A 57,671-nucleotide genomic window follows, 5' to 3' on the forward strand; every position below is an offset into this window, starting at 1 on the left:
GCCGACGAAACGCAGGCACAATTACTGGCTGCTGCGGTGAACCATTGGGATATTGCTGGCATCCCTCGTGGGAACATGCTGACAACAGCATTCTCAAACGGTTCACTTCAAGCTATGATTAGCCGCTGATTTTAACAACACCCTTTTTATGTCACTGTCGAGGTGTACTATTTTTACCCGAGTAGCGAATTTTTGCCGCAAAGTCCTCAAACGTGATGAGGAGGCACCCGCAGAGGTGATTGAACCGGAGCGTCAACATATGGCGATCGTCCCTCGTGAGAGCCACAACATTTCGCGCAAAGATATCAGCGAAAATGCCCTGAAAGTGCTCTATCGCCTGAACAAAGCCGGTTTTGAAGCCTACCTGGTGGGCGGTGGCGTACGTGATTTACTGCTGGGCAAACAGCCGAAAGACTTCGATGTCTCCACCAACGCCACGCCAGAACAGATGCGCAAGCTGTTCCGCAACTGCCGTCTGGTCGGTCGTCGCTTCCGTCTGGCGCACGTCATGTTTGGCCCGGAAGTGATTGAAGTCGCCACTTTCCGTGGTCATCATCAGGAAGAAGAGCAGGATCGCAACAACTCACAGCGCGGCCAGAACGGTATGCTGCTGCGTGATAACATCTTTGGCTCAATTGAAGATGATGCCCAACGCCGCGATCTCACCATCAACAGCCTCTATTACAGCGTGGCCGATTTCACCGTGCGTGATTACGTTGGCGGGTTGCAGGATCTGGAGCTGGGGATTATCCGCATGATTGGCGATCCGGAAACCCGCTACCGCGAAGATCCGGTGCGTATGCTGCGCGTGGTGCGATTTGCCGCCAAACTGGATATGCGCGTTGCGGCAGAAACCGCAGAGCCGATTCCGCGCCTCGCCACGTTGCTGAATGATATTCCTCCTGCACGTCTGTTCGAGGAGTCACTGAAGCTGCTGCAAGCAGGTCACGGTTACAGCACCTACCTGAAGCTGCGTGAATTCCAGCTGTTCCAGCCGCTGTTCCCGACGATCACGCGGAACTTCACCGAAGCCGGTGACAGCGCGATGGAACGCATGATTATTCAGGTGCTGAAAAACACCGATAACCGCATTCAAAACGACATGCGTGTGAATCCCGCCTTCCTGTTTGCCGCGATTTTCTGGTATCCGCAAATGGAAGCGGCGCAGCAAATGGCACAAGAGAGCGGTCTGCCTTGGTATGAAGCCTTTGCCCTGGCGATGAACGATACGCTGGATGAAGCCTGCCGTGCGCTGGCAATCCCGAAACGCATTACCACCCTGGTACGTGATATCTGGACGCTGCAACTGCGCATTTCGCGCCGTCACGGTAAACGCGCCTGGAAGCTGATGGAGCATCCGAAGTTCCGCGCGGCTTATGATCTGCTGGCACTGCGTGCCGAAGTGGAAAACAACCAGGAGCTACAGCGTCTGACGCATTGGTGGGGTGAATTCCAGGCGGCAGCACCGGTACAGCAAAAAACCATGCTGAACACCCTCGGGGATGATCCGGTTCCGCGCCGTAAAACCACCCGTCGCCCGCGCCGCCGTCCGAATGGCCCTGCGCGTAGCAACAACAGCAATAACAACGCCTCATGACCCGCGTTTACCTGGCGCTGGGCAGTAATCTCGCCGATCCACTGCATCAGGTGGATGCGGCGTTACAGGCGCTGGATGCACTGCCGCTGAGCCGCCGTGTGGCGACCTCAGCGCTGTATCGCACACCGCCCTATGGCCCACCCGATCAGCCCGACTATCTCAATGCCGCCGTCGCACTGGAAACCGAACTCAGTGCTGAAGCCTTGCTGGACCACACGCAGCGCATTGAGCTTGAGCATGGCCGGGTGCGCAAAGCGGAACGTTGGGGACCACGCACGCTGGATATCGACATTATGCTGTTCGGAGATGCGGTGATTAACACCGAGCGTCTCACCGTACCGCACTACGATATGCACCAACGGGCGTTTATGCTGCTTCCCCTGCTGGAAATCGCCCCTACCCTCTGCTTCCCTGACGGAAAACCGTTAAAATCTCTGCTGGATGCGCTAGATAGCAGCACGATTCAGCCCTGGTTCAACTGAATAGCACCGCAGACATATCCCTGCGGTGTTCATTGCAGTAAACTGCGCGCATCATAAATTGCTGTAATGAGCGCGTCATGAAACCCACCACTATTACTCAGTTACGCCAGTGGAAAGCCAGTGGTCACAAATTTGCCACTCTGACTGCCTATGACTTCAGTTTTGCTCGTCTGTTTGCCGATGAAGGCATTCAGGTGCTGCTGGTAGGCGACTCTCTCGGTATGACGGTACAGGGCCATGAGTCTACCCTGCCCGTCACCCTTGACGATATTGCCTACCATACCGCTGCGGTACGCCGTGGGGCACCGCAATCACTGCTGTTAGCCGATCTCCCCTTTATGAGCTATGCCACGCCGGAACAGGCGTGTATCAGTTCCGCACAGCTGATGCGTGCCGGGGCCAATATGGTCAAGCTGGAAGGCGGAGCATGGCTGGCAGAAACCGTACGCACGCTGACCGAGCGCGCGGTGCCGGTATGTGGTCACATCGGCTTAACGCCACAGTCGGTGAACATTTTTGGCGGCTATAAAATTCAGGGACGTGGCGACGAAGCCGCCGATCGTCTGCTGGCAGATGCGCTGGCAATTGAAGCCGCAGGCGCACAGCTCATGGTACTGGAGTGCGTGCCTGTGGCCGTGGCACAGCGTATCACCCAGGCATTAACCATTCCGGTGATCGGCATCGGTGCTGGTAACGTCACAGACGGCCAGATTCTGGTAATGCACGATGCTTTTGGTATTACTGGCGGCCACATTCCGAAATTTGCGAAAAACTTCCTCGCGGAAACCGGCGATGCGCGCGCGGCTATTCGCCAGTATATCGCTGAAGTGGAAGGCGGCCTCTATCCCGGTGCTGAACACAGCTTCCAGTAAGCAGGAGAAGAACGTGTTAATTGTTGAAACTATTGCGCTGCTGCGCCAGGAAATCCGCCGTCATCGCCTGCAAGGGAAACGCATTGCGTTGGTTCCCACCATGGGCAGCTTGCATGATGGCCACTTAACACTGGTGGATGAAGCTCGCGCGCGTGGTGATATTGTTGTCGCCTCAATCTTCGTGAACCCGATGCAGTTTGAACACGCGGATGATTTGGCGCGTTATCCCCGCACCTTGCAGGAAGATTGCGAGAAGCTGAACCGCCGCAAAGTCGATATTGTTTTCGCTCCAGCCCCGGCTGAAGTCTATCCCGAAGGTCTGGATACCCACACCTATGTTGAAGTGCCGGTGCTGTCCGAAGTGCTGGAAGGTGCCAGCCGTCCCGGCCACTTCCGTGGTGTTGCTACCGTGGTGAGTAAGCTGTTCCATCTGGTGCAGCCTGACGTTGCCTGCTTCGGTGAGAAAGACTTCCAGCAGTTAGCCATCATTCGCAAAATGGTGCGTGATATGGGCTTTGACATCGAAATCATCGGTGTGCCAACGGTGCGTGCCAAAGATGGCCTGGCGCTGAGTTCACGCAATGCCTACCTCACTTCTGAAGAGCGTAAGCTGGCACCGGGTCTGTCACAGGTGATGAACGCGATTGCCGAACGCCTGGCAAACGGCGAACGCCACGTCGAAGAGATTCTGGCCGAAGCCGAAACCGCGTTGCAGGAGAAAGGACTGCGCCCGGACGGACTGGCGATCTGTGATGCCGACTCGTTGCAGCCGCTGACCACCGAAAGCCAGCGCGCCGTAATCCTGATGGCTGGCTGGTTAGGTAAAGCGCGATTGATTGATAACCAACAGGTTGATTTGACGCAGTAAGCGTCACTCTGACACAGGAATTACCGCTATGATTCGCACGGTTTTGCAAGGCAAACTGCACCGCGTTACGGTGACACAGGCCGATCTTAATTACGAAGGCTCCTGCGCTATCGATCAGGATTTCCTGGATGCTTCCGGCATCCTGCAATATGAAGCCATCGATATCTATAACGTGACCAACGGTCAGCGTTTTTCCACCTACGCAATTTCTGCGGAAGCGGGCTCAAAAATTATCTCGGTCAATGGCGCGGCAGCACGCTGTGCCTGCGAAGGGGATATTTTGATTATCTGCTCTTACGTACAGGTAGAAGATGCCGTGGCACGCGAATGGCAGCCAAAGGTCGCTTACTTCGAAGGCCAGAATGAAATGAAGCGCCTGGCAAAGGCGCTTCCGGTACAGGTGGCTTAATCGTCGCTATTCCCCCCGGTTCTCCGGGGGTGAAGAGTCAGTCTTTTACACACACAAAATTATTCGATGCTGAGTTGATGGTCGTTGTGTAGTGATAGCCGGGTTGTCTGGTACTCCCATCGCTGCTTATGTATGTCCTGAAAAGCCCCATCGTAACGGTGTTCCCAGAACGAGTACCGAACATTTGGTAATACTCTTTGGAGAACTCTCTGGTCCAATAGCCAGAGCCAGCCTCCATCTCATTGAAATTCGCTTTTTGCGCGGCAAAATAAGCCAAATCGTTCAAATTAGCCGCCCGACCGCCACCGTAAGTACGGCATTCGTTATTCGCCTGCACCTCTTCAACTGTTTTGAATTCCGTATACATCGTCCAGTAGTAGCGGTTACCCACAGCATAAACTGGACGAACCGTTACCGCCCGACTCTCGGAAGTTAAATTGGTATCCACAATCACAGAGACCTGTGTTTTGACTTTGGAGGTGTTTTTGGCATAAAGGATTGCCGTTGCTTCCCCTCTATCATTGGTTACAGAAGTTCGCTCAATCCTGCCGCCTGAAGTGGCACTCCAGTTAACGACCTGCCCTTCAACAAATCGCCCTTCGGCATCTTTCACTACCGCAATGAGGGTATTCAAGTCACCGTCTGAACCGGTCATCACAGCCTTTGATTCTGACAATGAAGCAACACGCGCTGTTTTGGTATCGCCGGTAAACAGCACTGCATCTGCATTAACTTTGGTTTTCACCTGCGCTGAGACCACTGCGCGTCCGGTATTGCTGTTACGTAACGTCGCCGTTACTCGCCCCTGTTCGTTGCTATCGCTAAAGCTCTGACTTAAGACGCCCGCGGTGGTTGACCAGTTAACACGTTGGTTTTTCAACAGATTACCTTTAGCATCCTGCACAATCGCGGTATAGATAATGCCATCAATGCCGTCTGCGACCGCGCGGGTTTTATCAGGCGAAATACTCCCTTTGACAATGTCTGCACTGCTGGCATCCGCGATAAACTGCACGTCTTTACTGGTGTTTTTCCCCTCTCCCGTACTGGCTCGTACCGTAACGGTTTCCGCCTTAACGTTGACCAGTTTGACAGAGACATAGCCATCAGCGTCGCTATTTCGCTTTAGTGAACTACCCGCGGCAACCTGCGCAGAACCTGAAAGGCTAAAGGTGACTTCATGGCCCACGACCGGATTACCGTTTTTATCCGTAACGCGAGCGCGGACTTCGGCAGTGGCTGTGCCATCAGCGACCACATTATTGTTAATCACTACCAGATCGGTATCGAGAATTCCTGGTAACCCGCTATCGGCGATTTGGTTAATTTTTAGCGAATTCAAGGCGGTGTTCAGCACCGAGGTGATAACCGTCAGTTCACCAGGCAGTGTTCCGGCAATAATGGCAAACTCGTAGCGTCCAGCGCTGACTTCACGTATATCCCCCCGAGTGGCGTTTTGCTGGCGCAGCGTCGCTTTTGACTGACTCAAATCAACCTGCAGTTGCTGCGACATCCCGCTTAGCGGCTGACCATCTTTAGCAACCAGCGTGACGGTCACTGTGGTTGAGGATATTCCATCGGCGACCAGAGAATAATCACTGGCATCAACTCTGCTGGCCCTGCTATCAACGCCTGGCTCCTGAATGATGATCTGTGTGGTTGCAACTGCCGAAGCGACATTACGGCGATCGTAGGCGACACCGCTCAGCGTGTACTGATTTTTAGCGCCAAAGTTATAGCGTGGCAGTGTCAGCTGATAGCTCTCCGCGCTCAGCGCTTCGACTTTACCGCCCGCAGCCACTAGCTCAGCATCATTCCAGACAATACGGCTTAGGCCGTGACGACTTTTCAGCGTGTAATCCAGGGATTGTGTCCCTCCACTTACCCCACTGATAGTGGATGGCAGGATCAGCACAAAGCTCTCCTGCTGACGATATTCCAGCACGATATTATTGTTACGTTCCACCAGATCCATGGCGCTACCCGCTAAGGTACGACGTTCGTCTATCGCCATATGATCCAGCTGTTTTTCCACTGGCACACCAAGCTGATAGTTCACCTGCATGCCAAAACGTGTGTCGCTGATACCACTGCCCACTTTATGGTCGGCAGTAAACGTCAAAAGTGGAAACGGTGTGTAGCTAGCACCTCCTGTAAAAGCGCTGGGATCTTTTTGCCTTGTATCCCTACCGCCCAATGCCACTTCATTGCCGTAATACTGCTCATACATCAGCCTACCGCCGATAGCGGGCCAGTCCGGCAGCCAGCCTTCAGCGCGCAGGTCAAAACCATTCGCCGGCCGAGCTTCATATCCAGTAACGTCACGCGAGGTTTTCCAGTCAGACAGACGGTAGTAACTGTTAACCGACAGTTTCAGGTAATCGCGCCACAGTTCCCCACCCAGGCCGAGGCGCTTGTGACCCAGGCTAATGTTATGATCGTAAAAGGCGTTGTAACCCAGCATCCAGTCATCAATAAAGTGACGATGCCCAAAGCCGAGATTGCCCGTTACCTGTGAATCGAGCGTGCGCAGGCCTGGCTGGGAAAAAATAATATGGTCATCATCCTGATACAGCGGTAACAGGAGATCTACCGAACCTGAGTGGGTTTTGAATTTGCTGTCTGCGCCCAGCTCAACGCGAGCGGTGCCAAATTGCTCCAGCCACTGCTGCATCTGGCTGGATGCCAGGCTGGTAGCCTGCTGGGTGAAGTAGCTTCCAGCATCGCGCGATTGAGCCAACTCGCTGGCATGCTGCGCAGCACCATCAAGCAAAAAGTTTTTTGCCGAAGCATCAAAAGAAGCCCGCACCATAGCTGCATAAAATGGGGTAAGAGCGACACCAAGCAGCACGGCAACCTGCGCCAGTGCAAAGCGACGCATTAAGCGTCTTCCTGGTGATTGTGGCTCCCCACGGGTGGAAGGGTGTTTGCGCATATATTCTCTCTTCTCAATAACAGGATGTTGAATGTCATGATTCAATCGAGCCCGCGAAAATACGCGAATCGATAGGCGGGAGAATTGTGAGAAATAAGTTGGAAGGCTAATACAAGCAGTAGCTGGGAATTATTGAAGAATTTTAAATATAAAAAAACGAGACCGGGCTAAGGTCTCGTTTTAAAAACTAAATAACTAAATAACTAAATATCAGGTGCGCAGTCCGCGCCCTTTTTGAATCAGGCTGTAAACAATCGCATAAAAAGCAATGATAAACGCCAGTAATACCGACAAACTCAGTACCAGTGAGACATCATGAATCCCTAAGAAACCGTAGCGGAATCCACTGATCATATACACAACCGGATTAAGCTTAGACACCGCCTGCCAGAAAGGAGGCAGTAACGTCAGGGAGTAAAATACGCCGCCCAGATAGGTTAACGGGGTCAATACAAAGGTCGGAATCAGGCTGATGTCATCAAATGTGCGGGCAAATACCGCATTTAACAGGCCCGCCAGCGAGAACAGAATCGCGGTCAGCAACAGCGTCAACGCCACCATGCCCCAGTCATAAACGTGGAAAGGCACGAAGAACAGCGAAATCGCCGTCACCAGAATGCCGACACACAGCCCACGAGCAACGCCACCGCCAACATAACCGGCGATAATAATGTGCGTCGGGACCGGAGCCACCAGCAGCTCTTCAATATTGTGCTGAAACTTCGCACTGAAAAATGAAGAGGCGACATTGGCGTAAGCGTTGGTGATCACCGCCATCATGATCAGTCCTGGCACAATAAACTGCATATAGCTAAAGCCATGCATATCGCCAATGCGAGAGCCAATTAAATTACCGAAAATAATAAAGTACAGCGTCATGGTAATAACCGGCGGCACCAGGGTCTGCACCCAAATACGTGCAAAGCGATTAATCTCTTTCGCCCAGATACTTTTCAGTGCTACCCAGTAAAGATGCGTCATACTTTTCCTCCTGCCTTGCCCTGCACCAGGCTAACAAACAGCTCTTCCAGACGGTTCGCTTTGTTGCGCATACTCAACACCTGCACCCCTTGCCCGCTGAGCTGGCTAAATACGCTGTTCAGGCCCTGTTCACGCAGGACTTCCACTTCCAGCGTTGAGGTATCGACCAGGCGATACTGGAACCCTTCCAGGGTGGGGACCGGGCTGTGTGGTGCCAGATCGAGAATAAAGGTTTCGGATTTCAGCTTCGCCAACAGCCCTTTCATGGAGGTGTTTTCTACCAGTTCACCGCTCTGAATGATCCCGATGTTGCGGCACAGCATTTCCGCCTCTTCCAGGTAGTGCGTGGTCAGAATAATGGTGGTGCCCTGTGCATTGAGTTCCTTGAGGAAGCCCCACATGGAACGACGCAGTTCGATATCCACCCCGGCTGTTGGCTCATCAAGAATCAGCAGCTTTGGCTCATGCATCAACGCACGGGCAATCATCAGGCGACGTTTCATCCCGCCGGAAAGCATACGTGCGCGTTCGTTGCGTTTGCCCCACAGATCAAGCTGCGTCAGATATTTCTCTGCGCGCACCAGCGCATCACGGCGCTCTACGCCATAGTAACCCGCCTGGTTAACCACAATCTGTAGCACCGTTTCAAACGGGTTAAAGTTAAATTCTTGCGGTACCAGCCCAAGCTGGCGTTTCGCATTGACCTTATCTTTTTCCAGGTCATAGCCGAATACGCGCACATTGCCGCCAGACTTGTTGACCAGAGAACTGATAATGCCAATGGTGGTTGATTTCCCGGCACCGTTTGGCCCGAGCAGCGCATAAAAATCGCCGGCTTCAACGTTAAGATCGATGCCTTTCAGCGCCTGTACGCCGCCAGAATAGGTTTTAGTTAGCCGGGAAAGTTCCAGTGCATAAGTCATGACGAATCCATACCCTGTATTAAGTTTTCCGCCAGCGTGATGCTGGCGGGAGCGCATTGTAGCGGAGTTGGTACAGGCGAACCTGAAAGATCGTGCGATTATTCGTCCAGCAGAACAACGTGACCGATATAAGGCAGGTGGCGATAGCGCTGCGCGTAGTCAATACCGAATCCAACAACAAACTTATCCGGGATGCTGAAACCGACATATTCTACCGGCACTTCAACTTCACGGCGTTCTGGCTTATCAAGCAGCGTACAAATCGCCAGTGATTTTGGTTCACGCAGCGCCAGAATTTCACGCACTTTGCTCAGTGTATTACCTGAATCGATAATATCTTCGACGATCAGCACATCTTTGCCGCGAATATCTTCGTCGAGATCTTTAAGGATTTTCACGTCACGCGTGGATGACATTCCACTGCCGTAGCTTGAGGCGGTCATGAAGTCCACTTCATGCGGCACATCGATCGCACGGCACAGATCGGCCATAAACATAAAGGAACCGCGCAGCAGCCCAACTAATACCATTTCACTGCCGCTCTCACGGTAGTGTTCAGTAATGGCTTTACCCAGCTCAGCGATACGGGTGGCGATCTCTTCAGTGGAGATCATCACATCAACAGTGTGTTTCATAACCTTTGTCTCACAGACGTTAACCAGAAAAATCATGTCGCGAATGCACGGAGGCGAGCAAACAGCGAACCAATGAGGACCGGAGTATAACAGCAACCGTAGAAGAGGGAAAAAGCGCCTGTGCGTTATCCGTTACCGGAACCGCCAGGATAACGCCATCACGCGGCCTCGCTCCCCCCGTTGAGGAGTAGCGAAAACGATCAGGATCGGCGTGAAGATATCCGTCAGGAGAGCCCGCCGGGACTGGCCCGGCGGTGTGCGTTAAGCGACGGTGAAGCCCAGCATCATACCGGTGTCTTCATGCTCCAGCAGATGGCAGTGCGCCATATAGGCGTGTTCACTGGTCGCCGCATGATTGAAGCGCACCAGCACTTCGCTGCGCCAGCCGTTGACGCTGACCATATCCTTCCAGCCCTGGCGATGCGGCGCAGGGGCTTTACCGTTTTCCGACAAAATGCGGAACTGTGTGCCATGAATATGGAACGGGTGCAGCATCATGTCGCCTTCGCCAGAAATGGTCCATTTCTCCATGCTGCCCTGCGCCACATTAAACGCCGGGTGCTGCATGTCGAAGGCTTTACCGTTGATTTTATTGCCGTTGTGGAAATCATATTCAGCCGCTTTTGGCGGGTTTGCCATACCATGCTGGCTATGATCCATTGCCATACCTGGCATATCAGACATGCCCTTCATCTCTGAGTCTGAGGCACCGGCGTCCATTTTCATTCCCGCCATATCGTGATGGCTGTTTGCCATACCGTGCCCTTTGCCCATCGCCTGTGCGCCATAGCGCTGCATCAACGCCTGCATGCCCTGTTGGTCGAGCTGGGCATCCATAGAGAGTTGCAGCCAGCGGCTATTAAGCTTATCGGTTGCGTGAACCGCAGGCAGGTCAACGAGCTTGTCCGGCAAGGTAGCGCTGGCCATCACGCGCAGCGGCAGAATCTGCACCAGCGGCAGCGGTTGGTCAAACGGCGCCAACGTCATCCCCATCTGCTCGACCGGCAGGGTCACCAGATCAAACGCTTTGCCATCGGAGGTATCCACCATCACCTCGAAACGCTCTCCCGGCAACAGCGGCAGGCTGCTCACGCTGACCGGTTCGGCCAGTAATCCCCCGTCGCTGCCGATCACATACAGTGGACGTTTATCACTGGCGGCGATGTGCAGCGAGCGTGCATTACAGCCGTTAAGTAACCGCAGACGCAGCCAGCCGCGTGGCACGGCATGCTGCGGATACTGCACGCCGTTGGTCAGCATCATATTGCCAAACCAGCCTACCGCCGCACGCATAATATCGAGCTGGTAGTCAATCGCATCGCCTGCGGTGTTGAGCTGCTTATCCTGGAAAATAAGCGGAACGTCATCCACGCCCCACTGCACCGGTAGGCGCAACTTGCCGCTTTCGCTGTCTTCCAGTAACACCAGGCCCGCCAGTCCTTGTGCCACCTGGAAGCCAGTACGGCCATGCAGGTGTGGGTGGAACCAACACGTGGCGGCGGGTTGATCGGGCGTAAAAGTGACCTGACGAGAGGCACCAGGCGCAATGCGTGCCTGTGGACCGCCATCAACCTCACCGGGGATCTCCAGCCCATGCCAGTGTACCGTCGTCGCTTCAGGCAGCTGATTAAACAGGCTCACCGTCACCGGCTGGTTACGTTGCAAACGCAGGGCTGGCCCGAGCAGATTGCCGTTGTAGCCCCAGGTTGGCACCTTTTTGCCAGCAAATTCGCTGGTGCCGGTCATCGCCGTCAGAGTGATGTGCCCGCGTCCATCGGGCTCCAGCAGCGTAGGCAACGGGAGCAGCGGCCGGGTTTCAGCCATGAGAGAGCGGCTCCACAACGGTAAAGCGCCTGCGGCACCCAGTGCAGCGGTCAGTTTGAGGAATTGCCGACGTTGCATGACATCACTTCCTTATAATAAATATGGGTATGCAAATGCTAAACTGTCCCCTTGCGGTAGGGTCAAGTGGCGATTACAGAATGCACTGAAAAAAAAGCCTTCCGTGACGCAAAACGCATATTTATCGAAATACCTATATCAACTATGCTAACGTCAAACGACTATTCCTGATTGAGACAAACTATGAAGAAGAGCATCAGGCTGCTGATGGTTCTGGTGGGGCTGCTGAGCTTCTCCTCCTCCAGCTTCGCCCTGAGTGAATCAGAGGCGGAGGATATGGCTGATTTAACCGCCGTATTTGTCTACCTGAAAAACGATTGTGGTTATCAGGAACTTCCGGACGCACAAATCCGCAAGGCACTGGTGTTTTTTGCTCAGCAAAATCGCTGGGATTTAAGTAATTACAGCAGCTACAACATGAAGTCTCTGGGTGAAGACAGCTATAAAGATCTCAGCGGTATCGCCATCAGCAACAGCCAGAAGTGCAAAGCACTGGCGCGTGACTCCCTGAGTTTGCTGGCTTACGTCCGTTAAGTTTTCGCCAGCGGGTATAAATTTCGTTATGATGGGTCGCTCTTATTTTCTGGCGTCCCCATCAGAGGAGAGCACCCGCAATGAGCGAAAAACCCACCTGGAATGAAACCCTGCACAACGGGTTTGGTCAGTACTTCTCCGTCGATCAGCCACTCTATCGTGATAAAACCGACCATCAGGATCTGGTGATCTTCGAAAATGCCGCCTTTGGTCGGATCATGGCGCTGGATGGCGTGGTACAAACCACCGAACGCGATGAGTTTATCTACCACGAGATGATGGCCCACGTGCCCATTCTGGCGCACGGTGCGGCAAAAAGCGTGCTGATTATTGGCGGCGGTGATGGCGGCATGCTGCGTGAAGTTACGCGCCACCCTGGCGTAGAGTCGATCACCATGGTGGAAATTGACGCTGGTGTGGTGAGCTTCTGCCAGCAGTACCTGCCGAATCACAGCGCTGGCGCCTATGCCGATCCCCGCTTCACCCTGGTGATTGATGATGGCGTCAACTTCGTGACTCAGACGCAGCAGAAATTTGATGTGATTATCTCTGACTGCACCGATCCCATCGGCCCCGGTGAAAGCCTGTTTACCTCAGAATTCTATGCTGGCTGTAAAAACGCCCTGCATCCCGGGGGCATTTTCGTGGCTCAGAACGGGGTGTGCTTCCTGCAACAGGATGAAGCCGTCACCAGCCATCGTAAATTAAGCCACTACTTTAGCGATGTCAGCTTTTACCAGGCGGCGGTGCCCACCTATTACGGTGGTATCATGACGTTTGCCTGGGCCAGCGATAATCCCGCCCTGCGCGAACTGGATCTCCCCACGTTAACATCACGCTTTGCCGCCGCCGGATTGCGCTGCCGTTATTACAATCCAGCGATTCACCTGGGTAGCTTTGCCTTGCCGCAGTATCTACTGGATGCACTGGCCCCCGCCGCTGAGTAAAAGGGATAAATCAAATTGCAAAAGCTAAAACTGCATGGCTTCAATAACCTGACAAAAAGCCTGAGTTTTTGTATCTACGATATCTGTTACGCGAACAGCGATGCCGAACGCGATGGCTATATTGCCTATATCGATGAGCAATATAACGCCAACCGCCTGACAGAGATCCTGTCTGAAACCTGTTCGATCATTGGCGCTAACGTCCTGAATATTGCGCGTCAGGATTACGAGCCACAGGGTGCCAGCGTCACGATACTGGTCAGCGAAGAGCCGATCGATCCAAAAGATATTGATACCTCTGAGCATCCCGGCCCGCTGCCCAATTCTGTGGTCGCCCACCTCGATAAAAGCCATATCTGTGTACACACCTACCCGGAGAGCCACCCGGAAGGCGGGCTGTGCACCTTCCGTGCTGATATCGAAGTCTCCACCTGCGGAGTTATCTCACCGCTAAAAGCCCTCAACTATCTGATTCACCAACTGGAATCAGATATTGTCACCATTGATTACCGCGTGCGTGGCTTCACCCGCGATGTGAACGGCATCAAGCACTTTATCGACCATGAAATTAACTCGATTCAGAACTTCATGTCCGAAGATATGAAAGCGATGTATGACATGGTGGATGTGAATGTCTATCAGGAAAATATCTTCCACACCAAGATGCTGCTTAAAAAGTTCGAGTTGAAACACTACCTGTTCAACACCCGGCCAGAAGATCTCAGTGCTGATGAACATCAGCGCATCACCGGGCTGCTCTGGAAAGAGATGCGTGAAATTTACTACGGACGGAATATTCCAGCGCTGGGCGTGAGATAATCCATAATTATGGCGGTGTGTAATCCATGCCATTAAAACTGCGGGCAAGAATTTTCTCTTCCCGCAGCATATATTCCAGTTCAATCACCTTCACTGATTGCCGGGCAAGTCGCTGTTCCCCAATGTTTACTACACGAAAAATCTGGCCGGGTGGGATCACACCTTCAATCTTCACCCCTTGTGCAGCGTCGGCAGCATGATTCAGGTTTGCAGCCCGATAATGATTTTTTATTCGGGTATAGTGCAGAGGCAAAACATCGAGTTTTCCTACACTGCCAGCACTGGCAACCGGTAGGCGATAAATAACCTTCACCTCCTTTTCAGCAAACTGCTTAAAATAACTCGCAACGTAAATTTCCGGGCTGAAAAAGGTCAATTGATGAGACTGGAGCAAATCTCCCGCTTTCAAGGCGATGCTGTCAGCAACCGTAATTGCATCACCATGAAAGAGTGTTGCGGCCTCCTGTAACGTTATATCCGGCATGCCTTTTACCAGCGTTAATATCTCCGTCAGCGTCTGGCGTTGCCAGGCATTCAGCGAATGACTACCGCGCAAAAAATAACTTTTCGTCAGATGATTGGGGTACATGCCAGCCGCGAGATCGCTCATTAGCGCAGATTTTCTGCTATCACTCAGCGTTATCGCTTTTAGTTTCCTGGTGGGAGCGGTATGTAACTCCTGTTCATGCAGGAGCTCCGACATTAACACCGGCTTCCTGATGTCCTGCATTGACTGAGCATACAACTTGACTGGCTGACCTTCGCTATTCAACGGCCCGGCCATTCCCCATCTCAAATCGGTATGTAAATCGATCTGAGTCGCAACCGAAGAAAAGTAAAAATCCAGATGCGTCGTCAGCCACTGATTACTGACTCCCACCGCACGCCCCTCCTTTAAATAGATCATCGCGTGATTCATCGCTTGCTGATGAGGTCCATTTTCAGCAATAAACGCCAGGCGGGCACCGAGTGGGATCGCTTTAAGTTGTGCCGTCGAAGTAATCAGTAACGCATCTTTTCCGATGAAATCCTGAAAACTATTTGAACGGGTTTTGAGTAACTGCAACGCCTGTTGTGGCGTGATCATGCCCGCTTTGCGTTGAATATCAATCACGAAATCCCAGCAGCTTTTTAGCATGACATCCTGACGCATTGAGGTGGTATAGCGTTCGGCAAATTTGGTGGCTTTTGCCGATGCCTCTGTACATAACGTCGGCCATAGCGAGCGGCGCGTTCGACAGACCGGCAAATCATCACTGGTATCACTGCGAGCCTGCACCTGTGCTTTTGCCTGACGATAGCGCGTTTCTTCAGATGCGGCAGGCAGAAAATGGGGGGCTGCCAGCAACAGGTTGATCTCCAGCGTCTCTGTCAGTTGAATAAACTCACGCTGGGCCTGTAGCGAGTGATTGACCGCACTGCTGTAGCGTTGCCACTGTGCGACAACCGGCAAAGCGAGTGAGGCCGCGTTAATCACTTTTCCTGTGACCTGCAAGCCCTCTTCGACAATCGTTTTGGTTACCCCTTCAATGACCAGCGCTTCCAGAGCCAGCGGCTCGGCCAGCGGGATAACCAGCGTCACATCAGTGGCAATCTCGGCCAGACGATCGTAAAAGCGCACCTTATTTAACTCGGCAGTTTCTTCTGCCGAGTTAGCCAACTGTTTCGCCACGCGTTTTCGCGCGTCTTTGTGCGCTTCCACTAATGCAACCACAGGATTACTGTTTTCCACCAATGAAAAACCTTCCCTGAGCGTCATCTCAACCGGCCGTGTGCGCTCAGGTGTAGGCACGGCTAGCCGCTGCGTTTTCATCAGGCTGTTGCCGGGGAAAAAATCCTGCAAAAAATCAACGACATCGTCATGAACCCGCAGATTATTGCCATCCGGTGTCAGGGTGATGGTGTGAAAAACCTTGTTCCCGAGAGAAACGCTACAGGCGAGATAATCATGGGGCCGAGCGCCACCGATCAGAATCAACCTGTCGGCCAGCGTATCTTCTTCGCCGTTATGTTGCAGAAGTAAGGCACCCGGTTTCCCCAGGCGAATCGCCTCCGCCTGTTGTGCATAAGCCTGCCGTTGAGTGGTATCGAGGGTGAGATATTGCGGATACTGCCCGTTGATAACCCGATCAAGCGTGGCCGCCAGCGAGAGATCCATCACGTTAAGATAAGCGGACAAATATCGGTCATCAGCAAATAGTGCATCAATATAGCTTTCCCAGGCGCTACGCAGCACGGCAGGATGATTAACACACTCCCTGATCAAACTGCTGTTGCTGGCTGCTGGGCTTGCAAAGCGCACCCGCTGGAAATTCTCTTCAAAGGTCAGCCTGGCACCGCTGCGAAAACGTATAGAAGGTACCCCATCGAGCTGAATCTCTCTCGGCTCAAAAAAATTTTTGCGCTGCTGTAAAAATCGCCAGAGGCTTTGTGAGCTGGTTTTTTCATCGTAGTTCAGGCTCTCCAGTAGCGAACCAACGAGGGGATTAATCGCTGAAGCCGTGCTGCGTGCTGTACCGCGCAAAGTGGGATACTGAGCCTTGATGGACTCATAATAGGTCGCTGTCACGGTGCTATTCAGCACATCGTTAATCTTTGTCTTCCGCTCTAACCAGTGATTAAGAAACCCTTTAAAGTCATTGAGCCATTTTCCTGTACCATCATTAATTCTGCGAGATAACAGGGCTAATACCGCCTCGGTCTGACCGGTTGTCTGCGATTTGTTACCTGCAATGTGCATAATTTCGTTCGCCAGGTGAGTGGCCGACTGGCGATAACCAAACGGTTTTTTTTCTGCGGCCTGCGTGAGCCAGACGCTACGATGAGCAACAGCAATGGGTTCTGGGTCGATAATCCGCCATGCAACGTCATACACGTCACTCTCTTTTTTTACCAGAAACAGGTTCCTGCATGGGGAATCCACGTAGCCGCTTTCAATATGCGGTGTGGTGCTGTTATAGCTGGTTGCCGTAATTGCAGCCAGATGCAGGTAATTTTTGCTCTCTAGTCCGGATACGGGCATTGCCCGACTAATCTGTTCCAGAATGTTGAAATGCCAACTTTCGGTACAATTATTCTGGTGAAGGGGAACATAATTACGCGAGAACAGCACATTGCCAAGGCGATCGCTTAATTCAAGCGCGAAAACTTTACCAGGCGGAAAATCATGACCTTGCGCATTTTCAGGGTTTCGATCGTGTAATATGCCAACCATACGATAATCACCCGGCATATTAATGATGTTTTTCCAGCCGTTTCTCCGGGCAATATAATTTAACAGCGCCATTCCCTCGCAGGGATCGTCATAGATAAAATAACGCTCTGCCAGCTCCATCTTTACTTTTTTCTGCTCCAGCGGATCGCAGGAAATGTTCCAGTAGGCGTCATATCGCTGTTGCGCATTCATTTGGCTCAGCGCCCGTAGTGTCTGGGCGGCTGTCGGCTCAAATTTAACCTGCCGATTTTGGCCCCCCTCAGTCTGGTTAAACAGGGGGGCAGGCGTAGAACGGAAAAGCGTTGAAAGTTTGGTCGAAGTGAGATCAAAAGTCATTAATCCTCCCGTGTGTCATCGCACCATTCTAATTAATGGTTTGATACTGAAGCAGTTAGGTGCAAGCCGTGATGGCTGAGTTCAGTAATAACAGGGAGAGGAAGACCAGGAGAGAAAGAAAATAGTGAAGAAAAAAGGGAGCCGGACGGGCTCCCTTACGGTTATTTGCTCAGGCTGAGTGGTTTTTCCACTTCCGCACCAGGCGCTTTGACCTGATGCAGATGCACATCCATCTGCGGATAAGGGATGCCGATACCCTTCGCATCCAGCGCATTTTTAAAGTCTTTCATCAGATCCCAGTAGACGTTTTGCAGATCGCCACTGTTGCTCCAGCAACGCACGATGAAGTTAAGTGAAGAAGGTGCCATCTCGTTCAGGCCAATCTGAATGCCCTTCTCCTGGATAACGCGCGCATCAGCTTCAACCACCTGGCGCAGCAAAGCCAGCACTTCGTCAACGTTCGCATCGTACGCCACACCAATCACAAACTCATTGCGGCGCATCGGTTCACGTGAATAGTTGAGGATATTGCCGGAGATGATCTTGCTGTTCGGCACCACCACAATTTTGCCGTCAGAAGAACGCATGGTGGTAGAGAAAATCTGCACGTTCAGCACCGTACCGGCCACCCCGCCCAGATCAACATATTCACCGGTACGGATCGGACGGAAGGTGACCAGCAGCACGCCTGCGGCAAGGTTGGAGAGTGAACCCTGCAACGACAGCGCAACGGCCAATGTCGCCGCACCCAACACCGCAATCACCGAAGCGGTTTGCACCCCTACGCGGCCCAGCGCGGCAATCAGCGTAAAGGCGATGATGGCATAACGCAGCATGGAGGAGAGGAAGTCCGCCACGGTCACATCAATACTGCGCGCCCGCATCACGCGGTTAATGCCATTCGAGATGACGCGTGCCGCGATAATACCAACAACAATAATGCCGAGGGCCGCAACGATATTCACAGCATAGCTAAGCAGCAACGCCTGATTACGCACTAACCAGCCACCGGCATTATGGATGCCGTCTACCACATTTAAATCTTCCATTTCATTACCCTGTTGTTAAGTTCCGCAGCGCGGAATGAACAAAAACGGCCAGAGAAGCTCCGACACTCCAAGCCAAAAGGGTAACTAAAAAACCGGGTCTGTGCCAAATTTGCGACGAAATCGTCTATTTTTCCGCCACATAACGGAGAAAAAAGCGCATTCTGCCGCAAATGCGCGCCAGAATGGCCTGGTCAGGCGAAAATTTTGGGCTTGTCGATCTTACCAACTGGCGTACGCGGCACCTGCGCCAAAGATTCAATGACATAGCTGATATTCCACGCGGCCAGTGCCTGCTCCACCCGATGCTGCGCCTGCGCAAACTGTGCCGCTTCCCGAGCATGAATCGCCACGCGAAGATGCTGCTCACCCGCCTGTGGCTGTGCAACCTGGGTGAATACCTCCGCGTCCGCCGCCAGCGCCGTCAGAACATAATCCAGTTCGGCGCTGAATTTTGCCCCTTCTGTGGTGATCAGCACATCATTCACCCGCCCCAGAATCACATATTTACCATCGTCACGCAGTGAAGCGATATCGCCGGTAAAGTAGCGTCCGTTGCGGAAGGTTTTGGCATTCGCCGCTGGATTAGCCAGATAGCCCTCGCTGGTAAAAGGTGAGATCAACACCAGCTCGCCGCAGTTATGTGCCAGACCTGGCAACGGTGAAAGCTCAGCCCGCACGCCCGGCAACAGGCTCATGCCAAGATCGCCCGCCACTTCACGGCTGTGACGGACCATCGCTAAACCAAAGTCCGTGGAACCGTAGAGCTGCTTAAGCGCCAGCCCAGCCTGCTGATAGACCTGCTGCAACAGATGCTGATTAATGTAGCTACCGCCGCAAAACGGCTGACGAATAAAGCTGAGATCTTCACCCTGGCACAGCGCCGCCAGCGCCTGATAGTGCGCGGGCAGTGCGCTCATGATGCTGGGGCGGAAATGCAGAATCAGCCGCAGGATCTCGGCATCACTCTCCTTGCCTGAGCACAGAATCAGTTTTGCCCCCGCCAGCAAACTGGTAAACACATGCAGGTCAGTTGCGTGAGCCACATCCAGCGCATGACGACAGAACACCACATCGTTCTCACCAGCACCGATGCCACGGATCCAACGCTGACGCTCCAGCACCAGCTTATGCTGATTCCAGACAATCACTTTAGGGAAACCAGTGGAGCCAGAAGACCACAGCATGCGGAAGACACCGGTATGCACCGTTGCGTCAACCGGCTCTGACGGCACAGTAGCGCTAAACAGCTGTGTCAGTTCAAGCGTCGCAAGAGGCTGCGGATCAATCTGGCGCGAGCCATCAACAACCAGCACTGCCGGGCGAATCACCTCAATGGACTGACGAATATAATCCGCACTGAAATTTTCCAGCACCGGGTAGTAAGCAATGCCCGATTTCGCACAGGCCACAATCAGCGCGATGTAGTTAATGCTGTTGCTCAGCAGAAGAGCAATGGATTGTCCGGCACTTAGCCCCTGTTGCGCCAGCCCAGCGGCAGCAAGGTCGATGCGCGCCATCAGTTCGCCATACGTCACCTGCTCACCAGAGACACAGGTAATAGCGACTTTGTCCTCGTGCTCCAGCGCAATCGCCAACAGGGCATCATACAGCGAGGAGTGAGTGGAATAGCTCATCTTGCGCTCCTACTTCCAGCCCGCGTAAGTGGCAAAGCGCCATGATTTTGCCAGACAATCCGCTGCACTGAATCCCGCTTCCCGCAGCCAGGTTAGCTGATCATAAACTTCCGCGCAGATATCCAGCTTCATACGCTCGCGTCCGGCCTGCCACTCTTCCGGTGGCGTATTGCTGTCCACGACATGCTTTTCATGCTGGATGTCGTACATCTTCTCAATCACGTCATTCGGCGCACTCACCTGCTCCACGTTGATAAACACGCCTTGTGGTGCCAGTGCCGCCTGAATTTCCCCGAACAGTTTGCGCTTACCCTCGTGGCTCAGGTGATGAATCGCCAGACCAGACACCACCACATCGTACTCGCCGTGCAACTGTGGCTGTTGCAGATCAAAACGGACAAAATCAATGCCTGCCACACCGTGAAAACGCCGCTGCGCTTCCGCCAGCATCGCCTCAGAGCGATCGGCCAGCGTGATACGCGCCTGGGGCAATTTTTCTTTGATCAGGAAACTCAGTAACCCGGTTCCTGCGCCAAGATCGATAATGCGCGGATCGGGCCGGTTTACTGACATCAAAAGGGTATTCACCGCCGATTGATAGAGCAAATCGAAAGACGGAATAAGCTGTTTGCGGAGGGTGTCATATTTTTCCGGGAACCAGATGTTTTTACTGATATCAATTTCCGCAGCGGTAACACTGTTATTTTCTGCAAAATCTCTCTGATGAACAGACATACGCAACTCCTGATTTTCAGCCAGATGAATAAGTCGTGCGCAAACGCACGTCGACAAGACGCGATCGTGAGAACTGGTTAGTGCTGAGACAGTGAGGAACTTTGTTGACTGCGTAATGTGATACCAGTCACGCGACAAATAGTCAAATTAATTAATGTTTCAGTTACGTTAATCACACACCCACTGGCGAAAACATCCAAATAAAAAACAACAAGCAATTGAATTACAACAATAAAAAACAAATCACCGATTACACATATGAAAAATCAATGAAATAAACTTTACCTATCGTTAAGTAAGGAGAGGAGCAGAGGGCGGATGTGAGGGGGAAACCGGAGGAATAAAAAAAGGCTCCGAAGAGCCTTTATATCGCATGATACTGAAATTACAGCGTATCGATGTTATTCAGTTCTTTAAATGCCTGCTCTAAACGCACCACCATTGAAGCCTGCGCAGCACGCAGCCATACACGTGGGTCGTAGTATTTCTTGTTCGGGCTATCTACGCCATTTGGGTTACCCAACTGGCCTTGCAGGTAGTCTTCGTTCTTTTTGTAATACTGCAGGATGCCGTCCCAGGTTGCCCATTGGGTATCGGTATCGATGTTCATCTTGATTACGCCGTAACCAATTGACTCTTCGATTTCTGCAGCAGAAGAACCGGAACCGCCGTGGAACACGAAGTCCAGCGAGTTGTGCGGCAGGTTGTGCTTTTTAGACACGTATTCCTGAGAATCACGCAGGATGGTTGGAGTCAGCTTCACGTTGCCTGGCTTGTACACGCCGTGTACGTTACCGAAAGAGGCCGCGATGGTGAAACGTGGGCTGATTTTGCTCAGCTCAACGTAAGCGTAATCCACGTCTTCTGGCTGGGTGTACAGTGCAGAAGCGTCCATATGACTGTTATCTACGCCATCTTCTTCACCACCGGTGCAGCCCAGTTCGATCTCCAGCGTCATGTCGATTTTCGCCATGCGCGCCAGGTATTTGCTTGAGATCTCGATGTTCTCTTCCAGTGACTCTTCAGACAGGTCGATCATGTGTGAAGAGAACAGTGGCTTACCGGTTTTCTTGTAGTGCTCTTCACCTGCGTCCAGCAGACCGTCGATCCACGGCAGCAGTTTCTTCGCGCAGTGGTCAGTGTGCAGGATAACTGGCACACCGTAGTGTTCCGCCATCAGGTGAACGTGTTGCGCACCCAGGATACCACCCAGGATAGCAGCATGCTGAGGAACGTCAGATTTGAAGCCTTTACCGGCGAAGAACGCAGCACCACCGTTAGAGAACTGGATAATAACCGGCGCTTTTACTTTTGCAGCGGCTTCCAGTACGGCGTTCACCGAATCAGTACCGATGCAGTTAACGGCCGGCAGCGCGAATTTGTTCTCTTTCGCGACCTGGAAAACTTTCTGTACGTCATCGCCAGTGACAACGCCTGGTTTTACGAAATCAAAAATTTTAGACATGGTTGTGTCCCGTTTCGGTTACCGTAAATTCCCACTCCATGCAGGAATCGGATTGGATGCCCGTGAGGGCAGTGCTTAGGGCAATGCAACAGCATTGCCCACCAGAATTACTGTTTTGCGCGCTCTTCTAACATCGCTACAGCTGGGAGGATTTTGCCTTCCACGAACTCGAGGAATGCACCACCACCGGTAGAAATATAGGAGATTTTATCTTCAATGCCGAACAGATCGATCGCGGCCAGCGTATCACCGCCGCCTGCAACAGAGAATGCGTCACTGTCTGCAATGGCGTTGGCAACGATTTCGGTGCCTTTGCGGAAGTTAGGGAATTCAAATACGCCAACCGGGCCGTTCCACAGGATGGTTTTAGCGCTTTTCAGCAGGTCAGCCATCGCCAGGGCAGTTTCATCGCCGAAGTCCATGATCTCTTCATTGTCGGCCACTTCTGAGACTTTTTTCACGGTGGCAGGTGCAGTTTCAGAGAACTCAGTACCCACGCGTGAGTCAGTTGGCACCGGAATACCGTGCTCATCACGCAGTTTCTTCGCGGCTTCCACGAAATCTGGCTCGTAGAGTGATTTACCTACGTTGTTGTCAATTGCCACGAAGGTGTTGGCGATGCCGCCGCCGACAATCACGGTATCCGCGATTTTCACCAGTGACTGCAACACGTCGAATTTGGTCGACACTTTAGAACCGCCAACCACGGCAACCAGTGGACGCTCTGGGTTGCTCATGACTTTGCCCAGGGCTTCCAGCTCAGCAGAAAGCAGCGGACCCGCACAAGCTACTGGAGCAAACTTGCCAACGCCGTGGGTAGAAGCCTGTGCGCGGTGCGCAGTACCGAAGGCATCCATCACGAAGACGTCACACAGCGCAGCGTATTTCTTCGACAGGGTTTCGTCGTCTTTTTTCTCGCCCTTGTTGAAGCGCACGTTCTCCAGAACCACCAGTTCACCGGCAGACAGCTCAACGCCTTCGAGGTAGTCTTTAGCCAGGGTCACTTTGGTGCCGTTAAGCTTGTCTTTCAGGTAGTTAACTACCGGCAGCAGGGAGAATTCTTCGTTGTATTCACCCTCGGTCGGACGACCCAGGTGAGAGGTAACCATCACTTTAGCACCCTGTTTCAGCGCGGCTTCGATGGTCGGCAGGGAGGCACGGATACGTGCGTCAGACGTCACTTTTCCTTCTTTAACTGGCACGTTCAGATCGGCACGGATCAGAACACGCTTACCAGCCAGATCCAGATCGCTCATCTTAATTACAGACATGGTGAACCCTCTCGTTGATTCGCTTAAGTTTGCTGGCGCAGACCGCGCCTTAGCTGAAACCTTTGGCAGCCATCGCTAACGTAGTATCAATCATACGATTAGCAAAGCCCCACTCATTATCGCACCAGACCAGGGTCTTGATCAGGTGCTGACCACTGACCCGCGTCTGCGTGCCATCGACAATGGCACTGTGCGGATCGTGATTAAAATCGACAGAGACTAACGGTAATTCCGTATAGTCAACTATACCACGGAATGCCCCTTCCGAAGCCGAGCGCAGCACTGCGTTGACGTCACAGGCCGCCACAGGCTGACTCACAGTGACGCTGAGATCAATCGCCGTGACGTTAATCGTCGGCACGCGCACCGCTATAGCTTCAAAGCGGTCGTTAAATTTCGGAAAAATACGGGTAATCCCCGCCGCCAGTCTCGTATCCACCGGAATGATTGACTGGCTGGCCGCTCGGGTACGGCGCAGGTCGCTGTGATAGGCGTCAATCACCTGCTGATCGTGCATCGCCGAGTGGATGGTGGTCACCGTGCCGGACTCAATGCCAAAAGCATCATCCAACAGTTTGATGACCGGAATGATGCAGTTCGTGGTACAGGAGGCATTCGACACAATGCGATGTTCCTGTTTCAGCTCCTGCTCGTTCACGCCAAACACCACGGTGGCATCGAGGTCGTTTCCACCCGGATGGGAAAACAGCACTTTTTTCGCTCCAGCCTGCAAATGGGCTTCGCCATCGGCACGACTGCCATACACGCCGGTGCAGTCCAGCACCACGTCAACGTTCAGATCGCCCCACGGCAAATCCTTAATTTCAGAAAGATGCAGAATACGGATGGTGTCATCACCCACGCACAGCTGATCTCTTTCCTGACGAACATCCCAGGCAAAGCGCCCATGGCTGGTGTCGTACTTCAGCAGATGCGCCATGCCCTCTGCCGGTGCCAGTTCGTTGACCGCAACCACGCTAATTTCGGCACGACGCCCTGTTTCATACAGCGCCCGCAATACGTTGCGTCCAATACGGCCAAAGCCATTGATTGCTACCCGAATGGTCATAACCCTGCCAGTCCTGCAAAAAAAGGTGCCGTTAGCCTGAGCGTTTCAGGGCAATTTGTACAGGAATTTTCTCCTGTTTTTCAGCAGGTCGGCGTTGAGCTTTCACTATGACTGAAACGGTTCAGCTAGAGTAGATGATCACAGGAATAACGGGAACCATTAGCGGTAAGGAAAGTGACTAAAATTAGATCTGAATCACAATTTATGCGGATTAAAAGCGCAGTGAGGGGAGAATAAAAATCGGGCTGGTGGAATAACAAACGGGCGGCACAGTGGCCGCCCGTAAGAATAATGGCGAGAATTACAGCAATTCTTTCGCTTTAGCGACAACGTTTTCTACGGTGAAACCGAACAGATCGAACAGTTTTTCCGCAGGGGCAGACTCACCGAAGGTGGTCATGCCGACGATAGCGCCGTTCAGGCCGGTGTACTTGTACCAGTAATCCGCGATGCCTGCTTCGATAGCCACACGCGCAGCAACCGCTTTTGGCAGCACAGATTCACGGTAAGCCGCGTCCTGCTTGTCGAAGGCATCGGTTGATGGCATAGACACGACGCGCACTTTACGGCCTTCGCTGGTCAGCTTGTCGTAAGCGGCTACAGCCAGTTCAACTTCTGAACCGGTCGCGATCAGGATCAGCTCTGGCTGGCCAGCGCTGTCTTTCAGCACATAACCACCGCGTGCTACGTTTGCCAACTGCTCAGGGGTACGATCCTGCTGCGCCAGGTTCTGACGAGAGAAGATCAGCGCCGATGGGCCATCCTGACGTTCGATAGCATATTTCCACGCCACCGCAGATTCTACCTGGTCACATGGACGCCACAGGCTCATGTTCGGGGTAGTACGCAGGCTGGCGATCTGCTCAACCGGCTGGTGCGTTGGACCATCTTCACCCAGACCGATGGAGTCGTGGGTGTAGACCAGTACCTGACGGATTTTCATCAGAGCGGCCATACGCGCAGCGTTACGCGCATATTCCACGAACATCAGGAAGGTTGCGGTGTACGGCAGGAAGCCGCCGTGCAGTGAGATGCCGTTGGCAATCGCGGTCATACCGAATTCGCGCACGCCGTAATGGATGTAGTTACCGGCTGCATCTTCGTTGATTGGCTTAGAACCTGACCACATGGTGAGGTTACTTGGTGCCAGGTCCGCAGAACCGCCGAGGTATTCTGGCAGGATCTTACCGAACGCTTCGATTGCATTCTGAGAAGCTTTACGGCTAGCGATTTTCGCCGGATTCGCCTGCAGCTGCTCGATGAATTTCTGTGACTCTTCCTGCCAGTTAGCTGGCAGTGCGTTGGTGCTACGACGGGTGAACTCTGCCGCCAGCTCCGGGAACGCCTGTGCGTAAGCCGCGAACTTCTCGTTCCAGGCGGCTTCTTTCGCCTGGCCCGCTTCTTTCGCATCCCACTCAGCATAGATGTCTGAAGGGATTTCAAATGGTGCGTGGTTCCAGCCCAGCTGCTTACGGGTCAGTGCGATCTCTTCATCACCCAGCGGTGCGCCGTGTGAATCGTGCGTACCCGCTTTGTTTGGTGAACCAAAACCGATGATGGTTTTGCACATCAGCAGTGAAGGCTTATCGGTAACCGCCTGCGCTTCTTCTACTGCTTTGGTGATTGCCGCTGCATCGTGACCATCTACGCCACGGATAACGTGCCAGCCGTAAGACTCGAAACGCATCGCGGTATCGTCGGTGAACCAGCCTTCAATGTGACCATCGATAGAGATACCGTTGTCATCATAGAATGCGACCAGTTTGCCCAGCTTCAGGGTACCCGCCAGTGAACACACTTCATGGGAGATACCTTCCATCATGCAGCCGTCGCCCATGAACACATAGGTGTTGTGGTCAACGATGTCATGGCCAGGACGGTTGAACTGTGCTGCCAGCGTGCGCTCTGCAATTGCGAAGCCCACGGCGTTAGCAATACCCTGCCCCAGTGGGCCAGTGGTGGTTTCTACACCCACGGTGTAGCCGTATTCCGGGTGACCTGGAGTTTTAGAGTGCAGTTGACGGAAGTTTTCCAGCTCGCTGATTGGCAGGTCATAACCGGTGAGGTGCAGCAGGCTGTAGATCAGCATGGAACCGTGGCCGTTAGACAGAATAAAGCGGTCGCGATCTGCCCACTGCGGGTTAGTTGGGTTGTGGTTCAGGAAACCACGCCACAGCACTTCGGCGATGTCTGCCATGCCCATTGGGGCACCCGGGTGTCCCGATTTGGCTTTCTGTACTGCATCCATACTTAACGCGCGAATGGCGTTGGCAAGCTCTTTACGAGAGGGCATTTTTAACTCCAGGTCGGATTGATGCCTCGCCGAACCTAACTTATTGTAATTAATCAGTTATCGTACAAGGCAAGAATAAAGTCGCCCATCAATGTACATGATAATCAGGGCAAAAGTACATGCCACAAAGGCTAATTCTGTGCGCAACTGACTGCATTCAGCAGCTCCTCTTTCGTACGAAAGCGTGAAACAAGCTGTTTACAATCCAGGGCACAAGTCAGGTGCTTGATTTTACTGGAGGTGGTGCTGTTGGGCGGTAATTAAGAAAAAAATGCCCCTAATTGTGCTGTGGTGAATCGCTGCCCTATTACCCACGAAAAGTGTTAATGCTGGTTTTTATATAGTTAACAAAACGAGCCAATTGAATCATTAAAAAAAGAAACCAATAAACATAAGAAAAAATAACAAATTACAACCATTTTATGTGTGGGGAAATAATTTAGATATATCTAAAAAATGACTATTTATGAATGAACTACAGCAAAAAAACATCAAAAAGACGCCCATAAACTTACACTAAAGCATCATCTTTACTAAAATTTACACACCGAAATGTTGCAAGCGTGTAAAAAAAAGACGTCAAATGATAAATGGAGTTAATTAATGTCTTTTTTGCTTAATCACTATCTGATCACCTGGTTCGTACTGTTGTTTATGATTGAATTTGCAATTTACTTCAGGAATACCGTCAAAAACGCGCGCTTTAAACAGCACTGGGCAACAAATGTCACGACCTACCTGGCCTCAAAAATTTTTACTCTGCTGTTCTTTGTGCCAATGATTGCTTTTTCAGCTCATCATCCTTTAACATCGTTTATTGGAAGAGGAGGTCAGGCTCTGGCTATTATTGCGGGTGTTGTTCTTCTCGATATAGCAGGATACTTTTTCCATCGTTTAAGTCATGAAATTGAATTTCTTTGGAAATTTCATGAAATCCACCATTTAGATGAATATCTCGATGTCACCACTGGCTTAAGGGTTCACTTTCTGGAAATATTTTTCCATACACTGGTCAGTTGCGCAGTAATCATGCTATTTGGCATTAATGCGGAAACAATTGTCATACATTCATTAATCGCATTTGTGTTAGCAACCTATCATCATTCCCGCTTTTATATTCCCATCAAGGTTGAGGAAAAACTGTCGTGGTTTATAACAACGCCTCGATTCCATGAGCCACATCATGATAAGCAAATAGAGAATAATCAAAGTAATTATGCTTTTATCTTCCCGATCTGGGACAGAATTTTCGGTTCTTTTCACAAGGACAGTTTTAAGCGTAACTGGGATTACGGCCTGGCTTACAAAGAAGACGTATCCCCTATCGAATCTATTATCAGACCGCTGAGAAAGGAAGACAGCAAATGATCACTATCCCAGTTTACTATGTGCGTGGCGGAACATCATCAGGTGCCATTTTCTTCAAAAATCAATTACCCTCAGGCGAGATATTGATAGAAGAAATTCTCCGAAAAACCTTCGGCGTTCCTTTAGACGGGGAGAACCGAAAAAATAAGCAGGTCGAGGGAATAGGGAAAAGCAAAAGTACAACTAACAAAGCATTTATTATTGATATCGATAAGAATAAGAAATTTGTTATTAGCAACTTCGCCCAATTAGAAGCAACCAGCAATCAGATAGCATGGAACGTTAACTGTGGCAATATGTCCTCAGCCATTCCTCTGGTGTTACATGAGGCTGGATTGATCAAGACCATTGCACAGGACAATGAAATCACCATCAACAATATAAATACGGGGAAAACCCTACGCTGCCGTATTTATCCCCGGTCTGATCAGCAACTCGCCTGCTGCAAAATTCCCGGCATTAATGAAGCTTACCCACGTGTGGATGTTGCATTTGTTGATCCCGAAGGCAGCAAAACCGGCCTGGCATTGCCTACGGGAAATGTGAGGGATCGAATTCATGGCGTTGAGGTCAGCTGCGTGGATGTCGTCGTACCGATGGTAATCATCGCCGCTGATTCCCTGGGCCTGAAAGGGGATGAGCAAGCTGAAATCCTGTTAACCAACCCTTCTCTGTTACAGCGAATCGATGCGATCCGTATTGAAGCTGGCCTGAGAATGAAGCTTAGAAATAAGGCAGGTAATCTGATGAGCGAGCAGGAGATCGCCGTTTCAACCACCTTACCCAAAGTGGGGATTGTTGCACGCTCGCAGCTTCAGCAGCGCGGGATACGCATTATTTACCTCACACCAAAGGAAGTTCATGGTTCAATCGCAGTGTCAGGTGGAAGCTGCCTGGCTTATGCATGTGCTCAGTCAGGCAGCATCGCAGCGGATATTTTTCCTGTTTCGGTTGGTGAGAGTGTCCCGGTGGAGCATTACGCTGGCATCTCTGAGTTTGAAATTGATCGGGAGGATGGCCGCCTACTGGCGAAAACTGTTCGTAATGCTCAGATAATTATTAAAGGTGAAGTAATGATTCATAATCCTTCCCCGGCTTTACTGCACTATTACTCTTCTCTGGCCATAACAGCTTAACCCTGGCCGTTGCGGGGATCACTGTTGACTGATCCCCGTCCATCGTGAACTGCCCCCTGGCGCGTTATTCCAGCCAGGCCAGCAGCTCGGCGGTGGTAGCAATACCACTGCGGCGCTGCACCTCTGCGCCATTCCGGAAACGGATAAGCGTGGGCAGGCTACGCACGTTAAGCTGAGTCGCCAGCCCGGCATGGAGATCGGCATTCAGATAGCGGGTGCGCCGCGCACTCAATGCCGCCTCTAACGGCTCAGACTCCAGCACTCGCCACAGTCCACGGCAGTGAACACAACGCTCCGCGCCTACCAGCAGCAGTACTTCACCCTGCTCTTGCCATGCTGCGGCCTCAGTTATCTCTTCAAAACGGCTGCCCTCGACGCGGAACAGTTTCGGGCTGCGCAGCAGCGTTGAGTTATCCGTTGCGACGCAAAGTGCATCGGCACTGTCGAGATAAGGCTGCACCCCGGCCACCTGCACCACGCTCTCTGGCGCAGCAGCAGGTGCAGCACCCGGCTGGCGAAGCTGGCGTACATCCACCGCTTCCACGGCGGTCTCCTCCGGCTGAGTTAATTGCGGCACCCAGCTATAGGGCACGCGATAAGCGCGGTACACCATATTGTTATTCAGCGACTTGCCCCAGAACGGCGAAATATACTCCCACACGACCTGGTGATCGGCGGTGACTTCGAAAATGCGCCCGTTGGAACCTTCGTTGATCAGGGTATTGCCGTTTTCCAGCCGCTGCGCGTTGCTGATGTACGGGCTGTAAAAACGGTAGGAGTCGGTGGGATGAGGTAAACCGGCTTCATACGGTGAGTAGCGCCACTCCACATCCAACGTCACCGGGTTGATCTCCAGAATGCGCGAATAGTCACGCCAGGCATTCTTTACGCCATCAGGTGATGCGGGGTTTGGCGCACCATAACCCGCCCAGCCGCCGTTATCGAAAATCAGGATATTACCCGCGCCAGGCAGCCCCTGCGGGATCATATGTGCATGGTGCTGGCCGATAATCCAGCCAATATGTTTGAGCTCTGGTGTGCTGTAATCCGGCCCCAGCTGCCAGACAATAGCGCCGCTCTGCTTATCGATAATCGCAATGATGTTCGACTCACGCGCATCCCAGATGATGTTATCAGGGTGGAAACGTTGATCGCCGGCATCAAACCACTTGTTCGGCCCCAGTGCGGACATTGAGTTGATGTGCATCCAGTCGCCCATTCCGCCACCGCTGCTGCGCATATTGGGGTTATTCCACAGCGCTGAACGGGCGGCATCATCAAAGCCCAGCTCTTCGAAATGGTCGCTACAGCGCCACTCCCACACCACGTTGCCTTGCCAGTCCACTTCAATGATGGTGTCATCCAGCAGCTGTTTATCTGAGATTTTGCTGTTGTGCAGGTTGGTATGGGCCAGAATCAGCGTATTGCCCCCCTCGACCTGCGGCTCCAGCCCCGGTGCGTAATACCCCACGGGATTGCCGCTGCGCTGGTAGTCGTGGTGCGCTCGCGCCATCCAGCGCGGCTCCTGACCGGGATCGCTGATGTGCTCGTAGCGGTCAAAACGCCACGTCACGTTGCCTTCCCAATCCACCTGCACCAAATCCAGCATATCCTGCATGCCGTAACGTGGATCACGCTCACCGCTGTGGCCGAGAATGCTGCCATCCGGCAGCAATTTATTGGGGAAACCGTGCAGATTGGGCCACAAACGCACCACTTTGCCGTTCATATCGATCAGCACCGCGCCAGTGTCCGTTCCCTGAAACAGGGTATATCCGCTCCAGGTTTGGGCGGGATCGAACAACGTGGTTCCGGTGGGATAAACGCTAGGATGACCCATTTAAAACTCCTTATCGGGCTGAACAATCAGGTTGCGAATTTGCGTACAGAGGGCACTGAAGGCGGCGCTGTCACGCTCTCTTGGATGGGGGAAGTCGAGTGGAACCGTGCGGCGAATCCTTCCCGGTCGCGGCGACAGCACCACAATGCGATCCGCCAACGCCACCGCCTCTTCCACATCATGCGTTACGATCAGGGTAGTGGTGCCCTGACGTTGATGAATTTCCAGTAGCGCCTGTTGCAGGCTGTGACGGGTCAGCGCATCCAGCGCGCTGAACGGCTCATCCAGCATCAGAATGCGCGGCTGAGCCACCAGACCACGGGCAATCGCCACGCGCTGTGCCATGCCACCGGAAAGTTGTGCCGGTAAGGCGCTGGCAAAATCGGCCAGATGCACCAGCTTGAGCATCTCCGCTACCCGGCTCTGCTCGGCTTCCCGACTGAGGGATTCACTCGCCAGGCCCAACGCGACGTTTTGCGCCACGGTCAGCCAGGGGAACAGACGCGGTTCCTGAAACACGATGCCGCGATCCGCACCAATGCCGTTAATCGGCTTGCCCTCAATTTGAATTTCCCCTTCGAACTCGCCATCCAGCCCGACCAACAGCCGTAACAAGGTTGATTTGCCACAGCCGCTGCTGCCAACCAGCGCCACCAACTCACCGGCGGCAATATCAAGGCTAAAGTTGTCGATAGCGGTTATCTGCTGCCACTGTTTGCGCACGTGGCGAAAGCCCACGGCAGTTTGCAGACTCATAGCTCCTCCTGCTGACGCCAGCGCGTGGCGCGTTGTTCCAGTAAGCGCCCACCTTTGTTAAGCAGCGCGCCCGTCAGGCCAATCAGCAACATGCCGGACATAATGGTGGGCATATCCAGTAGCTGTTGGGCGTTAATCATCAGGCTGCCAATACCGGTGCCGGATGACATGAAATACTCCGCCCCGATGCTGCCGAGCCAGGCATAAATCAGCGCCAGCCTGACCCCGGCAAAAATGCCAGGCGCAGCACCGGGCAGCACCAGCCAGCGCAGTCGCTGTAGCCGGTTAAAGCGCAACACCTGAGCAACTTCCATCAGTTGGGGGCTGGTACGCAGTGCCGCATTCAGGGTGCTGATGGTCATGGGGAAAAAGGCCGCGAGGGCAATAAACGTGATCTTGCCTGGGTTATCATTCCCGACCCAGGCGCTAAGCAGCGGTAACCAGGCAAACAGGGCCACCTGACGCAGCGCATTGAGAGAAGGCAGGATTAAGCGCCGAGCAAACGGGCTTTGCGCCAACGCAATCCCCGCCAGCAGCCCGGCTCCAATACCCAGCAGCGCACCGGCCGCCATGCGTAACAAGCTCTGTGCCAGCGCACTGCTTAATTCACCGCTCACCACCCCGGCATACAGCCGGGCAATCACTGCGGCGGGCGAGGCAAACAGGCGCACATCAATCCACTGCTCGTGGCTGGCCACCTGCCAAAGCACCAACAGCATCAGCGGCAGCCCGATCCCCTGGAGGCTGGCTTTCGCGCCGGGAGGTTGCACACTCAGGGCGGTTTGCGGCCAGAAGATCACCCGCTGCTGCAACCGCGCCGCCAGCCAGGAGAGCATCACGCCGCTCAGCCCAATAATCACAATGGTGACGAACACGATATCTAACTGGAACAGCTGACGCCCCCACACCATCAGGTAACCGATGCCAGAAGACGAGGCCAACAGTTCCACCACAATCAGCGAGATCCATGCCTCGGCCAGCGCCAGCTGGCAGCCGGTGAACCAGCCCGGCAGGCTCGCAGGGATCACTAAGCGCAGAAGCTGCTGACGCGGTGAAAGCAGTAAGGCCTGCGCCACTTCGCGGAGCTGGGCGGGCAGATTCTCCACCGCCTGCTGGGTATTGAGCGTCACCGGCACCAGTACGCTTTTGATCAGCACCGCCAGTTTCAGGCCATCACCAATACCAAACATCACCATAAACAGCGGGATCCAGCCCAGCGTAGGGATTTGCACCAGCAGCCAAAACAGTGGCTCCAGCCAGGCACTGGCGCGGCGAGATAAACCAAACAGCAGTCCCAGCAGGCTGCCCGCGATGATCCCCAGGACCACGCCGATAATCAGTTGATGCAGGCTGCTCCACCACTGCGCAAGCAGATCGCCCTGGAGCAGAGACAAGCCCGTTGCCAGCACCGTAGCGGGCGCAGGCACAATCTGGTCTGGCATCCAATGGCATATCGCGGTGAGCTGCCACAGACCCAGCAGGCAGAGTGGCAGCAGCAGCGACCAGCCATTAACACGAAGAGACCATGCCTTGGGCTTGCGCAGTTTCAGGATCATCAAAGACATGGCTATCGGCCTCGGGATGCGGGAAAGCCGACAGCAAAAGGCATTTACCCCCACGCTGCCTAATGCATTCGACGAATATCCCCGATGCAATAAATGCATGCGCCACGCCAGCCCCGGCCCGCTGTGATTTAGCTGTTTTTCTGCTGTGTTTTGCCGGAAACGGTATTTATCTCAACCCACTAGCGCCTGCTTAGCTATCGCAAAAACAGCAAGGAGTGAGTGATGAGAGCAGCAGTGAGTCGCTATGTCAGACTGTGGGCGGTGGCCTTGATTTGCCTCGCCTCAACCGCCGTCAGCGCTGAGGCGTTAACCGTTCGCATTGGCGTCCCGGACCAGAGCGCGGGCAATAAACCCTTTATTGGCGGCCCCGTGGGGATGGCATTTATGCGCCATCAGCTAGAGCAGAGCCTGCAATCGCAAGGCGTTACGGTAAAGTGGCAGTTCTTTAAAGGGGCTGGCCCGGCGGTGAATGAGGCGCTGGCAAACCAGCAGCTGGATTTCGCCTACCTCGGCGACCTGGCGGCAATTATTGGCCGCGCCAGCGGATTGCAGACGCGCCTGCTGCTCGGCAGTCGCGGTTCTGACTGTTGGCTCGCCGCTACCCAGGCCTCCGGCATCCAGCAGATTACCGATCTCAAAGGCAAACGCGTGGCGGTTTATCGCGGCACGGCCGATCAGCTCTCCTTTGACCGTACGCTGGCCAGCAAAGGGTTGAGCGAGCGGGATATTCAAGTGATTAATCTCGACTGGAATGCCGCCAAAGCCGCCCTGGCGGCGGGAAGAGTCGATGCCGTATGGGGCGGTGTATCGCTACTGGCGCTGAAAAGCACGGCCATTAACATCGTCGCCCGCAGCAGTGATTTTGGCCTGGCGAACACGACTCAGGCCGGGTTTGTGGGTACTGATGCGTTTATTCAGCAGCACCCGGACATCACGCAGAGCATCATTAATGTGCTGGTACAGAATGCCGCCACCATCAGCGATGTACAGCAGCGTGAAGCATGGGCGCAGGAGATGGCACAACATAGCCAGCTACCGGCGGATCTGTTGCTGCAAGAGATGCAGACAAATTATCTCAACTTTGACACCTCGCCACGGCGCGATCCTTTCCTGCTCAGCAGTTTCAGTACCAGCATTCAACAGGCGCAGCAGGACCGTTTGATTCGTAAAGGCTTTGATGCCGCTACCTGGATCGACGGCCAGTTTGTTGATAACGCCTTGAAGACGCTGCAACTGGAGCAGCACTGGCCACAATATGACGCCAGTGGCAAAACCCAGAGCGGCAGTTAACTGCCCTGCCCTTCATCCTGCCACTGCTGCTGTTCATCGGTGAGCAGGATGATGTCCGTCATTTTATCCACCAGCGGCGTCCGCGCCTGCTGGGCGGGAGAAATCAGCCCAAAGCGGGTCTGCATAAAACGCCACTCATCGGGCACATCGCGTAGCTCCAGCTTGACCAGTTGATGGCTCTGGCGACAGAGTTGAAAGCCGTCTTCACTGGCGAAGCTGATCGCCTGACTTTGCGCAAGAATGCTCAGCAGCGCATAGATGTGATCGCACTGAATAGCAGGTGTGTAATCAGCCTGGCCGCTCAGCGTTGCCAGCACTTTGCGTACCCCCGGCGGTAAATAGGGTGCTGCAAGTGGGTAGCGCATCAGCTCTTGTGCCGTAACCGCCTCCCGGCGTGCCAGCGGGTGGCTACGATGACAAATAAAGAAACAGCGCTGTGAGCGTAACGGCTGCACTCGCAGTTGCGTATCCAGCTCCGCGTGCCAGGTATCCGCCACCACAAACGGCAGTTCACCGCTTGCCAGCGCGATGCGAAGCGCATTCCAGTTATCGACCCGAAAATTGACTTTGGCCTGCGGCGTCAGACGATTAAACTCCGCCACCGCCGCCGGGATCAGACGCGCCGTGGGTGCCGGGCCACAGCCAAAAATCAGTTCGCCGTTCTGCTCATCATCCACTTCCCGCAGCAGCCCCTTCAGCTCCAGGGTTAAATCCTGAAAACGCCGTGCGTAGGGCAGCAGCTTGTGGCCGTAGGGCGTGAGTTGCAGAAATTTACTTTGCCGATCAATCAGCGGATGACCCACGCTCTGTTCCAGTGCCTGAATACTGCGGCTGAAAGCTGACTGCGACAGGCATACCACATCTGCCGCCTGGCCAAAGCTACCCTGTTCCACCAGGGCGACGAAGTTTCTTAACTGCCGAAAATCGAGGTGCATAGCGAGGCGCTTATTCCGTTAAGGGGGGATTAACGTTACCCGAAAGCGCTCAACGGGCAAAACAAGAATAAGTGGATTAGAGGATGGAAGATCAACAAGACGAGCCAAACTCTGATTGAACCCCTTCAGGCGCTGTGTACACAATAGCCACGCAGGCTGGAGGTTAAATACGTCAATAAAGACGCCTACCCTCTGCCCTGAGTGAAAGAGAACTTTTTATTTTTATTCCGTTATTGCTTATCCAACCGTTGCTTTTGGGGTTTTTAAATGAAGAAGATGCCTTTACTGGTTTTAGGGGCCGCCGTTGTGTTGAGCGGCTGCGAAGGAATGGACAGCAGCGCACTGATGCAATCTGGCGCGCAGGCGTTCCAGGCTTACACGCTAAGTAACGAACAGGTGGTGCAGCTCAGCAACCAGTCCTGCGAGCAGATGGACAAAGAGAACAAAATCGCCCCTGCCAACAGCAGCTATCAGCAGCGCCTGAACCGTATCTCTGCCGCTCTGGGTGACAACATCAATGGCATTCCTGCCAACTATAAAGTGTATGAGACCAAAGACGTGAACGCCTGGGCGATGGCCAACGGCTGCATCCGCGTTTATAGCGGCCTGATGGATATGATGAGCGACAATGAAGTCGAAGCCGTGGTCGGCCATGAAATGGGCCACGTCGCGCTGGGCCATTCGCGCAAAGCGATGCAGGTGGCCTTTGCGACCGCAGCAGCGCGCAATGCGGTGAGTTCAGTAGGCGGGACGCTGGCTTCACTTTCTCAGTCTCAACTTGGCGACCTGAGTGCGCGTTTTGTCAGTGCGCAGTTCTCCCAGACCCAGGAATCTCAGGCGGATGACTATTCTTATGATCTGCTGAAAAAACGCGGTATCAACCCAAATGGGCTAGTGACCAGTTTCGAGAAGCTGGCAAAGCTGGAACAGGGCCAACAAAGCAGCATGTTTGACGACCACCCCGCCTCAGCGGAACGCGCCCAACATATTCGCGACCGTATTAAGGCCGATGGCGGGAAATAATTTTTGAGGTTAGGCAGCACCTACTCAACAATTTGCAGGCTATCGGTGTAATGCCGATAGCTGTCAATCACGGGCTTGGGACTTTATATATGCCTTACGAAAAATCTTATGAAGACGCCTTTTCCTGATGTCACACTTTACATTGTGGAACAATGCATTAAAAAACCAGCTAACTTTTTAAAAACAGCTTACTTAACACTCCCGCAGACCCAGTGGTGCGAACGGAAAGAGATAATTTACTAAACGGATTCTCCTCAGCCATTCTATCTATGCCGCTCATCTGTTCTCTTGCTCGCCTTTGCGCTGAACACTGCTCCCCTGCACTATGTAAAATATTCTTTATCTCTTCACGACTCAATGTCACCTTTTTTCCATAAAACATAATTAGCCACTCCTTTTAAACAAACAGCTAATAAAAAATCAAATCATTAAGCACGAAGAAAACAAACAGTAAAAATCAAAGCGAAATATATCAGCAAAAGAATCATCAGCAATTAATATTTACCAACACGCCGAGGGATATCACAAAGGAGGAAAATCAGTTTCTGGCAATTCGACACTGTTTTGTGAACTTGCTCACAATCAACAGACAAAACCCCAGGATTACACCCTATTTTGCCAGACAAAAATCAGACAACTGCCATGCGGATTTGCAGGCGACCGCAAACTTACTGCAACAATTGCCAGCTAGCTTTGATAACAGAGACCAACAGGAGGTGACCTATGCTGCCAACTCTCGTTATCGTACTGACCGCTGTGGTGGTGATTGCCGCCCTGCGCATCCTACGCTCAGCTGCTCAGGACGTTAGCAACGACTACTGAGCACTATCCCAGCCAGACGCCCGCGTTCGCTGAATCAATCAAAAGCTGTGGTGGTGGTGAAACTGGGCTGTATCCGACTCTTTTATCAATGGTTACGTAATACAGCCTAGTAGCGATGCGATAGCTTTATCTCAGGCTAGTCGATTTTTTTCGCTATTGGTGATTTCATATATTCACCAAATGTTAAATTATATACTAAGTGAAATTTATCGTTAAGATCTTTATAGTGCGTGTCGTCAGTTATCAGATACAATCCTGTGTTCCCATTTTTTTTACAATCAATAAATTTTAATTTTTCAATCTTGGGTAGGAACTGTTCTAGGAAGTTAGAGTTTAAAAAATAAACATTTTTAAACCATACACCAATCTTGAAGTGATTTTCATCCTTTCCCTTTTTCAATTCAAAATAGAAAGAATCTCTGTTATTTTTTATAAAGATTGGGTACCAAAAGTTTTTGGTTTCATTACTAAAAGTCAATCCATCTGGAAGGTCTATTAATTCTTGAGTCTTAAGCCAAGTGTTAGTTAAGTTCACTTGTTTTAGATAAAGCCCTCTGTTTATTCTTTTTAAATCTGGATAGTTGAATGACGATTTTTTAACCCAGCCATCATAATACCCTAACCACTCTGGGAATATTGACATCATGTCATGGTCATCCCATATTTTTTTCCCTACAAAATGTACAATGCGAGAGTCATTATTAACCATTTCTGGTACAACATTAAACTCACTGCTGCTCAAGATGTTTAAATTTACATTCAACATCGCAACAGGGAGAGCTATAGATATTTCATCAATATGCGCAGTGAAATTAGCATAATTTTCTGAAATAAATTTTTTAGCAATTAATTTCATTTCATTATATGGAATACTATCCTCTACAAAAATCAGCCCTCCGTTTGGTGCTGGAGAGCGCTCATCTAAATCATTTAAAAAATCAAACTTTTTATTCACTCTATTTCTAGATAGTTTCTCCTTTAAGCTAAACCCATTCCGCCAGGAAACCCCTTGGTGTTGAAATATAGCACTAATATCTTTTAGAATTAAAATATCGACGTCTAAAAACAATATTGCCTTATAATAATCCAACATCTCAAAAATTTTATACTTTACAAAAGATAAGAAACTATATCTTTTAATGAAGTTTTTAAAGAACGTACTATCACCATTGACATCATGTTCAGCAATAAAATCGCCAAGTGTATATTTAAAGAATTTTATACTCTCGTTTACACTACTTAAATCATGAATGGCCTCTTGTGATAAACCATCATGCATCACTACTACATCATATAGAAAATTAGGGTTTTTATCTTTTAAATTAAGTAGTGTCGCACCCAAAGCAAAAACCATGCTTTCATTAATGACAAACATTAAGGCATTTTTTTTCATTTCTAACTCCATCTTTTAATTATTTAAAACACCTTACACTCTAAATAGCTTGAACAGTGGGAAGACGGCAACACATCGAATCCCTAAGCGTTTAATAAGGTGAACGACTAAGGTAAACAAGTAAAACCAACGTGCATTCGAATTGGATTTTATCAGGTGCGCAATTAAATATCAACCATTCCTAGATCTGGTTTTTATGAATAAAAAGTCAACATCAAAACCAAAGAAAATTTAACGGGTGTATTTATTCAATATCCAGCCTATATTTTAACATTACTTTCCTATGTGATTGACTGATTAACTGACCGATTGATTGGTTAATTGGACGATTGATTGATTAATAATATGCGATATACTTTTTTTAATCCTTTTTAATAGCTCAACGCTACAAAGAAATCATTCACCAACACCCAATAGTAGACTATGTAGAGGGAACTGTGTTCCTATTCACCAATAGTGGGCACGCAACTAAGTGAGTAAAATTCCAACCAGGGGTGAATCACATGACAAAACTTTTACCCGTTAACCGAAAACTCCGTAAGCAATATATGACCGAATTTCGTGATGAAGCCCTGAAGCTGGTCAAACATATTAGTGTAGCCTCTGTAGCACGCGAACTAAGTCCATACAAATCCAAGCTCTACAACTGGCGAAGCAAACAACAGAACCCGTTACCGTTGTAGGACTCAGCAAGCTTAAATAACAGCTGAGCTATATCATCAAACATTTTCCCTCTACTAATTTTTATTCAAGAACAAACAATGACTGATATTATCAATCAGACAGATAAAAATAACATTGAATAAAGGTTATAGATATTGAGGACAAAGACACGCCCTGCCCTCAATAATTAATTAACGCTTAGTTGCTGCCTGAACGTGCAGCATATCCAGCGCCAGAGTTGCCGCCGCCAGTGCAGTGATATCAGACTGGTCATAGCCTGGTGCCACTTCTACCAGATCCATTCCGACGATATTCATCCCCTGAAGGCCGCGCACCAGTTTGGTGGCTTTATCGCTGGTCAAGCCACCGATAACCGGCGTACCGGTACCAGGCGCGTGCGCCGGGTCGAGGCAGTCGATATCAAAGGTCAGATAAACCGGCAGATCGCCCACGGTGCGTTTAACTTCCGCCAGAATGTCATCCACGCTGCGATCGTTCACCTGCGCAGCATCCAGTACATTAAAGCCGAGGCTCTTATCAAACTCAGTACGGATACCAATCTGTACGGAATGATGCGGATCGATCAGGCCTTCCTGCGGCGCAGTGTAGAACATGGTGCCGTGGTCGAAGGTTGGACCGTTGGAGTAGGTATCGGTGTGCGCATCAAAATGCACCAGCGCCATTTTGCCGAAGTGCTTGGCGTGCGCACGCAGCAGCGGCAGGCTGATGTAGTGATCTCCACCGAAAGTCAGCATGCGCTTGCCGTTTGCCAGCAGCTTCTCAGCATGGGCTTGCAGCTTATCGGACAGATCCTGTGAATCACCGAACGCATACACCAAATCACCACAGTCGACTACGCGCAGACGCTGACGCAGATCGAAATCCCACGGCCAGCGGCAACCTTCCCAGGCGAGGTTGGTTGAGATTTGGCGAATCGCACCCGGCCCAAGGCGGCTACCAGGACGGCCAGAGGTAGCAGCATCAAAAGGTACACCGGTAATCACCCACTCGGCATCGCTATCGTATGGCTGGAAGTTGAGTGGGAAACGCATGAAACCGAAGGCGTTGGATACCAGGGAGTTGTCGTACTGATTGCCCAGGGTGTTATACATAAAAAGTCCTCTGTTGATACGAAAACCGGCTCTGCCGGTCACCACACGTTAAAGGTGTTACAGGTATAGCCAAAAAAAATCCCTTCCGCGTCGTTAGGCCCGACGAGGAAAGGATTATGCATAGGTTATGTTGCGAACATTATCGCGGAGGCAGAGAGCGTGCGCAATGAAATTTGCGATAACACACGATTAACATCGTGACAAAAGTTACTGTTTTTACAGTTAAAATTCAGCCATGCTTACATTAGCGTGTAAAAATCCATCAGAAAAAGATGAATCCTCTCACCTTGCGAAACTAATAAATTCAATGAGTTAAATATAATTAACCCAAATTCACCAGGTGATAGGCCTAACGTATTGTTAAAACCTGATTAATAGACCAAACCGGTTAGGAATTTTCCCGCGGTCATTGTAACGTAGCTGCAATAATTGGTAGTAAAATTGTACAGTTTTTCAGGATTCTACATTCGCATTTAAAATCTTTCATAAATGTTCTGCCTTTCGTAAGCAGAAGGTGAGTTTTTCTCATATTTATTTCAGCGCTCAATGCACTGAAATGATGAATGGTTGATTATTTATTGTGCAATAAAACCATCCTGAACATCCTGACAATCCCCCCTAAAATTTCTGATTAGCGGTTCAGCCCATTGGTTGCTGTAAAGCCAAGGGCGGTAGCATCGCTTTAATTCACCCACCTGTTTGAGTTCATCATGGCCAGAAGCGGTTTAGAAGTGCAGCAGGCTGCCATTAAGGCACTGTTTTTAAGGGAAATAAAGACACGGTTTGGAAAGTTTCGCCTTGGTTACTTTTGGGCGGTGCTTGAGCCATCCGCGCACTTGCTTGTTATGTTAGCGATCTTTGGCTTTATTATGCATCGCACCATGCCTGATATTTCCTTCCCGGTATTTTTGCTTAACGGCATCATCCCATACTTTATTTTTAGTAATATAAGCACCCGTTCTGTTGATGCGATTGAAGCTAACCAAGGCCTGTTTAACTACCGCCCGGTAAAACCGATAGATACCATTATCGCCCGTGCAATACTTGAAACTGCGATTTATGCCGCCGTTTATGTCGTATTAATGCTGATAGTGTGGATGGCAGGAGAATACTTCTCTATAACAAACTTGGTACAGCTGATCTGTACTTGGACACTGTTAGTGTTGTTCTCTTGCGGTGTTGGACTGATCTTTATGGTAGTCGGCAAAACCTATGCGGAAACACAAAAGTTTCTGCCGATTCTGCTGAAACCTCTCTACTTTATCTCCTGCATTATGTTCCCACTGCACTCGATTCCCACCGACTACTGGCCGTATCTGTTGTGGAACCCATTAGTGCATGCCGTTGAGCTAAGCCGTGAAGCCGTTATGCCCGGCTATGCGAGTGAAGGGGTCAGCCTAACTTATCTGGCATTGAGTACTTTAGTCACCGTATTTGTCGGCCTGGCGCTGTACCGCACCCGTGAGGAGGCGATGCTAACCTCATGATAAAGATTGAGAACCTGACTAAGTCTTACCGTACGCCAGCTGGCCGGCATTATGTATTCAAAGACCTGAATATTGAGTTACCGAGTGGTAAAAGCGTGGCGCTGGTGGGGCGTAATGGTGCAGGAAAATCGACCCTGCTCCGCATGATTGGCGGTATCGACCGCCCAGACAGCGGTAGCATCACCACAGATAAGACCATCTCCTGGCCGGTAGGACTCTCTGGTGGCTTCCAAGGCAGCCTTACCGGACGTGAGAACGTGAAGTTCGTTGCGCGCCTCTATGCCAAGAAAGACGAACTGAAAGACAAAGTCGCCTATGTGGAGGAGTTTGCTGAACTGGGCAAATACTTCGATATGCCGATTAAGACCTACTCCTCGGGTATGAAGTCTCGCTTAGGCTTTGGTCTGAGCATGGCATTTAAGTTCGATTACTACCTAGTGGATGAAGTCACTGCGGTGGGTGATGCACGGTTTAAAAAGAAGTGTTCAGATATTTTTAAAGAACGCCATGCTGAAGCCAGTTTTTTAATGGTTTCACACAGCCTTAACTCGTTGAAAGAGTTTTGTGATGTAGCACTATACATAGGAAAAAATAATGAAATCAGCTACTTTGATGATGTTGAAGTAGCCCTCGATTATTATAAAACTAACGAAAACCTCAGTTAATCAAAAGGACATAGGATATGCGTACAGTAATTACTTTTGGGACCTTTGACGTGCTGCACATCGGCCATATTAATATCTTAAGAAGAGCAAAAGCCCACGGAGACAGGCTGATTGTAGGCGTTTCGTCAGATGCTTTAAACTTTAGTAAAAAGCAGCGTTACCCTGTTTACAGTGAAGCCGACCGTGCTGAGATCATTTCAAGCCTTCAGTTTGTTGATGAAGTATTCATTGAAGAGTCACTTGAACTTAAGGGCGAATATATCAAGAAATTTGGTGCTGACATTCTGATCATGGGTAATGATTGGGAAGGCCGTTTTGATATATTTAAAGAGCTGTGTGAAGTTGAATACCTTCCTAGAACCGAGGGTATTTCTACAACTGAATTAATTGCTGAAATTAAAGCACGAGAGGATAACGTTGCCGCTTAATATGTTAAAAATAAAAAGCAGAATAAAAAGGGCACATTTAGAGTCTAAAAAAATTGGGAATAGCAAAATTTCTAGTTTCTTTTTTAGCTATGTGCTCAGCACATTGATTAAAAGAGGTTATTCGAAGGAGATAGCAAGGAATTTCAAATTTCTTGTTAAATTTAAAAATCCAGTTATACACTTCTACTTAGCTAAATCCTTACACCTCAATGGGATATATGACAAAGCCATTGAGGTAATAAAAATTAATTTAGTTAAAAACTTTAGTTTCCTTGACAGTCACTACATTCTTTCTGATTGCTATTATAGAATAAATAATAGTGAAGAATCTTGGGAAGTCTTAGAAGGTGTTTTAACTCATTCGAATAGATTAAAAACCTGGCTCCTCTTAGCCAATCAAGTAAATACAAAGGATGATTTTGCGAAACTTCATGAGCTTTGGCAATTACACGTAAATAAGCAAACTATCCCTTCTTATCATTTTGAACTTAACGGTTACATAGCAACTGGTGCACTGAGAGCAAAAGAATATGCATTTGCCGAGTCAATTTGGCGCGATGTTATTCAAAGCATCATTGATAAACGTTGTGTTTACTCTTCGCCAAAAAATAAAAAACTAAATATTAATGATGCCAGCGAGGCACTTCTGGATTTAAAAAGAGTCTTGCAAACACATCATATTGAGTTTTTTTTGGTTAGCGGCACACTTTTAGGCTGCATTAGAGAAAATACTCTTCTCGGCCATGATAAAGATATAGACATAGGTATTTGGAGAGAAACACCACCTAAGGAAGTTGAAAAAATAATAACCAATTCAGGTTTATTTGAAATGCAAGCAATAAGATCTGAACATGTTCTAAGAATAAAGCATGTTAATCAAGTTGCAATAGATATATTCTATCATTACAAAGAAGAATCTAACTATTGGCATGGTGGCGTAAAGCTTAAATGGAATAACACTCCCTTTAGACTTATTGACCACGGATTCTTAGGCGACATTTTTAAAATACCTGAAGACCATAATTTATATCTCACAGAAAATTATGGCGACTGGAAGACACCAAAAAAAGATTTCGATTCAGCATTTGATACGCCTAACGCAATTATCATGAATCAAGATGAAATGAACATTCATGCTTATAAGCAGCTTGCCATGGCATATCTTGAAGGGAATCAAATTAATATTAAAAAGTTTTCTAACTACTTGAAAACAAATTTAGTTTAATAGCAGCACGAGGAAATTATGCTATCTTATTATTATTACGGCCAATCAAAAATACATCAATACAAGAAAGACTGGAAAAAAACAGCCTATTTTCTAGAGAAGTCACTTGGGAAAAGTACAACTAAAAATCCTAAAGCAAATTATTTACTGGGATTTGCATACTCTAAGTTGAAGAAATGGGATGATGCTGCTGTACAACTCCAACATGCAGTGAAACGCAGCCCAGAAAATTCTAGATGGCAATTCCGTTATGCTATTGCTTTAGAAAACACCGGTAATAAAGATGCAGCCAATGACGTCTTTCATTCAGTTTTTGAATCGCTAATTAATGATGGGGATGCACTATATAAAGCTGGGTTACTCCTCGATGGTTTTACACGACCAGCTATGGCAGAAATGTTTTTCAAACGATCGATCGAATTAGAAAAAAATAATTATCAATATTATAAATCACTAGCTAGAAGCCAACACATTCAAAAAAAATGGTGGCAAGAGCTTGAGTCACTTGAGAAAGCCGCATCCTTAAATTTTACTGATGCTGAACTCTACTCTTGGCTTGGTTTTGCATATGAAAAAATGACTTCATATGATAAAGCGATTATAGCATTAAATACAGCAACAAAAATCAATCCTGATAATGCAGACTGGTTTTATCGGCTAGGTTTTTCTTATGAAAAATTCGGAGATAAAGAAAATGCACTTGCCTCCTACAATAAAGCATTAAAACTATCTAATAATAAAGATGTAAAAAAGTATGGTCCGGCAGTTTTCCATCAAAAACGTGGGTTATGGCCAGAAACCGTTAGTGCTTTGGAGAGCATTAGCAAAGGAAAGGATGCTGCATATCATTACACATTAGGCTTAGCATATGATCGTTCTTATCAGTGGAAAAAGGCGTTTCTTGCATATCATAAAGCTAACTCGGCCAAACCGGGTGATTCTGCATCATACTTCCGAACAGCATTTGTTCTTGAAAAAGACCATCGCTATGCCGATGCCGCAAAGCATTATGAAATGTCAGCGCGTTCGAGTACAAAATTAAATAAACACATTTTCTATCGACTTGGTTATACGTTACACAAAACAGGTCTTCATGACAGAGCATGTTATGCTTTCATGATGATGGAAGATAATATTGACGTAAGTAAAAAAGATTTATCTCATAAAAATTTCTCTTCAAACCCATGGACTGCTGAAGAGTTTTATCAACGTGCGATTGATTTTGAATTACTCAATGAGTTTACTATGGCTGAGCAATACTACATGTCAGCTATTGAAAGAACAAATAACCATAAAGCATATTGGTTCTTCCGCCTTGGCTGTGTCAGAACTAAACTAAAAAATTACAATGATGCATGTGAAGCTTTTATTGAGTACAAAACACTCACTAAACCTTATGGTGTTCCTTTAGATGAATATGAATCTAATGCCAGTTTAAAATTGCAAACGACATATTTAGAATATTATGATCGTTTGAAAATAAAAAATGATGTTATTCTATTTGAAAGTTTCCATGGTGCATCAATAAGTTGCAATCCATATGCTATTTTCAAAAGTATTTATAATCACAAGAACTTCAGTTCTTTTAAATTTGTTTGGGTTATTGGAAAAGACACAAAAACCCCTGACTTTGTTAAAAGAAAGAAAAATGTAATTATAATACAACGAGAGTCAAATGCTTACTTGCGCTATCTTTGCTCTGCTAAGTATGTGATTAATAATGTCTCATTCCCGTGGTATTACATTAGAAAGCCTGACCAAAAGTATTTAAACACATGGCATGGCACTCCAATGAAGTTTTTGGGTAAGGATATCAAAGATAGCTATCTTTCTCATACCAATGTTAGTAGAAACTTTTTACAAGCCAGCCATATCATTAGTCAAAACGACTATACTAATGAGATTATTCTTGATAGATATGATGTGTCAAATTTAACATCAGCGATTGTTTCCGCTACTGGTTATCCAAGAGTTGACCTTACATTAAATGCAACCAGCTCAGAGATTTCAGCTATAAGGAAGAAGTTGAATGTATCAACTGGTTCAAAATTAGTCCTTTACGCACCTACTTGGCGAGGACTTCATGGTAAAGCAAGCTTTAATACTAAGCAATTAATCGATGACCTAACTAAGATGTGTCGCCCAGGTGTTGTAGTCGCCTTCCGTGGCCATCATATGATAGAAGACATAATTGCAGATCTAAACTTGCCGGCAGTCATAGTTCCCCCATCAATTGATACTAACGTATTACTTTCAGCCGTAGATATTCTTATTACTGATTACTCTAGCATTGCTTTTGATTTTATGCCGCTAGGTAAGCCGGTAATCTATTACATGCATGATCTTGAAGAATACAAAAATGAAAGAGGACTTTATTTATCAATTGATGAGCTGCCAGGAGTTGTGAGCTTTAACATTGAAGAACTAGATTTTGAGATTAATAACGCTCTTAGTAGTGAGATACTAGTTAGCTCTAAAAACAACACTGATAAGTTTATTGCCAAAGAAGATGGACAATCAACTAAACGCGTCGTAGATTTATTTTTCTTAGGAAAAACACCAGATGACATTACGCATACACATGATAAGAAGTCGCTTGTCATTTATGCAGGTCCTTTCTTCCCTAATGGAATTGCTACTTCAGTAATAAATCTTCTTGACCATATAGATTATGATGGCTATAAGGTAACATTAGTAGTTGATGTTTCATCGATAAAAAATCATGAAGACAGGCAGTTCATGCTGTCTAAAATAAACCATAACGTTCAAATTGTTGGCTGGGATGGAGGCCTGATTTTAGACCCAGAAGAAAAATGGCTAGCAAATAAGTTTGATGTTTACAAATCATTTTCAAGCAGTGAAATGAAGAAATTGTATATTTCAGCTTATCAACGAGAGTTTACTCGTGTATTAGGCCACTCAATTCCTGATGCAGTTATCCATTTTGAAGGTTATAATAAAAAATGGGCTTCACTTTTTGCGTCTATAAACAATGGTCACACTAAAAAAATAATTTATCAGCACAATGACATGCTGTCTGAAAATAAAGAAAAGTATCCTTATCTCGAAGGTGTTTTTAATTTATACCCTGACTTCGACAAAGTTGTTTCTGTTTCAGAAGCTACTAGCATACTGAATAAATCAACCTTAGCCGACAAGTATATTGTTCATGAGAAAAAATTTGTTTTCTCAGACAATCTACAAAATCCAAAATATGTATTGGAGTCGTCTAGTGAACCTATCGAGGAGGAAAACTTATTCAACAATGGTAAATTTACCTTTGTTAATCTAGGTAGGCTTTCACCTGAAAAAGATCATATAAAATTACTTCATGCATTCTCGCAACTTAAAAAAATCAAAGCGGATATACAGCTAATAATTTTGGGTGATGGGCCATTACATAGTGAGATTAGTTCAGAAATAGTTAGCCTCGGCTTAAGCAATGATGTTTATCTTTTGGGAAGAAAATCTAACCCATTCCCTTACCTCCTAAAATCCGATTGTTTTGTATTATCGTCAAATCATGAAGGGCAACCTATGGTGCTCTTTGAAGCTTTAATATTAGATAAGCCTATAGTTGCAACAGACATAGTTGGTAATCGTGGCGTCCTCAAAGGCGAGTATGGCATGCTCGTTGAAAATTCTGTAGATGGTGTATTAAAAGGTTTAACAGCGGCTGCCGATAAAAAAGTTAACGCAAAAGGATTTGACATAAATAGCTACCAAAACAGCGCAATGAAAATGTTTTACAACCTAATATCTCATTAAGGCACTACATGTCATCTGTCGTATTAAAAATTGATTCTGACATTCCAAAAGAAGAGCTAAAATTTTTAGTTTCTACCGGTAATTTTAAGTATATTCACGTTAATCATTCCTCCCTTAAGGGGGGAGTGAAAGAAAATATCATTTCACTCTCAAGGAAAAATAAAGATATAAAGAGTAAACTAGTGTTGCTGGCAAATGAAAATTACTTCCTTTATGTATTGCGTGATGGAATATCTTCTTTTGTTCATAAATCTACACTTGCTAACTTATGGCAACCCATAATAAACAATGAATATTTAATTGATAAAAATGGTTTAGTCTACCAATACTCCCCAGCAAAACAGGCTTTTAATAAAAAATTATTAGTAGTGTTTTCGCAAACTCCGCCAGATCCACATAGTTCAAGTTTAGCTCGTTACTTCCCAACAAGTTTTTCTAACATAGATAAACATGTCGGCGATAATGTATCCATACTCAGAGTTGCTGATATAGGCGGCATTTGCGGTTCTTTTTATCTGAATTCAATTGGCCTTCCAGAAAATGAAAGTAATATACAATCTTTAATTTCTGATGTTTGTCATGAATATAACATTGATGCTGAAAATGTTATTTTATATGGCGAATCAAAAGGTGCAACAGGTTCCTTATACCATGGTATTATTGGTAATTATAAAAGTATTTGTGTAGATCCGATTCTAGATGATGAGCATTACATCAATAAATTAAATGATTTCTATATGATTGAAGGTGTTTTCCCCGAGAAAAAAAAAGGAAAATTCACTCGATTATTAGAATCCATTAGTGAGAATGAAATTCCAGAAGTGAAAATAATAACATCTGAATCGTCAGAACAATACAATGCAATCAATGAGTTATTTAAAGGACTTAGCGAGAAAGTTTTAATTCTTAATAGTCTAAATGATAACATCAAATCTCATCCTGATGTTGCACCAAACAGTATTCATGCTATAACTACCCTTATCAACATGACACTTTTGGGTATCAGGAGCAAAAATGAACACATTCTCTTTGTTTAAATTGCCAAACTTAACAGCAGGCCTACGGGCCTGCCTGGCCATTATAAGCATAGCAGCACTAAACCCCGTTATGTCTTATGCCAGCAATACTCATAATGAGCATTATGATAAGTTACCACTGCAATTTGATGGCTATCAAACACTTATTCAGCAGTATCCAAAAGCTAAATATATTTACCCAAGTTCTTTTACAATATCGAAGAGTAATGACCTGTACATTCAATACATTTTCGAGCCGAAACAAAAGACAAATGTCGTAGTAAAATATGATAAAGACAGAAAGTTTTCTGGCTATGCCTTGATTTCTAATGGTGGGCGGGGTGTAGGTGGTGAAGGTTTGGTTATTGCGAAATCTCCTTCAGGAGTTGAAAGTTTAGTTGCTGGTAGCAATCAAGGAAAAATACAATTTTATGATCTTGAGCGAAATTTCGAAGGCCAACAACTTCACAAAAATAGTGAGGTTAATGTTGGTCTATTCAATGAATTTGCTCATTACAAAGACAAATGGCTTGTTGAAGCAAATGACGGCAACATGTCAATACAGAATCCAAGGAATAAGCTAGTTCTCTTAGACGAGAAGTTCAATGTTATCAAAGAAATAGAACAACCGCTTGAGTATTCTGGTTTCATTACTGACTTTGCAACACATGATGCTAAGCAGTATAATAAACGCCAAGGATTGAGTTTAGGTGAAAACTTTTTCATTAGCGGCTACGGCGCTTATTATCAATTAGGAAAACCCCAAACATTAAACACCTATCCCGGGTATAGGGTTTTCGATATTAATGGTAAATTAATTCAAGATAATGTATCGTCTCCGAGCGATTTCTTTGACAAGAAACCCTGGTTAAAACCCTATAGCCGAATTGAAAATGAGGGGGTTTTTTTTGACCCAGATCGCAATTTAATCTCTGCTATATATATATATCTTGACCGAAAATATCCTGAATTAGTTCCAAAAGAAGGTGTTTTGATTACCTATGACACATATATCTCAAGATAGATTTTCTTGATTAAGATATATTTCGCCATGGTTTTTTGATGGGACTCCTTGCAAATTGTAATTTTGTCCATAATAAACCGCATTCACCTGCGTATTCTCCAGCAGATAGCTTCTAAACTTCTTAAACAGCCGCATATCTGGCTTGAAGTCTGCCTGCCAGAACTGGTGTAAATGGCCCTGATACGTCAGTCCTTTGATGTCGTACAGGGCATTTCCCATCACTTTCAGTGGCTTATTGTGAATCAGCGCTGAGATCCCCGCCGTACTGTTAATCGTCACTACCGCCTTCGCATGGGTCAGCAGATCCGGCATTGGCAGGTCATGCACGTAGATCACCCTACCCACAATCCCAAACTCTTTGCTTAGTTTTTTGATTAATGGGCCGTACAGGCGATGGCCGCGATCCATCGGGTGATGCTTAATCACCAGATGGCTGCCTTCCGGCGCTTTGCGCGCAAATGAGAACATCACATCGTTGATGTAATCACGCACATCTTTGTAAGGGCTGTGATTGCGAATCTGGCTGTCGTTGTACACCTGCAAAATCGCCAGGTAGTAACGCTGGTCCAGTTCGGTTTTCAGCTTATCCAACACGTTACGCTGCTTAAAGCCGTACAGCTCTTTACGCCACCAGGCACGCACCCAGCACTTCGCCTCATACCACGGCGAGAATGATTTATGGTGTCGATAGTGATGAAACTCATGGCGGTAACGCCAGCCTAGCGCGTAATACCACATCGCATGGCCGATGCGCTTTTTCGCTGAGGGCTTGAGGTTTTCTACCTGCATCGGCGGCAGTTCCGGCAAGCGACGGTAAAACTCAGGATCGCGTGGCAGCGAGGAGAAGGCGTTAACGCCGCCCTCTTCCACCGTAATAAAGTGCGGCCTTAAGTAGCCCTCTTCGAAGGCAAGGAAACGTACGCCTTTAGCCTGCGCCCAGCGTTTGGCTGCCTGATGTAACGGACGGCAGTCACCAAAGCAGAGAATGGTATCGAAGTCATACTCTTTATGCGCATCCCGCAGCCACGCCGGAAACTCTTTTGGCGTCTGCATGTAAGGCAGGTATTTACGCTGGCGACAGTAAAAACGATCGCCACCGTTAAATACTACATTGATGGCTTCACGTTCATGTAATTCCAGCCACTCGGCAATATCATTAAAGAACGGGCCCATCGGCCCCTGCAATAACAGATATTTTTTTCCTGCTAACAATGTGCTTAAAGCGTTACTGTTCATAGCTACCCAGTGGATAAAAATATTAACCAGCTAACTGATGCTAGCCAAACCTGACCTTCATAAACATCTTCAACTTCCTGTAATACCTTACTGCTATCCATGCTTTCTTTTTCTGAATAAACATTTTACCGCGCGGTGCACCAATCAATATCTCCGCCGCTTCCTCCACCGCCATCGCCTCAAGGCGCAGCGGGTGAATATAAGTCGGATAGGCAATCAAAGCCTGATACACCAGATCCGTTAGACCTAGCTGCCGTTGGCGGCGTTCGCTGTGGTGTTCATCCTGCGTCAGTCCCCAGCCGGCGTAGAATGGCATCCCGTAGCAGTGAACCTGCTTCCCATGCATCAGTGCTTCAAAGCCCGAGAGTGAGGTCATGGTGTGCAGTTCGTCCGCCACCTGGATGCACTGAATAATATCGGCATCCAGCGCCTGATAATTAGCAAGTTTTTCAACATCCTGCGCAGCAATGTGGCCTTTGCGGTTGCCGGTAAGCACATCCGGATGCGGTTTGTAGATGATAAACGCCTGTGGATTACGCTCACGTACCGCGCTCAGCAAACCAAGGTTAGTGTTGATGCTGAGCGTGCCGGTCTGAATCGACGCGTCATCTTCTACCTGCCCCGGAACCAACAGCACGCGTTTACCAAGCGCTGCTTCTGGCAGCGTGAAGTCTGCACCAAGGTTGTATTTACTCAGCTTGCTGCTGACGAGCTGCTGCTGTAATTTTTCCGCCCGCTGCTGCTGTGCCAGGCTGAGCTGGCTGTGGTTGAGCAGCACTTCAAGGTCGCTCGGACGCGTAGCATCGTAATAGATGCCGCGTTTGTCCAACACCAGCGACAGCGGTGGCAGTAAGTCAGAGCCCAGTCCGGAAGAGCGTAGGAAACCATCCTCCATGCGCCACACCGGCAGCTGACGCGCCTGAGCCTGCGCATTCCAGCGCTGTTCGCCCCGCGTTCCCCACACTACACACGCCGTTGCCCCTTTACCGCTGCGGCTGAAGGCCAGCCGGTTTTTACCGGTTTTCAGGAATGGCTTGAGGATGGTGGATTTCCACAGCGTCAGGCCAGGTGCCCAGAGTGATCCCTGCCGCGCCTGGTAATGGCGGCGCTGTAGCGCTAACCCATGCAGCACATCGAACAGCGTAGCCGCTTGCCCGGTTTGTGGGTGGATGTAGCGGCTGTAACGCAAGTACGCCGCCGCAAACAGTGTGGCCAATGTCGCTGATCCACGGCGTGCGCTTAATTGCGCCGCCTGCGGATGACGGTCATCCGTCAATCCCCATCCGGCATACCAGGGCTGACCAAAACACACCACTGGTTTCCCCGCCATCAGCGCTTCAAAACCGTATTGCGAAGTCATGGCATAGACGCGCCCAACGTGGCGCAACAGCGACTGTGGGCTAACATCTTCAGCAAACAACCTTACGCGGTCGACGCTTTGCAGCTCTGCGTAATAACCGGCTTTCTTGCCCTGCAATACATCCGGGTGGACTTTCACCCACACCGGCGCATCTGGGTTATCTTGCAGTGCGGCCTCAATCATCGCGGCGAAATCAGCCGGGCCAGCATTGCCGTAAGTCACCGACATATCGCCAAAGGTTTGATCGATAACCAACACGGGCAGAACGTCTTGCGGCGCATCCGCAATAAACGGCGCGGCCTGGTTATATTTGGATAAATCTTCGCTGACGATGATCTGCATCGCTTCCTGCGCTTGCGCAGCCAGAGCCTGATTTCCAGCCTGATCTTTGATCAATAGCTCCAGCGAACTCGGCTGGCTGGCATCGTAATAGATGCCCTGCGTATCCACCACCATCGAGAGCGGTGGCGCACCGTTAACGCCTAAATCCAGTGAGCGGATAAAGCCATCTTCTAGCCGGATCACCGTTTTACCGGCCTGTTCAGCCAGCTGTACCGGTTTACGCGCGCTAGGACGATGGCCCCATACCGCCACCGCGTTTATCTCATCCGGCACCGCCTGCAATGGGGAGAGTTTGCGGCACGGCTGCGCCAAAAACTGCTCCAGATGCGGGATACGCCAAATGCCTGGTGAGAAAACGCCAATCATATTACTCGTCCTTACAGAGACAGAATTACTTTTGCACCCACCGCCAACTGGTAGAGGATGGTCGAGATACCGCGCGTCACTTCGATGTTCTTCGAGTCGTACTTCGGCAGAACCATCAGCTCATCGCCTGGTTGCAGGGTTTTCACATCTTCTGCATCTTCAGATTCGCCGTTCTGGCGGATCACAATCACTTTGCTGTTGCTGGCTTTCTGCGTCAGGCCACCACATTTCTTGATGTAGTCGTTCGGGCTGAGGCCTTTCTCCCAGGATACCGCGTTCGGGAACAGCACTTCGCCGTGAACCATTACCAGTGAAGTCTTCTCTGGGATGCTGACCACATCACCATCTTCCAGCAGAACACTGTCAAGGTTGCTTTGATCTAACACCACCTGGCCGCGCGGAACTGCCTGTCGTGCTTTAGCTACAAAGCGACTCACTAGCTGTGCTTCTTGCATACGCAGGCTGGCTTCTTCTTTCGTCGATGACTGCGCAGAGAGCGAAGCCTCTTCCAGTTTTTGCAGTGACAGGTTCAGCATCTCTTTCTGACGCTGGGCCACAGACTGGCGATAAAGCTGAATGGCGTTCATTTGCGACATGCTGTTAGGGCGGATCTGAGCCAGAACCTGACGCATCGTCGAACCGTACGGCAAGATCATGGCGTGTTCGCCAGAGTGCGCCCCTTCAATACGTACCTGAATAGTGCCTGCGTAGCGATCAGAGCTGACCACCAGCGTATCGCCATCCTGCAACATGCGACCTGGTGCAGAGCCGATTGGGTAGTACTCACTACGCTTCACCGTCCCTTGCTGCCTCATGATGGTGATGTTAGTGGCACCCGGTTTAGGTCTGGCCCAGCTCAGTGCTTCCGTCACCGGAATGGCGCTATCGCGGAATTCAAAGTCATAGCTGTTAAACACATCACCCTGCACGCTAAAGGTGTGCTGACGTGGGCCAACCACGATGGTGTCGCCATCGGCGAACTGTGACAGGCCTAATTTGCCATCCAGCAGGAAGTCATACAGGTTGACGGAGGCACGGGTGCGGTTGCCACGCTTGATAGTGATATCCACATAGCTGCCGCGATCCGGATCAACCCCACCCGCTTTAATCAGGTAGTTCAGCAGTGAATCAGAGGTGATGCCGCCATACAGGCCAGGGTTACGGACAAAGCCGGTGACATACACTTTTACTGGCTGTGCCTGTAACAGCGAGGCGTAAACGCTGACGTTGGCCTGATAGACCTCTTTCACTTTGGCCGTCACCAGCGCGTTAAGGTTGCCGTTGCTGGTTCCCGCCACTTTTACCGGGCCAACGTTTGGCAGGAAGATGTTGCCTTTCGGGTCCACCGCCATTGCGCCGTCATAGGTAAATGCGCCCCACAGGCGGATCTGAATAGTGTCGCCAGGGTTGATCACATAGCCTGGGTTAAACCCGACTGTCGCGCCGCTGTCCGCGCTGTTGCCGTTAAACAGTTGGGCACCAAACATGCGGCTTGGCATGACCGGCGCTGACGGCGCAGGCGTGTTATCAAAACCACTGCTGTCGTTGGTGGTTTGCTGTTGGCCGCTGAGGATACCCGGCAAAGGTGCTGCACCCGTCAGTTCCGGGTCGGCATTAATCCCTACTGCCGCACCCGCTTGCGCCGCCTGCACGGCAAGGAGAAAGACTAAAGATTTTACGTATTTCATGGCTAACTCTTATGTTGTTCTACGGGCGCATTAATCGCGATGGTCTTCAATGACGGCAATCAGCAATTTCAGCGATCCAAATAGCAGGCAGCACACCAGCAGCCAGCAGGCGATCAGATAAGGTTTGTTCGGGTACGTCGATTCTTGCGGCAGTTGCGGTGAGCTAATCACCGACAGCACTTTCAGCTTGCGCAGCGCTTCAACACGGGTCTTCTCAACTGAAGTGAGTGCTAACTTATAAACTTCAGTATCAAACGCCACCTGGGATTTAATCTGGTCGAAATCCACCGCCATGCTGTTGAGCTTGCGGCCTTCCGGTGCGGTAAGTTTGCCCTTCTCGTTTTCAATCTGCGCTTCCAGAGACTTGATGGCATTCTTCGCGCTGATCACCTGCGGGGCATCATCACGCAGATAGGTCAGCAGGTTACGCAGGTCGGCTTCCATCTGGATTTTTTGTCCCACCAGGGTATTCACCAGCGTGTTCGCCGCCATCGCGGAGGCTTCCGGGTCGAGCACGTTGTTGTGGTTCTGGTAGGCAAGCAGCTGTGCCTGGCTGGCATTGAGGCGCTGGCGTGCTTTATCCATCTCCCCTTCGGCGAAGGTGAGCTGCTCGCGCGCAATCTTATGCGACATTTCGTTAATGAAGCGTTCAGACTCTTTTAGCACAGCCTGGTTAAACTGCTGCGCGAACGCCGGAGTGAAGCCCTGAGTCTGGATATCCAGCAGGCCAGTTTTGTCATCGTAAGAGACGGTAATGCGGCTCAGGTAGTACTGAAGGAAGCGTTCAGCGGTGTCGTCTTTGCCAAGATGGTTAAGAAAATCTAAACCACTGTGGCTGAAGGCTTCATGGAAGTGGAGCTGCTTGTCGAGTGCAGCCAGCATGTCTGGCGAGTTGATGTACTCTTTCAAATAGAGCGCATCTCCGGATGAATCGCCGCTTGAAGAACCCAGCAGTAAACCCACGCTGAGGCTCGCGCTATTAAGGTCATCAGAGCGCTTAATCGCAACCTTGGATTCGCTCATATAGCGTGGCTGACTAAAAATAATGAGATATATCAACAACACAGCCATTGGAATAACAATGACAATCTTTACCAGATGGCGCTGAATATTTTCCAGCGTAATAGCGGACATCCGCGCGCGTAGCGGGGCAGCACGGGATTTTAGTTTCTCGATCAACATGAAGCTATCATCATTTCCTGTTCGGGTGCTCAACGCCGGGAAGGCAAAAAGGCAATCCGCCTCTGAAAAGGCGCGTAAGCACGGGCTTTTGCTTCCCTGTCAGCCGCTGGGTTCCATTATCCCGGAGCACTTATTGGATTAAATTCCCACCAGAGTGCAATAAAATAAATAAGAATTTCTAAACAAATATTTCACTGTACATAGCCCTATTGTTGGGCGAACTCAGCGCATTTCACTGCATCAGGGGGGATAAAAAGTCCTTTTGCAGAGTGAGGCTGGTTGTTTTTTGTACATACCTTTGTAGGTGCATCATGACAACGTTACAGAGTGATGACCAACGGAAATAATTGCGCCCATTATGTAACACATGGCAATAAAATGTACAAGTTGTTTGAGAATTTTCTTTCTCCATATTTAATTTTTCAATAAATTCATACCACACCTTTGGTTAGTGATTATCATGTTTAATTTTATCTTACTCAATATTTAAGAAGATACATTTTAATATCATATGAGTTTTCGTCCTCATAACGTTGATAAAATTTACAATCATGTTCATCTGGTATTACAACACCATTAACTAACTTGCCCATTCTAAGTTCTGCGTATATATAATTGAATTGATCGGCCAATTTTTTCATGAAAACACCAGCATTTGAAATCTTAGTGTCGGATGGGAACCACGTGAGTAAAGTGCTATATTTTTTCCCATTTTTCTTTATATCAATACAAATATCAAAAGTATAATAATTCATATTAATATAAGGAGGCTTTCGTGATGAACCAAGAGTCGACAGAACATGAGTTAAATCAAACACATCTCGACCATTAACAACGAACTCAGGGGTTGGTAACGGTCCATCATTAACTGATACCAGTTTACCAGGCAATGAAAAAATCAGCGCTGAGCTAGTGAATTCAAAGGGATCTATATTAGAAATTTTTCTAGTGAATGAATTTCGTAAATCTTTATATTGCCTATCATCTTTTTTGAAAAGAACACGAATTTGA

Annotated in this window: 45 protein-coding genes and 1 pseudogene (2 of these 46 cut by a window edge); 21 read left to right on the plus strand and 25 right to left on the minus strand. The window is 49.3% G+C overall.

The window, feature by feature from the left end:
- From gluQRS to panD, 6 genes are all read left to right on the plus strand, one after another.
- Positions 1 to 129, plus strand: the final stretch of a protein-coding gene (gluQRS, locus tag F3J40_RS05935; RefSeq protein ID WP_167012974.1) for a tRNA glutamyl-Q(34) synthetase GluQRS. It extends 789 nt beyond the left edge of the window; 129 of the gene's 918 nt are visible here — the last part of the coding sequence; its start codon lies off the left edge, out of view; the stop codon is at positions 127 to 129.
- Between the two features lie 40 nt (positions 130 to 169).
- Positions 170 to 1,597 carry a polynucleotide adenylyltransferase PcnB gene (gene pcnB, locus F3J40_RS05940; protein ID WP_237761022.1) on the plus strand — a complete coding sequence of 476 codons (1,428 nt, stop codon included), beginning with the start codon at positions 170 to 172 and terminating at the stop codon, positions 1,595 to 1,597.
- Positions 1,594 to 2,079 (plus strand): 2-amino-4-hydroxy-6-hydroxymethyldihydropteridine diphosphokinase, encoded by a 486-nt coding sequence (gene folK / locus F3J40_RS05945; RefSeq protein WP_167012975.1) that lies wholly within the window; start codon positions 1,594 to 1,596, stop codon positions 2,077 to 2,079. Before pcnB ends, folK begins: the two co-directional genes overlap by 4 nt.
- Before the next feature lie 77 nt (positions 2,080 to 2,156).
- Entirely contained in the window at positions 2,157 to 2,951 is a 795-nt protein-coding gene (gene panB, locus F3J40_RS05950) for a 3-methyl-2-oxobutanoate hydroxymethyltransferase (protein WP_167012976.1), read from the plus strand.
- Between the two features lie 13 nt (positions 2,952 to 2,964).
- A complete protein-coding gene (panC, locus tag F3J40_RS05955) occupies positions 2,965 to 3,819 on the plus strand; it encodes a pantoate--beta-alanine ligase (RefSeq protein ID WP_167012977.1) in 855 nt (284 codons plus the stop codon).
- A gap of 28 nt (positions 3,820 to 3,847) precedes the next feature.
- Complete coding sequence (gene panD / locus F3J40_RS05960) at positions 3,848 to 4,228, plus strand: aspartate 1-decarboxylase (RefSeq protein WP_017348493.1); 381 nt, start codon at positions 3,848 to 3,850, stop codon at positions 4,226 to 4,228.
- Between the two features lie 37 nt (positions 4,229 to 4,265).
- On the opposite strand, the gene F3J40_RS05965 is transcribed toward panD, so the two are convergent.
- The 5 genes from F3J40_RS05965 to cueO all read right to left on the minus strand — a co-directional run bounded on the left by F3J40_RS05965 (position 4,266) and on the right by cueO (position 11,604).
- Entirely contained in the window at positions 4,266 to 7,109 is a 2,844-nt protein-coding gene (locus F3J40_RS05965) for an inverse autotransporter beta domain-containing protein (protein WP_167012978.1), read from the minus strand.
- Positions 7,110 to 7,373: 264 nt separating this feature from the next.
- Positions 7,374 to 8,144, minus strand: a complete 771-nt coding sequence (locus F3J40_RS05970; RefSeq protein WP_167012979.1) for an ABC transporter permease — start codon at positions 8,142 to 8,144, stop codon at positions 7,374 to 7,376.
- Entirely contained in the window at positions 8,141 to 9,067 is a 927-nt protein-coding gene (locus F3J40_RS05975; protein ID WP_017348489.1) for an ABC transporter ATP-binding protein, read from the minus strand. Before F3J40_RS05975 ends, F3J40_RS05970 begins: the two co-directional genes overlap by 4 nt.
- Positions 9,068 to 9,165: 98 nt before the next feature.
- Positions 9,166 to 9,702, minus strand: a complete 537-nt coding sequence (gene hpt / locus F3J40_RS05980; protein WP_017348488.1) for a hypoxanthine phosphoribosyltransferase — start codon at positions 9,700 to 9,702, stop codon at positions 9,166 to 9,168.
- Between the two features lie 261 nt (positions 9,703 to 9,963).
- Positions 9,964 to 11,604, minus strand: coding sequence for a multicopper oxidase CueO (gene cueO / locus F3J40_RS05985; RefSeq protein ID WP_167012980.1), 1,641 nt, complete (start codon positions 11,602 to 11,604; stop codon positions 9,964 to 9,966).
- 183 nt (positions 11,605 to 11,787) lie between these two features.
- On the opposite strand from cueO, the gene F3J40_RS05990 reads away from it, so the two are divergent.
- The 3 genes from F3J40_RS05990 to speD all read left to right on the plus strand — a co-directional run bounded on the left by F3J40_RS05990 (position 11,788) and on the right by speD (position 13,904).
- Entirely contained in the window at positions 11,788 to 12,138 is a 351-nt protein-coding gene (locus tag F3J40_RS05990) for a YacC family pilotin-like protein (RefSeq protein ID WP_017348486.1), read from the plus strand.
- Positions 12,139 to 12,218: 80 nt separating this feature from the next.
- The gene (speE, locus tag F3J40_RS05995) at positions 12,219 to 13,085 is read left to right on the plus strand and encodes a polyamine aminopropyltransferase (protein WP_167012981.1); all 867 of its coding nucleotides are present in this window, start codon (positions 12,219 to 12,221) and stop codon (positions 13,083 to 13,085) included.
- Positions 13,086 to 13,100: 15 nt separating this feature from the next.
- Positions 13,101 to 13,904: an adenosylmethionine decarboxylase gene (gene speD, locus F3J40_RS06000; protein WP_167012982.1), complete on the plus strand. Its 804-nt coding sequence runs from the start codon at positions 13,101 to 13,103 to the stop codon at positions 13,902 to 13,904.
- A 7-nt stretch (positions 13,905 to 13,911) separates the two neighbouring features.
- Here speD and F3J40_RS06005 read toward each other — a convergent pair whose 3' ends face one another.
- The 8 genes from F3J40_RS06005 to tkt form a co-directional block, all read right to left on the minus strand.
- Positions 13,912 to 17,454, minus strand: a complete 3,543-nt coding sequence (locus F3J40_RS06005; RefSeq protein WP_167012983.1) for a hypothetical protein — start codon at positions 17,452 to 17,454, stop codon at positions 13,912 to 13,914.
- A gap of 161 nt (positions 17,455 to 17,615) precedes the next feature.
- A complete protein-coding gene (gene mscS / locus F3J40_RS06010; protein WP_167012984.1) occupies positions 17,616 to 18,503 on the minus strand; it encodes a small-conductance mechanosensitive channel MscS in 888 nt (295 codons plus the stop codon).
- 191 nt (positions 18,504 to 18,694) lie between these two features.
- Positions 18,695 to 20,137 carry a class I adenylate-forming enzyme family protein gene (locus F3J40_RS06015; RefSeq protein WP_167012985.1) on the minus strand — a complete coding sequence of 481 codons (1,443 nt, stop codon included), beginning with the start codon at positions 20,135 to 20,137 and terminating at the stop codon, positions 18,695 to 18,697.
- A gap of 9 nt (positions 20,138 to 20,146) precedes the next feature.
- A complete protein-coding gene (locus F3J40_RS06020; protein WP_167012986.1) occupies positions 20,147 to 20,872 on the minus strand; it encodes a class I SAM-dependent methyltransferase in 726 nt (241 codons plus the stop codon).
- Positions 20,873 to 21,257: 385 nt separating this feature from the next.
- Positions 21,258 to 22,337 (minus strand): class II fructose-bisphosphate aldolase, encoded by a 1,080-nt coding sequence (fbaA, locus tag F3J40_RS06025; protein WP_167012987.1) that lies wholly within the window; start codon positions 22,335 to 22,337, stop codon positions 21,258 to 21,260.
- Between the two features lie 107 nt (positions 22,338 to 22,444).
- Positions 22,445 to 23,608 (minus strand): phosphoglycerate kinase, encoded by a 1,164-nt coding sequence (pgk, locus tag F3J40_RS06030; protein ID WP_167012988.1) that lies wholly within the window; start codon positions 23,606 to 23,608, stop codon positions 22,445 to 22,447.
- A gap of 49 nt (positions 23,609 to 23,657) precedes the next feature.
- Positions 23,658 to 24,677: an erythrose-4-phosphate dehydrogenase gene (epd, locus tag F3J40_RS06035; RefSeq protein WP_017348477.1), complete on the minus strand. Its 1,020-nt coding sequence runs from the start codon at positions 24,675 to 24,677 to the stop codon at positions 23,658 to 23,660.
- Positions 24,678 to 24,978: 301 nt separating this feature from the next.
- Positions 24,979 to 26,970: a transketolase gene (gene tkt / locus F3J40_RS06040; RefSeq protein WP_167012989.1), complete on the minus strand. Its 1,992-nt coding sequence runs from the start codon at positions 26,968 to 26,970 to the stop codon at positions 24,979 to 24,981.
- A gap of 603 nt (positions 26,971 to 27,573) precedes the next feature.
- On the opposite strand from tkt, the gene F3J40_RS06045 reads away from it, so the two are divergent.
- Complete coding sequence (locus F3J40_RS06045) at positions 27,574 to 28,338, plus strand: sterol desaturase family protein (protein WP_167012990.1); 765 nt, start codon at positions 27,574 to 27,576, stop codon at positions 28,336 to 28,338.
- Positions 28,335 to 29,474, plus strand: coding sequence for a PrpF domain-containing protein (locus F3J40_RS06050; RefSeq protein ID WP_167012991.1), 1,140 nt, complete (start codon positions 28,335 to 28,337; stop codon positions 29,472 to 29,474). Before F3J40_RS06045 ends, F3J40_RS06050 begins: the two co-directional genes overlap by 4 nt.
- A 64-nt stretch (positions 29,475 to 29,538) precedes the next feature.
- Here F3J40_RS06050 and F3J40_RS06055 read toward each other — a convergent pair whose 3' ends face one another.
- From F3J40_RS06055 to F3J40_RS06065, 3 genes are read right to left on the minus strand one after another with little or no spacing between them, the layout of a single operon-like run.
- Positions 29,539 to 31,314 (minus strand): aryl-sulfate sulfotransferase, encoded by a 1,776-nt coding sequence (locus F3J40_RS06055; RefSeq protein WP_167012992.1) that lies wholly within the window; start codon positions 31,312 to 31,314, stop codon positions 29,539 to 29,541.
- Positions 31,315 to 32,070, minus strand: a complete 756-nt coding sequence (locus F3J40_RS06060) for an ABC transporter ATP-binding protein (RefSeq protein ID WP_167012993.1) — start codon at positions 32,068 to 32,070, stop codon at positions 31,315 to 31,317.
- Positions 32,067 to 33,635 (minus strand): ABC transporter permease, encoded by a 1,569-nt coding sequence (locus tag F3J40_RS06065; RefSeq protein WP_167012994.1) that lies wholly within the window; start codon positions 33,633 to 33,635, stop codon positions 32,067 to 32,069. The genes F3J40_RS06060 and F3J40_RS06065 overlap by 4 nt, the downstream gene beginning before the upstream one ends.
- 219 nt (positions 33,636 to 33,854) lie before the next feature.
- On the opposite strand from F3J40_RS06065, the gene F3J40_RS06070 reads away from it, so the two are divergent.
- On the plus strand, positions 33,855 to 34,925 hold the full coding sequence (locus tag F3J40_RS06070) for an ABC transporter substrate-binding protein (protein WP_167012995.1): 1,071 nt from the start codon (positions 33,855 to 33,857) through the stop codon (positions 34,923 to 34,925).
- Here F3J40_RS06070 and F3J40_RS06075 read toward each other — a convergent pair.
- Positions 34,922 to 35,860 carry a LysR family transcriptional regulator gene (locus F3J40_RS06075; RefSeq protein ID WP_167012996.1) on the minus strand — a complete coding sequence of 313 codons (939 nt, stop codon included), beginning with the start codon at positions 35,858 to 35,860 and terminating at the stop codon, positions 34,922 to 34,924. The genes F3J40_RS06070 and F3J40_RS06075 overlap by 4 nt on opposite strands.
- A gap of 267 nt (positions 35,861 to 36,127) precedes the next feature.
- On the opposite strand from F3J40_RS06075, the gene loiP reads away from it, so the two are divergent.
- Positions 36,128 to 36,883, plus strand: coding sequence for a metalloprotease LoiP (gene loiP, locus F3J40_RS06080; RefSeq protein WP_167012997.1), 756 nt, complete (start codon positions 36,128 to 36,130; stop codon positions 36,881 to 36,883).
- A 169-nt stretch (positions 36,884 to 37,052) separates the two neighbouring features.
- On the opposite strand, the gene F3J40_RS06085 is transcribed toward loiP, so the two are convergent.
- Both F3J40_RS06085 and F3J40_RS06090 read right to left on the minus strand, forming a co-directional pair.
- Complete coding sequence (locus F3J40_RS06085) at positions 37,053 to 37,265, minus strand: hypothetical protein (RefSeq protein ID WP_167012998.1); 213 nt, start codon at positions 37,263 to 37,265, stop codon at positions 37,053 to 37,055.
- Positions 37,266 to 37,841: 576 nt separating this feature from the next.
- On the minus strand, positions 37,842 to 39,098 hold the full coding sequence (locus tag F3J40_RS06090; protein ID WP_167012999.1) for a glycosyltransferase: 1,257 nt from the start codon (positions 39,096 to 39,098) through the stop codon (positions 37,842 to 37,844).
- A 503-nt stretch (positions 39,099 to 39,601) separates the two neighbouring features.
- Here F3J40_RS06090 and F3J40_RS06095 point away from each other — a divergent pair.
- A pseudogene (locus F3J40_RS06095) lies at positions 39,602 to 39,766 on the plus strand (transposase); the annotation flags it as partial.
- Between the two features lie 186 nt (positions 39,767 to 39,952).
- On the opposite strand, the gene speB reads toward F3J40_RS06095, so the two are convergent.
- Complete coding sequence (gene speB / locus F3J40_RS06100; RefSeq protein ID WP_167013001.1) at positions 39,953 to 40,873, minus strand: agmatinase; 921 nt, start codon at positions 40,871 to 40,873, stop codon at positions 39,953 to 39,955.
- 710 nt (positions 40,874 to 41,583) lie between these two features.
- Here speB and F3J40_RS06105 point away from each other — a divergent pair.
- The 7 genes from F3J40_RS06105 to F3J40_RS06135 are packed head-to-tail and all read left to right on the plus strand — an operon-like array spanning position 41,584 to position 50,486.
- Positions 41,584 to 42,360: an ABC transporter permease gene (locus tag F3J40_RS06105; protein ID WP_167013002.1), complete on the plus strand. Its 777-nt coding sequence runs from the start codon at positions 41,584 to 41,586 to the stop codon at positions 42,358 to 42,360.
- Positions 42,357 to 43,025, plus strand: a complete 669-nt coding sequence (locus F3J40_RS06110; RefSeq protein WP_167013003.1) for an ABC transporter ATP-binding protein — start codon at positions 42,357 to 42,359, stop codon at positions 43,023 to 43,025. Before F3J40_RS06105 ends, F3J40_RS06110 begins: the two co-directional genes overlap by 4 nt.
- A gap of 17 nt (positions 43,026 to 43,042) precedes the next feature.
- On the plus strand, positions 43,043 to 43,453 hold the full coding sequence (locus F3J40_RS06115; protein ID WP_167013004.1) for an FAD synthase family protein: 411 nt from the start codon (positions 43,043 to 43,045) through the stop codon (positions 43,451 to 43,453).
- Positions 43,443 to 44,678, plus strand: coding sequence for a tetratricopeptide repeat protein (locus F3J40_RS06120; protein ID WP_167013005.1), 1,236 nt, complete (start codon positions 43,443 to 43,445; stop codon positions 44,676 to 44,678). The genes F3J40_RS06115 and F3J40_RS06120 overlap by 11 nt, the downstream gene beginning before the upstream one ends.
- A gap of 18 nt (positions 44,679 to 44,696) precedes the next feature.
- Positions 44,697 to 48,446 (plus strand): CDP-glycerol glycerophosphotransferase family protein, encoded by a 3,750-nt coding sequence (locus F3J40_RS06125; RefSeq protein ID WP_167013006.1) that lies wholly within the window; start codon positions 44,697 to 44,699, stop codon positions 48,444 to 48,446.
- 8 nt (positions 48,447 to 48,454) lie between these two features.
- Positions 48,455 to 49,483: an XcbB/CpsF family capsular polysaccharide biosynthesis protein gene (locus F3J40_RS06130; protein ID WP_167013007.1), complete on the plus strand. Its 1,029-nt coding sequence runs from the start codon at positions 48,455 to 48,457 to the stop codon at positions 49,481 to 49,483.
- Positions 49,461 to 50,486 carry a hypothetical protein gene (locus tag F3J40_RS06135; RefSeq protein WP_167013008.1) on the plus strand — a complete coding sequence of 342 codons (1,026 nt, stop codon included), beginning with the start codon at positions 49,461 to 49,463 and terminating at the stop codon, positions 50,484 to 50,486. The genes F3J40_RS06130 and F3J40_RS06135 overlap by 23 nt, the downstream gene beginning before the upstream one ends.
- On the opposite strand, the gene F3J40_RS06140 is transcribed toward F3J40_RS06135, so the two are convergent.
- From F3J40_RS06140 to F3J40_RS06160, 5 genes are all read right to left on the minus strand, one after another.
- Positions 50,478 to 51,722: a capsule polysaccharide biogenesis protein gene (locus F3J40_RS06140; RefSeq protein ID WP_167013009.1), complete on the minus strand. Its 1,245-nt coding sequence runs from the start codon at positions 51,720 to 51,722 to the stop codon at positions 50,478 to 50,480. The two genes, F3J40_RS06135 and F3J40_RS06140, sit on opposite strands and share 9 nt — an antisense overlap.
- A gap of 40 nt (positions 51,723 to 51,762) precedes the next feature.
- On the minus strand, positions 51,763 to 53,790 hold the full coding sequence (locus F3J40_RS06145; protein WP_167013010.1) for a capsule polysaccharide biogenesis protein: 2,028 nt from the start codon (positions 53,788 to 53,790) through the stop codon (positions 51,763 to 51,765).
- Positions 53,791 to 53,801: 11 nt separating this feature from the next.
- Positions 53,802 to 55,478 (minus strand): polysaccharide biosynthesis/export family protein, encoded by a 1,677-nt coding sequence (locus F3J40_RS06150; protein WP_167013011.1) that lies wholly within the window; start codon positions 55,476 to 55,478, stop codon positions 53,802 to 53,804.
- A 30-nt stretch (positions 55,479 to 55,508) separates the two neighbouring features.
- Positions 55,509 to 56,657 carry a capsule biosynthesis protein gene (locus F3J40_RS06155; protein ID WP_370659857.1) on the minus strand — a complete coding sequence of 383 codons (1,149 nt, stop codon included), beginning with the start codon at positions 56,655 to 56,657 and terminating at the stop codon, positions 55,509 to 55,511.
- Positions 56,658 to 57,139: 482 nt separating this feature from the next.
- Positions 57,140 to 57,671: the 3' portion of a hypothetical protein gene (locus F3J40_RS06160; protein ID WP_167012942.1), read on the minus strand. 10,280 nt of this gene lie beyond the right edge of the window; the window shows 532 of its 10,812 coding nt (coding positions 10,281-10,812); its start codon lies off the right edge, out of view; its stop codon occupies positions 57,140 to 57,142.

This window comes from Candidatus Pantoea multigeneris (assembly GCF_011752615.1).
GTDB classification, from domain to species: domain Bacteria; phylum Pseudomonadota; class Gammaproteobacteria; order Enterobacterales; family Enterobacteriaceae; genus Pantoea; species Pantoea multigeneris.

What these genes read in the sequence shown, in the direction of transcription:
- F3J40_RS05965 (WP_167012978.1), bottom strand. Translation starts at nt 7,109, where the DNA reads ATGCGTCGCTTTGCACTGGCGCAGGTTGCCGTGCTGCTTGGTGTCGCT.
- F3J40_RS05970 (WP_167012979.1), bottom strand. Translation starts at nt 8,144, where the DNA reads ATGACGCATCTTTACTGGGTAGCACTGAAAAGTATCTGGGCGAAAGAG.
- F3J40_RS06145 (WP_167013010.1), bottom strand. Translation starts at nt 53,790, where the DNA reads ATGATTGGCGTTTTCTCACCAGGCATTTGGCGTATCCCGCATCTGGAG.
- fbaA (WP_167012987.1), bottom strand. Translation starts at nt 22,337, where the DNA reads ATGTCTAAAATTTTTGATTTCGTAAAACCAGGCGTTGTCACTGGCGAT.
- F3J40_RS06105 (WP_167013002.1), top strand. Translation starts at nt 41,584, where the DNA reads ATGGCCAGAAGCGGTTTAGAAGTGCAGCAGGCTGCCATTAAGGCACTG.
- pgk (WP_167012988.1), bottom strand. Translation starts at nt 23,608, where the DNA reads ATGTCTGTAATTAAGATGAGCGATCTGGATCTGGCTGGTAAGCGTGTT.
- panB (WP_167012976.1), top strand. Translation starts at nt 2,157, where the DNA reads ATGAAACCCACCACTATTACTCAGTTACGCCAGTGGAAAGCCAGTGGT.
- speB (WP_167013001.1), bottom strand. Translation starts at nt 40,873, where the DNA reads ATGTATAACACCCTGGGCAATCAGTACGACAACTCCCTGGTATCCAAC.
- F3J40_RS06065 (WP_167012994.1), bottom strand. Translation starts at nt 33,635, where the DNA reads ATGTCTTTGATGATCCTGAAACTGCGCAAGCCCAAGGCATGGTCTCTT.
- hpt (WP_017348488.1), bottom strand. Translation starts at nt 9,702, where the DNA reads ATGAAACACACTGTTGATGTGATGATCTCCACTGAAGAGATCGCCACC.
- F3J40_RS06140 (WP_167013009.1), bottom strand. Translation starts at nt 51,722, where the DNA reads ATGAACAGTAACGCTTTAAGCACATTGTTAGCAGGAAAAAAATATCTG.
- F3J40_RS06060 (WP_167012993.1), bottom strand. Translation starts at nt 32,070, where the DNA reads ATGAGTCTGCAAACTGCCGTGGGCTTTCGCCACGTGCGCAAACAGTGG.
- F3J40_RS06075 (WP_167012996.1), bottom strand. Translation starts at nt 35,860, where the DNA reads ATGCACCTCGATTTTCGGCAGTTAAGAAACTTCGTCGCCCTGGTGGAA.
- F3J40_RS06135 (WP_167013008.1), top strand. Translation starts at nt 49,461, where the DNA reads ATGAACACATTCTCTTTGTTTAAATTGCCAAACTTAACAGCAGGCCTA.
- F3J40_RS06150 (WP_167013011.1), bottom strand. Translation starts at nt 55,478, where the DNA reads ATGAAATACGTAAAATCTTTAGTCTTTCTCCTTGCCGTGCAGGCGGCG.
- tkt (WP_167012989.1), bottom strand. Translation starts at nt 26,970, where the DNA reads ATGCCCTCTCGTAAAGAGCTTGCCAACGCCATTCGCGCGTTAAGTATG.
- panD (WP_017348493.1), top strand. Translation starts at nt 3,848, where the DNA reads ATGATTCGCACGGTTTTGCAAGGCAAACTGCACCGCGTTACGGTGACA.
- F3J40_RS06045 (WP_167012990.1), top strand. Translation starts at nt 27,574, where the DNA reads ATGTCTTTTTTGCTTAATCACTATCTGATCACCTGGTTCGTACTGTTG.
- epd (WP_017348477.1), bottom strand. Translation starts at nt 24,677, where the DNA reads ATGACCATTCGGGTAGCAATCAATGGCTTTGGCCGTATTGGACGCAAC.
- F3J40_RS06130 (WP_167013007.1), top strand. Translation starts at nt 48,455, where the DNA reads ATGTCATCTGTCGTATTAAAAATTGATTCTGACATTCCAAAAGAAGAG.
- F3J40_RS05990 (WP_017348486.1), top strand. Translation starts at nt 11,788, where the DNA reads ATGAAGAAGAGCATCAGGCTGCTGATGGTTCTGGTGGGGCTGCTGAGC.
- speE (WP_167012981.1), top strand. Translation starts at nt 12,219, where the DNA reads ATGAGCGAAAAACCCACCTGGAATGAAACCCTGCACAACGGGTTTGGT.
- F3J40_RS06085 (WP_167012998.1), bottom strand. Translation starts at nt 37,265, where the DNA reads ATGTTTTATGGAAAAAAGGTGACATTGAGTCGTGAAGAGATAAAGAAT.
- F3J40_RS05975 (WP_017348489.1), bottom strand. Translation starts at nt 9,067, where the DNA reads ATGACTTATGCACTGGAACTTTCCCGGCTAACTAAAACCTATTCTGGC.
- F3J40_RS06115 (WP_167013004.1), top strand. Translation starts at nt 43,043, where the DNA reads ATGCGTACAGTAATTACTTTTGGGACCTTTGACGTGCTGCACATCGGC.
- F3J40_RS06090 (WP_167012999.1), bottom strand. Translation starts at nt 39,098, where the DNA reads ATGAAAAAAAATGCCTTAATGTTTGTCATTAATGAAAGCATGGTTTTT.
- loiP (WP_167012997.1), top strand. Translation starts at nt 36,128, where the DNA reads ATGAAGAAGATGCCTTTACTGGTTTTAGGGGCCGCCGTTGTGTTGAGC.
- F3J40_RS06050 (WP_167012991.1), top strand. Translation starts at nt 28,335, where the DNA reads ATGATCACTATCCCAGTTTACTATGTGCGTGGCGGAACATCATCAGGT.
- mscS (WP_167012984.1), bottom strand. Translation starts at nt 18,503, where the DNA reads ATGGAAGATTTAAATGTGGTAGACGGCATCCATAATGCCGGTGGCTGG.
- F3J40_RS06015 (WP_167012985.1), bottom strand. Translation starts at nt 20,137, where the DNA reads ATGAGCTATTCCACTCACTCCTCGCTGTATGATGCCCTGTTGGCGATT.
- F3J40_RS06055 (WP_167012992.1), bottom strand. Translation starts at nt 31,314, where the DNA reads ATGGGTCATCCTAGCGTTTATCCCACCGGAACCACGTTGTTCGATCCC.
- F3J40_RS06020 (WP_167012986.1), bottom strand. Translation starts at nt 20,872, where the DNA reads ATGTCTGTTCATCAGAGAGATTTTGCAGAAAATAACAGTGTTACCGCT.
- cueO (WP_167012980.1), bottom strand. Translation starts at nt 11,604, where the DNA reads ATGCAACGTCGGCAATTCCTCAAACTGACCGCTGCACTGGGTGCCGCA.
- F3J40_RS06125 (WP_167013006.1), top strand. Translation starts at nt 44,697, where the DNA reads ATGCTATCTTATTATTATTACGGCCAATCAAAAATACATCAATACAAG.
- F3J40_RS06110 (WP_167013003.1), top strand. Translation starts at nt 42,357, where the DNA reads ATGATAAAGATTGAGAACCTGACTAAGTCTTACCGTACGCCAGCTGGC.
- folK (WP_167012975.1), top strand. Translation starts at nt 1,594, where the DNA reads ATGACCCGCGTTTACCTGGCGCTGGGCAGTAATCTCGCCGATCCACTG.
- F3J40_RS06005 (WP_167012983.1), bottom strand. Translation starts at nt 17,454, where the DNA reads ATGACTTTTGATCTCACTTCGACCAAACTTTCAACGCTTTTCCGTTCT.